This window comes from Limnoraphis robusta CS-951 (assembly GCF_000972705.2).
The window spans coordinates 1-56,652 of record NZ_LATL02000156.1 but is presented as its reverse complement, the minus strand read 5'-3'; the positions used below and the strand labels follow the sequence as shown (position 1 = coordinate 56,652).

The 56,652-nt window shown below is 40.1% G+C and carries 27 protein-coding genes; 2 read left to right on the top strand and 25 right to left on the bottom strand.

The genetic code is table 11. The features are described 5' to 3' along the window. The 5 genes from WN50_RS13930 to WN50_RS13910 all read right to left on the bottom strand — a co-directional run. On the bottom strand, positions 1-7,149 hold a 7,149-nt coding region (locus WN50_RS13930), incomplete at its 3' end, for a type I polyketide synthase (protein WP_049559490.1). Between the two features lie 14 nt (positions 7,150-7,163). Continuing rightward, a complete protein-coding gene (locus tag WN50_RS13925) occupies positions 7,164-14,927 on the bottom strand; it encodes a type I polyketide synthase (protein ID WP_046276736.1) in 7,764 nt (2,587 codons plus the stop codon). Beyond that, positions 14,924-18,685 carry an AMP-binding protein gene (locus tag WN50_RS13920; RefSeq protein ID WP_046276737.1) on the bottom strand — a complete coding sequence of 1,254 codons (3,762 nt, stop codon included), beginning with the start codon at positions 18,683-18,685 and terminating at the stop codon, positions 14,924-14,926. Before WN50_RS13920 ends, WN50_RS13925 begins: the two co-directional genes overlap by 4 nt. A 755-nt stretch (positions 18,686-19,440) precedes the next feature. After that, positions 19,441-19,950: a hypothetical protein gene (locus WN50_RS13915; protein WP_046276738.1), complete on the bottom strand. Its 510-nt coding sequence runs from the start codon at positions 19,948-19,950 to the stop codon at positions 19,441-19,443. Positions 19,951-20,056: 106 nt separating this feature from the next. Further along, entirely contained in the window at positions 20,057-23,326 is a 3,270-nt protein-coding gene (locus tag WN50_RS13910) for an Ig-like domain-containing protein (RefSeq protein WP_049559487.1), read from the bottom strand. Positions 23,327-23,619: 293 nt separating this feature from the next. On the opposite strand from WN50_RS13910, the gene WN50_RS13905 reads away from it, so the two are divergent. Continuing rightward, positions 23,620-24,915 carry an MFS transporter gene (locus WN50_RS13905; protein ID WP_046279822.1) on the top strand — a complete coding sequence of 432 codons (1,296 nt, stop codon included), beginning with the start codon at positions 23,620-23,622 and terminating at the stop codon, positions 24,913-24,915. Here the strand turns inward: WN50_RS13905 and WN50_RS13900 are convergent. Then, entirely contained in the window at positions 24,890-25,981 is a 1,092-nt protein-coding gene (locus tag WN50_RS13900; RefSeq protein ID WP_046279821.1) for a ferredoxin family protein, read from the bottom strand. The genes WN50_RS13905 and WN50_RS13900 overlap by 26 nt on opposite strands. 70 nt (positions 25,982-26,051) lie before the next feature. Continuing rightward, positions 26,052-26,810 carry a COG4280 domain-containing protein gene (locus tag WN50_RS13895; protein ID WP_046279820.1) on the bottom strand — a complete coding sequence of 253 codons (759 nt, stop codon included), beginning with the start codon at positions 26,808-26,810 and terminating at the stop codon, positions 26,052-26,054. Positions 26,811-27,090: 280 nt separating this feature from the next. On the opposite strand from WN50_RS13895, the gene WN50_RS13890 reads away from it, so the two are divergent. After that, complete coding sequence (locus WN50_RS13890; protein ID WP_046279819.1) at positions 27,091-27,870, top strand: thioesterase II family protein; 780 nt, start codon at positions 27,091-27,093, stop codon at positions 27,868-27,870. 211 nt (positions 27,871-28,081) lie between these two features. Here WN50_RS13890 and WN50_RS13885 read toward each other — a convergent pair whose 3' ends face one another. The 18 genes from WN50_RS13885 to WN50_RS13800 form a co-directional block, all read right to left on the bottom strand. Further along, positions 28,082-29,299, bottom strand: a complete 1,218-nt coding sequence (locus WN50_RS13885) for an ABC transporter permease (RefSeq protein ID WP_046279818.1) — start codon at positions 29,297-29,299, stop codon at positions 28,082-28,084. A gap of 114 nt (positions 29,300-29,413) precedes the next feature. Next, entirely contained in the window at positions 29,414-30,991 is a 1,578-nt protein-coding gene (locus tag WN50_RS13880) for an efflux RND transporter periplasmic adaptor subunit (RefSeq protein ID WP_046279817.1), read from the bottom strand. Positions 30,992-31,058: 67 nt separating this feature from the next. After that, positions 31,059-32,360 carry a serine hydrolase domain-containing protein gene (locus WN50_RS13875; protein WP_053221511.1) on the bottom strand — a complete coding sequence of 434 codons (1,302 nt, stop codon included), beginning with the start codon at positions 32,358-32,360 and terminating at the stop codon, positions 31,059-31,061. Positions 32,361-32,454: 94 nt separating this feature from the next. Next, a complete protein-coding gene (locus WN50_RS13870; protein ID WP_046279816.1) occupies positions 32,455-33,309 on the bottom strand; it encodes a sterol desaturase family protein in 855 nt (284 codons plus the stop codon). 190 nt (positions 33,310-33,499) lie between these two features. Then, positions 33,500-34,009, bottom strand: coding sequence for a hypothetical protein (locus tag WN50_RS13865; protein ID WP_046279815.1), 510 nt, complete (start codon positions 34,007-34,009; stop codon positions 33,500-33,502). Between the two features lie 204 nt (positions 34,010-34,213). Beyond that, the gene (locus tag WN50_RS35335; RefSeq protein ID WP_200906278.1) at positions 34,214-40,579 is read right to left on the bottom strand and encodes a DUF4347 domain-containing protein; all 6,366 of its coding nucleotides are present in this window, start codon (positions 40,577-40,579) and stop codon (positions 34,214-34,216) included. 427 nt (positions 40,580-41,006) lie between these two features. Further along, positions 41,007-42,833, bottom strand: coding sequence for a PEP-CTERM sorting domain-containing protein (locus WN50_RS13855; protein WP_053221510.1), 1,827 nt, complete (start codon positions 42,831-42,833; stop codon positions 41,007-41,009). Positions 42,834-43,137: 304 nt separating this feature from the next. Next, a complete protein-coding gene (locus WN50_RS13850) occupies positions 43,138-43,737 on the bottom strand; it encodes a hypothetical protein (RefSeq protein WP_046279814.1) in 600 nt (199 codons plus the stop codon). After that, entirely contained in the window at positions 43,734-44,225 is a 492-nt protein-coding gene (locus tag WN50_RS13845) for a hypothetical protein (protein ID WP_046279813.1), read from the bottom strand. The genes WN50_RS13850 and WN50_RS13845 overlap by 4 nt, the downstream gene beginning before the upstream one ends. A 293-nt stretch (positions 44,226-44,518) precedes the next feature. Continuing rightward, positions 44,519-44,734, bottom strand: coding sequence for an MbtH family protein (locus WN50_RS13840; protein WP_046276759.1), 216 nt, complete (start codon positions 44,732-44,734; stop codon positions 44,519-44,521). Between the two features lie 40 nt (positions 44,735-44,774). Beyond that, the gene (locus WN50_RS13835; RefSeq protein WP_046276760.1) at positions 44,775-45,113 is read right to left on the bottom strand and encodes an MbtH domain protein; all 339 of its coding nucleotides are present in this window, start codon (positions 45,111-45,113) and stop codon (positions 44,775-44,777) included. Between the two features lie 29 nt (positions 45,114-45,142). Next, complete coding sequence (locus tag WN50_RS13830) at positions 45,143-45,481, bottom strand: hypothetical protein (RefSeq protein WP_046276761.1); 339 nt, start codon at positions 45,479-45,481, stop codon at positions 45,143-45,145. 297 nt (positions 45,482-45,778) lie between these two features. Then, positions 45,779-47,272 (bottom strand): aspartate aminotransferase family protein, encoded by a 1,494-nt coding sequence (locus WN50_RS13825; RefSeq protein WP_046276762.1) that lies wholly within the window; start codon positions 47,270-47,272, stop codon positions 45,779-45,781. 32 nt (positions 47,273-47,304) lie between these two features. Continuing rightward, the gene (locus WN50_RS13820) at positions 47,305-48,198 is read right to left on the bottom strand and encodes a class I SAM-dependent DNA methyltransferase (RefSeq protein ID WP_235440956.1); all 894 of its coding nucleotides are present in this window, start codon (positions 48,196-48,198) and stop codon (positions 47,305-47,307) included. A 44-nt stretch (positions 48,199-48,242) separates the two neighbouring features. Beyond that, complete coding sequence (locus tag WN50_RS13815; protein WP_046276763.1) at positions 48,243-51,263, bottom strand: thioester reductase domain-containing protein; 3,021 nt, start codon at positions 51,261-51,263, stop codon at positions 48,243-48,245. A gap of 2 nt (positions 51,264-51,265) precedes the next feature. Further along, a complete protein-coding gene (locus WN50_RS13810) occupies positions 51,266-54,694 on the bottom strand; it encodes a non-ribosomal peptide synthetase (RefSeq protein WP_046276764.1) in 3,429 nt (1,142 codons plus the stop codon). 234 nt (positions 54,695-54,928) lie between these two features. After that, the gene (locus tag WN50_RS13805) at positions 54,929-55,957 is read right to left on the bottom strand and encodes an MORN repeat-containing protein (RefSeq protein WP_046276765.1); all 1,029 of its coding nucleotides are present in this window, start codon (positions 55,955-55,957) and stop codon (positions 54,929-54,931) included. Positions 55,958-55,992: 35 nt separating this feature from the next. Then, the coding region (locus WN50_RS13800; protein ID WP_049559482.1) for an energy transducer TonB at positions 55,993-56,652 on the bottom strand (660 nt) is incomplete at its 5' end.

Genomic DNA, 56,652 nt, shown 5'->3' with positions numbered 1-56,652 from the left:
AATTACCCCAACTTGTGGGTCGGGTTGAGCGATTAATTCCTCTAAAATTTCTAGCCCTTGCTGAGGAGAAATCGTTCCTACTCCCTTGAGGCTCATGTGCTGAGTGACTTGACGTTCAGCCGCGGCTCCGACTTCAGACCAGGCACCCCAGTTAATACTGAGTCCGGGTAAGCCCAACATTTGGCGGTAGTGAGCAAGCATATCTAGAAAAGTATTCGCTGCGACGTGGTTAGCTTGTCCAGGTGAACCTAACAGCGAAGCAGCCGAAGAAAAGAGTACAAAATAGTCGAGAGGGATGTCTTTTGTTAACTGGTGTAAGTTCCAGGCTCCGTGCATTTTTGGCTTCATTACGCGCTCAAATTTTTCAGAGTTGAGTTGCATTAATACACCATCTTCTAATACTCCAGCCGCATGAAAAATTCCTCGTAATGGAGGTAAATTTTGTTTAATATTCTGGAAAATTTTAGTGACTTTTTTATCGTCAGAAATGTCGGCTTGAGTAATAATAACTTTCGCTCCAAGTCTTTCTAATTCATCTAGTGTTGTTTGAGTTTCTGAGTTGGGATGACGACGACTTAATAATACTATATTTTTCGCTCCTTTTTCAACCAGCCAACGAGCAACTAACAGTCCTAATCCTCCCAAACCTCCTGTAATTAAATAGGTTCCCTCCGAGAAATCTTTCCGATTTTCTTGAGTTGAGTTTGTGATGACAATTTTACCGATATGTTTGGCTTGCTGCATATATCGAAAAGCAGCAGGTGCATTTTTAATATTAAAGATTTTGTGGGGTAATGGTTGTAATTCTTGGGTGGTAAACTTCTGCACTATTTCTGATAAAAGTGACTGAATTAAATTAGGATTTTCTTGGGCGGTAGTCATTAAATCAACTAGGTAATAAGAGACATTCTGCTTGATGTTTTTGACTTGAGTTAAACTCCAAATTTCTCGCTTCCCTATTTCGATAAAACGTCCATTTTCTTTAAGTATCGATAAACTTTTAGGGATAAATTCTCCCGATAAAGAATTGAAAACAATATCAACTCCCTGGTTTTGAGTTTGCCGCATAATGTCATCGGCAAATTCTAACGTTCGCGAGTTCATAATGTGTTTTATGCCTAATGATTTTAAAAATTCCCACTTACTAGAACTTGCAGTTGCAAAGACTTCTGCTCCCACAGCTTGGGCAATTTTTACAGCCGCCATTCCTGTCCCCCCTGCGGCAGAATGAATTAAAACTTTGTCTCCTTCGGAAATTTTTGCAAGATGATGTAAGGCATAATAAGCTGTTATGAAATTGGCGGGAATTGTAGCCGCTTCCTCAAAACTTAAGTGAACAGGTTTCAACGTGACTAATTGAGCGTTAACAGTTACATATTGACTAAAACTTCCCGGCGCGAGAGCGATAACATTATCACCTATTTTGAGGTGTTCGACACCCTCTCCAACTGCTACAATTTCACCTGCACATTCTACCCCAAACCAATCTCTTTCAAAGGGAAGTACACCTAATACATCCAAAACATCAATAAAGTTCAGTCCAGTTACTTTTACTTTAATTTCAACTTCTTGTGCTTTCGGTTGACGGCGATTTGTAGGTTGTAAGTTCATATTTTCCGGTGTTCCCCGTTTGGAAATTCCCAGTTTAAATGGTTTATTTTTGGTAAGTTCTAATTGGTTTAAACTGTTTGTTTTATAGCGAGTTAATCGAGATACTTTCCGAGTATTTTCACGAAATGTTACTTGATTTTCTGCTGTGGGGTGTTTGAGTTCAGTTAACAAGATATTGACTTGAGTTTCAAGCGATTTTTCTGGGTCTAAATCTACTTGAATGCAATGCAGTTCTGGATGTTCTAAAGCAATAACTTTCCCCAGTCCCCATAGGGGAGAATAGGCTATTCCCGACAAATTCGTTTCTATTCCAGTTGCAACAGATCCTTTAGTAACAATTGCTAAAGATGGCGGTTGAGAATAGTTTTTAACCAGTGATTGAGTTAGCTTTAATAAGCTTTCCCAGCCTATTTTTGAGGTGGTTGTCAATTCTTCTAAACTTAAAGCTTCAGGTGATGAAGTCTCTAAACTCCATAGGTAGACAACTTTTTTACAGATTATATTTTTCGCTGTTAGAGTTGCAAAAAGTTGATTAAAATTATCTATTTTATTAGGATTAACTTGATAGGTTCGCTGATTAACTTGTTGGTATTTTTTTCCTGCAAACACTAAAGTACAAGATTCTCCCTGCTCTGTCAAAAGTTGAGCAAGTTGTTGAGTCATTCCTTGCTGATCTGCAAAAATTAACCATTCCTTTGATTCTGACTGATTGAGTTGACTATTTTGAGCGATAATAACTGCTTGTTCAAGAGGTTTATTATAATTTTCTGTTAAGGTTATAGCTTTGTAAAACGCACTTTCTTGTAATAGATTTTGCCATTGAGAAGCAGGAATTAAAGGATAGTTGGGACGAATCTCTTGATCATTAAATTTCCACCATCCTTCTGTCAAACCAAAGGTTAAGTCAAACCAACGTAAAGGTTGAGTTCCTTCTAACAAAATCAGCAATCCTTTGGCAACCAGTAAACGTTTAATATTATCTAAAACCTGCTGTAAATTTGAGGTAGCGTGTAAAACATTAGCCGCGATCACAATATCATATTGATGACTTTCAAAATTTTGTGATTCTACAGGCTTTTCTATATTGAGAATTTGATAATTTATAAAATCATAGTCTTGAAACTTCTGTTTTGCTTTATTAACAAATAGAGGGGAAATATCGGTATAAATATATTCTATTTTATATGGATTCAGATGCGGAAGTAAGTAAGCAGTTGTTCCCCCAGTTCCTGCTCCAATTTCTAAGATTCTGATCTTTTGTTCAGGGGGAATATTTTCTAATGCTAAACTGACTGCTTTTTGAATCATAGTATTCATTACTTTTGCACCGGGAGAATCTTGGTAGATTTGAGTTGTTAAACTTAAGTCTCCCTTGGGAAAAAGTAACTGAGTTGAATCACAATTTCCGCGCAAAACTTCAGCCAGTTGTGAACCGCAATTATGCAATAAAGTTAATTCTGCTTGAGCGTTGGGATAACGTTCTAATAAGATATTGTATTTTACTTCGACGGGGGATTTATCAGGAATATTAATAACCCGCCAATGCTCTTTTTCATCAGCAACCAATATCTGATCTTCTACTAATATTTCTAATAACCGATTAAACAGTCTTTTGTGTTGGCTAACGATTCCTGATTTTAGTAATAATTCTTCAGTTGAAAATTGTTGATGTGTCTGCAAATTTAAACCCATGTCCTGAAAAGTGTTGATAATATAAGCTGAACTTAGCGACTCTAATTCAACTAAAAATTCTTGATATTTTATAATTTCACGTTTCTCTATTAATTGAGTAAATTGGGAAGATAATTTCTGTTTAATATCTTCAGGTTTTAGCAGATTATTAGCTATTTTGGTTCGGTGTGGATGATTTTGAGGTTTCCATTCAATTTGATAAAGCCAATCCTGAAATGAAAGTGAATTATTTTTAAAAAGTAATTCGTAATTTACAGGTTGGAGTTGTATACCTTCTATTGTAGCAATGAGTTTATTATCTAAATCAGTAATTTTGATATCAGCCACTAAAGTTTGTTGATTCTGAGATTTAGCGGGTCTTATTTCAGCAAAACTTTTGACTGTAAAATCGGGATTATTATATAAGGTAAATCGTTCTAAGCCGATAGGTAAATAAGCTGTTGACGTATTTTTTTGACTTATACTTGCACCTAAAACTTGTAAGCATCCGTCTAATAATACTGGATGAAATATATAGTTTGAACTTTCGTTCATCAGTTTTTCGGAAATTGTTATCAGACCTAAAGACTGTGAACTATTACTCCAGAGTTGGCGAATCACTTGAAAATCTTCACCAAATTTTATTCCTCTCGCTTCTAACTGCTGATAATAGTTTTCAAGGTTAATTTCTTCCTGAAAAATATCTGGAGTTTTAATAGCTTGAGACTGGCTAGGGGTTTCGATTTTCAATTTTCCACTTGCATGAAGTAGCCAGGAAGACTGAGAATCAGATTCAGCTAAACTAAAAATTTCAAAGCTATATGCTTGGTTAGATTCAGAAGTTAAAACAGTCTGTAAAATTTTATCTTCATTTTCAATCAGAGTTAAAGGGGCTTTTATATTCACTTCTTCTAATGCTAGATTTGTCGTCTTAGTCACCTGATATCCAGCCGTTAAGACTATTTCAATAAAACCTGCTGCTGGCAAAATAACTGTATCAAAAACACGATGATGTTTAAGAAATTCTAAATTTTCTAAGCTCATTATATTTTCAAATAAAAGCATATCAGACTTAGCTAGATTGAGTTTGCTTCCTAATAATAGATGTTGATTATATTCTAGCTTTTGATACTTAGGCTTATGATTAGGCTTCTTGAACCAATAACGTTGACGTTGAAAAGGATAAGTGGGTAAAGCAACTCGTTGGCGAGAATAATCTTGATCAAACCCTAACCAATTGACCTCAACTCCCGCTAGATATAATTGAGATAAACTCGATAATAGTGTCTCCCAATTCTGCTGTTTCGGTGAGAGACTGGCTAACCATAATTTCTCAGTTTCTCCTAAACAACTGTGTCCTAAATTTATTAATGTCGGTTTTGGCCCGATTTCTATAAAAACTTCTATTCCTAACTGATTTAACGTCTCTATTCCCGCAGAAAATTTCACGCTTTGACGGAGATGACGACACCAATATTCAGGCGTTGCTATTTCTTCTGTGGCTAACGTTCCTGTGACATTAGAAACAATATCGATGATGGGTTGATGATACTTAACTTTGGCTGCAACTTTCTGAAACTCTGCTAACATCGGTTCTACTAAATGGGAGTGAAACCCATGAGATACCGAGAGTTTTTGAGTTTTATATCCTTGTGTACTTAGAACTTCTATCGCTTGCTGAATGGCTTGATGATTACCAGAAATCACAGTATTTTCTGGACTATTAATCACGGCTATTTCTACTGTATTGGGCTGGAATTCTAGATAAGCTTTGACAGTTTTTTCATCAGCAAACACCACAACCATTTCGCCCTTTCGGGGAAGTTGCTGCATTAAACGGGCGCGGGTGACAACCAGTTGAAGTCCATCTTCTAAACTAAACACTCCCGCCACACAAGCGGCGACGTATTCTCCTAAACTATGACCCATCAAAATATCCGGTTGAATTCCCCAAGATTTCCAGAGTTGACAGAGGGAATATTCAACAGCAAATAAAGCAGGTTGAGTGTAGAGAGTTTGATGAATTAAGGATTGATAATTAGGCGAATAAAGCAGGTCTAATAAAGGGATATCTAGAGAGTCTTTGAGAAGTTCAGCACAGTGATTGAGGGTGTGTCTGAAGGTGGGTTGGGTTTCATAAAGTTGTTGCGCGATTCCTTCATATTGTGAACCTTGTCCGGTAAATAAGAAAGCTATTTTAGGAGAATTAGAGAATCTTTCACCTTGAATCATATCGGTTTTGTTACTCAGCTTTTGATGAAGTTCTTCAAGAGAACTAGCAATTATACCGAGTCTATACTGAAAATCTGATCGCCCGGTGTTTGCACTGAAGCAAATGTCCTCTAAGGCTTCTTTAGATTGGTCTAAATATTGTTCATATTTTTGACAATATTCTTCAAGGGCTACGGGTGTTTTTGCTGAGATAGTCAACAGATGTAAAGGGCGATTCTCTGAAATTTTAGCTCTATTAATAGAAGGAGCTTCTTCTAAAATAATGTGAGCATTTGTTCCGCTAAATCCAAACGAACTTACACCGGCTAGTCGAGGTATTTCTCCTGAACGCCAAGGCATTAATTGTGTGGGAATAGTGATAGGCAATTCATCCCAATTAATATGAGGATTAGGGGTTTTAAAATGCAGATGAAGTGGGATATTTTCATATTGCAATGCTAATACGACTTTAATTAATCCTGCAATTCCAGCCGCCGCTTCGAGATGACCGATATTGGTTTTTACTGAACCCACAATTAATGGTTTTTCTGAGGTGTGAGTGTGGCGAAAAACAGCCCCTAACGCCCCAATTTCTATGGGATCACCTAAACTTGTACCTGTTCCATGTGCCTCAATATAGTTAATTTGTGCGGGATTAACTTTACTATTTTCTAAAGCTTGAAGGATAACAGCCTGCTGGGAGGGGCCATTGGGAACTGTTAACCCACTACTACGACCGTCTTGATTAATTGCTGAACCTCGAATTACAGCTAATACTTTGTCTCCATTCGCAATCGCATCAGATAAACGTTTAAGAATAATAATTCCACACCCTTCTGAACGAACAAAACCATCTGCTGCTGCATCAAAACTTTTACAGCGACCATCAGAAGCAAGCATTTTAGCTTTGGAAAAGTTGATGCTAAATTCGGGTGAAATAATCCGGTTTACACCTCCAGCTAAAGCAAAATTACATTCTTTATTTCGCAAGCTTTGACAGGCTAAATGAACACTCACTAATGAAGAGGAACAAGCGGTGTCTACAGCTAAACTAGAACCCGTAAAACCTAACAAATAGGAGAGACGACCTGCGGCGGTACTGTGGGAATTTCCGGTAGCAAGATAGGCATCAATTTCTGTAATCTCTCTCGTTAATAACTGTTGAGAATAGTCGTTACTGCTAATTCCGATAAAGACTCCAGTTTGTTTTTCAGTCAGCTTTTCAGGGACGATACCTGCATTTTCTAAAGCTTCCCAACTCACCTCTAAAAGTAAGCGATGTTGAGGGTCTAGACTAACAGCTTCTCGCGGTGAAATTCCAAAAAACTGAGCATCAAATTCAGCTAGATTTGGAACAAATCCACCATAACGAGTTGATATTTTTCCCGGTGTTTCAGGGTTTGAATTATAGTAAGTTTCGATATTCCAACGGTCGGGAGGAACTTCTGAAATTGCATCTTTTCCTTGCTGTAATAAGAGCCAAAATTCATCAGGATTTCTTGCACCTGGAAACCGACAGGCTAACCCCATAATGGCAATCGGTTCAGTACGAGTTGATTCCATTTCTGTGAGCTTAGACTGCATTTTTTCTAGAGCTTGCAATGCTCGGTTTAGTCTGGAACGATTATCTATTGGTTCAGAAGTTTTATTATTCATTATTTTTCCTCCTCTTAGTTTAGAAATTTATCAAGATCCGCTAATTTTTCATCAAGTTTATTCGCTATTTCATCTTCTGAGAGTTCTTGATTTAGTTCTATTTCTAAATGTTTGGGTATGGGGTCAGGAACTTTGACAGGTTCTCGTTTAAACTCTATCGGAATAATACTTTCTAGATAGTTAATTAAAGTTTCTGTTGTTGGATAGTCAAATGCAACCGTAGAAGGCAAAGTACATTCTAAACCCGTTTGCAATCGATTTTTTAATTCAACAGAAGTCAGAGAATCCATTCCTAAATCAAAAAATCCGGTTTTTAGATCTAGTTCTGTAGCTTGAAAGCCGAGAACTTTGGCGATTTCACCTTTTATTAACTTTCCTAATACTGCTCGACGGTTTTTCAGAGGTGTTTGTTGAAGTTGTGGTAGCCAAGACGATAAATTGTCTATTTTTTTAGTTTCAGAAGTTGAACTAAATTCTGCAAAAAAGGGTGTAAGTTTTTTATTTGCTTGTAAAAATTGCGACCAATCAATGGGAATTACTCCAGCTTGTGGGCTAGGTTGTGTGATTAATTGTTCTAATATTTCTAACCCTTGTTTGGGAGAAATCGTCCCAACTCCTTGAAAACTGATGTTAGTTTTGGCTTGATTTGCTGCGGCTCCAATCTCTGACCAAGCTCCCCAATTAATACTTAGTCCAGGTAATCCTAAACCCTGACGATAGTGAGCTAAAGCATCTAAAAATGTGTTAGCAGAAACGTGATTTGCTTGTCCAGGTGAACCTAATAATGCTGTTGCTGAAGAAAAGAGAATAAACAAGTCAAGCGGTTGATTTTGAGTGAACTGATGCAAATTCCAAGCGCCTTGAATTTTAGGAGCCATTACTCGTTCAAATCGTTCGCTGTTGAGTTGCATTAATACGCCATCATCTAGCAGTCCTGCTGCATGAAAGACACCCCGTAAAGGAGGCATAGTTTGTTCTATTTTTTGAAAGATCTCAGCGAGTTGATTTGAGTTAGAAACATCGGCTTTAGCTGTTATAACTTTTGCTCCAGCTTCTTCTAATTGAGTGATTTTTTCTTGAATTACTGAGTCAACAGAACGACGACTGACTAAGACTAAATATTTTGATCCTTTTTTAACTAACCAATCGGCTAATAGTAATCCTAAATCTCCTAAACCTCCGGTAATCAAATAAGTTCCATCACCTGGAATGGGTGAATTGGAAATCACAATTTTACCAATATGTTTGGCTTGTTGCATCTGTAGAAAGGCTTCTTTAGACTTTTGAACTGTAAATACTTTGCGAGGAAGTGGATACAGTTTTTCTTCTTTAAATTGTTGCATAATATGATGCAACATCGATTGAATTAAGTCAGGTTCTTTCTGGCACTGTTCAACTAGATCAATCTGAAAATAGAACGAATTGGGTTTAATTTGATAAACTTGATTATGATTTAAACCGCTTTTTCCGATTTCAACAAAACGTCCATTATCTTTAAGTACCGACAAACTTTTATAATTATATTCACCAGCTAAAGAATTGAGAATAATATCAACACCCTGGCCTTGTGTTCGCTGCATAATTTCATCAGCAAATTCTAAAGTTCGGGAGTTCATAATATGTTTAATTCCTAATGATTTGAGAAATTCCCATTTACTTGGACTGGCTGTTGCAAAGACTTCCGCCCCAGCTTGTTGGGCTAACTGAACTGCTGCTTGACCCACACCCCCTGCGGCAGAATGAATTAAAATTTTGTCTCCTTTAGTTATTTTTGAGAGATGATTTAAAGTGTAATAAGCGGTTAAAAATGTAACCGGAATGGTAGCGGCTTCTTCATAGCTTAAACTTTCAGGAATTTGAGCAACCATTGCTACATTAACCGTCACAAACTGACTGAAACTACCCGCAGCAATTGCTATTACTTGATCTCCAATATTTAAACCGTTAACCTGATCACCGATGCGAACAATTTCCCCTGCACATTCACAGCCTAATAAACCTGCATCTCCGGGATAAAGCCCCAACGTGTTCAGAATATCGCGGAAATTGAGTCCTGTTGCTTTGACTTGAATTTCTACTTCTTTTTTATCAGGTTGACGACGGGGTAAAGAGATTAATTGAAGATTATCTAAGGTTCCTCGTTGAGAAACAGTCAGTTGATAAGGTTCGTTTGGAACCGGCAAAGTTTCAGCGTTTTTAAGTTGACTTAAACGTATTAACCGTCCTACCGAACGAGTATCATTGCGCCAAGCGATTTGATCTTCATTGCTATTTGTTTGTATTTCTTTGAATAAAATTTCAGCCTTATTCTTAATATTATATTTAGCATCTAAATCAATTCTAACACATTTAATTTCTGGATGTTCTAAAGCGATAACTTTACCCATTCCCCAAACAGGTGATTGAACGATTCCTGATAAAGTTCCATTCTCTCCAGTTGAAATTGAACCACTGGTTACTAGCCATAAACTCGGTAATTCTGAGTCTACAGTTTTCACTAAAGACTGAACTATATTTAACGTACTATTCCATCCTAGCCGAGAAGCTATTTTTAATTCCTCAGAACTTATAGCAAGTTTTGCCCCCCTAGCCCCCCAAATTTGGGGGGAACCTTCTGATTCCCTCATTTTTTCAAGTCCCCCATGATTGGGGGATTTAGGGGGCAAGGAATTGGAAAGACTTTCTAAACTCCAGAGGTTGACGACTCCTCGCACCGTAATATTTTGAGTTTGAAGTGTTTCGAGTAGATGGTGATAGTGACTAATATTATTTGAGTCTATCTGAAACTCATTTTGGGTTAACTGTTGATAATCTAAACCAGCAAAAACGAGCGTTGAATGTTCTCCGATTTCTTGTAAACTCTCTGCTAATTTTTGACCAACGCCTTGGCTATCTGCAAAAATTAACCAGTGTTTTTGAGTTGTATTCTCTGCTAATTTATATCGTTCTTTTTGAGCAACAATAACAGTTTGCTGAGAAAAACTATCCGAATCAATTTGTGAGGGTTCAAGTGTTGCAACTTGTTCAAATCCATTTTCTGATAGTAAGTTTTTCCACTGAGAGGCTGAAATTAGAGGATAATTGGGACGGAAATTATCGCTAAATTTCCACCATCCTTCTGTTAAACCAAAGATAATATCTAGCCAGGATAAAGGTTGAGTTCCTTCGAGTAATACCAGCATTCCCCCTGGTGCTAATAATTGCTTGACATGAGCTAAGGTTTGGCGTAAATCTGCGGTGGCGTGTAATACGTTAGCTGCAATAATTATCTGATGACTTTCGGATTTATATCCTTGTAAATTTGGGTCTTTTTCAATGTCTAGAAGTTGATAGCGAACACAGGAATAGTCCTTAAACTTCTGTTCTGCTTTCGTGGTGAACAATGGAGAAACATCTGTAAAAATATATTCAATATTTTCTGTTTTTAAATGGGGTAATATATAGGCTGTTGTTCCGCCAGTTCCCGCCCCAATTTCGAGAACTTTTAGCTTTTGGGTTTGAGGTTGATTTTCTAGAGCTTTTTGAATAACCTTTTCGACTAAGGTATTCATCACTTTTGCTCCGGGTGAGTTTTGATAAAGTTGAGTTAAAAAGCTAACATCTCCACTCGGAAAAAGTAACTGTATGGGGTCTAATTTTCCTTGCAAAACTTCTGCTAAATGAGAGCCACAAGCAGTTAAAAGGGAAAGTTCCGCTTCTATTTCTGGGTCTAGACAGAGTTGGGTTTGAATCTGACTCGGAGAATCTATTTTAATCGGTTCTAGAATAACTTCCCAAGCTAGATTTTTTCTTTGCATAATTCCGGCTTCTGATAATATTTCTAATAGTCGTTCAAATAGACGTTGCTGTTTGCTTGTAATCCCTAATTTATCTGCTAATTCTTGAGATAAAAATTGCTGTTTTGCTGTAAACTCAAACCCCATCTGTCTAAACGCTTGGATAATATAGCTGAGGCTCAAATCTTCCAATTTAGGTAACAGTTGAGCGTATTTTTTAAATTTTGGTTGACTTAAAAATTGGCTAAACTCGGGGACAATCTCATCAAAAATTTCTTGAGTCTGAACTACAAAATTAGTTGCAGATGAACTTAGGGGTTGAGGTTTCCATTCAACGGTATACAACCAATCTTGTAGGTTTGGAATGGAATTTCCTAAAACCGCTTCACGAGTGACCGCTTGAATTTGTAGCTGATTGATTTGTGCAGTAATTTCCCCTTCTGAATTGGCTATTAAAATATCAGCAGAATAAACTTTAGGATTCGATGTAGAATGCAGTTTAACTTGACTCCAAAAGTGATTTTTATCTAGTTTTTTATGAATAATAAGCTGCTTAAGACTTACGGGTAAATAAGTGTCTAACTGTTCCTCTGAAAAGGCTGCACCAACCGCCTGAAAACAAGCATCGAGTAGAATGGGATGAACTTGATAATGGTTCAATTCTTCTACAATAGTTTCAGAGGGGTTAATTTGCGCTAAAACTTGGTTTTCTTTCAAGTCTAATCTGTAGACTTTATCTAAAATTTTAAAAGAATCACCATAGGTTATACCTCGATTTTGATAATTTTGATAAACAGCTTCAACGGTTTGAATTTTTCCTTTTTCTGCTGCTTTAAGATTGAATTTATTTATATTTTTAACTGCATCAGTTTGAATAGCTAACTTTCCACTGGCATGATTCACCCAAACTTGTGAAGCTTCTAGTAAGCTAAAAATTTCAAACTGATAACTTTGATTTTCCTGGGCAGTTAAAATCAGTTGAACTGTTTTTTCTCCATTTTCAGGAAGAATCATAGCCTGATGCAAAACCACATCTTCTAACCCAAAATTATCTGTAGGATTAACTTTGTTTCCCGCAGCTAACGCCATTTCTAAATAAGCTGATGCAGGTAAAATGGCTTGGTCAAATATTCGATGATCTTGAAGAAAATGAGGATAATTTTGACTCAGTTTGCTTTCAAAGTGAATGGTTTGTGAGTTGGCTACATTAAGTTTTTTACCCAGTAAAGGATGAAGATTTTGAGAGTTAGAAGAAAGCCTCATCTCAGGAATATCTTGCCAATAACGTTGGCGTTGGAAAGGATAAGTTGGTAAAGCCACCCGTTGACGAGAATAATCTTTGTCAAACCCTGACCAATTCACTTCGACTCCCGCTACATACAACTGAGATAAACTCGATAATATTGTTTGCCAATTATCTTGTTTAGGGGTGAGAGTTGCTAACCACAATTTATCACTTTTTTCTAAACAACTTTGTCCTAAACTAATCAATGTTGGCTTTGGCCCTATTTCTACAAAAATATCTATTCCTAACTGGTTTAATGTCTCTATTCCCGAAGCAAATTTCACGGACTGACGGAGATGACGACACCAATATTCTGCGGTTGTTATTTCTTCGGTTGCTAATGTTCCCGTAACGTTAGAAACAATATCAATTGACGGCAAATTATACTGAATTTTTTCTGCGACTTCCCTAAACTCGGCTAACATCGGTTCAACAAGACGAGAATGAAACGCATGGGAAACCGGGAGTTTTTGGGTTTTGTATCCTTGTTGATTGAGAGATTCTACGACTTTTTTAACGGCTTTACTTTCACCGGAAATAACGGTATTTTGCGGACTATTAATAACAGCTATGTCTACCTGATTCGGCTGTGACTCAAGACAAGCTTTTACCGTTTTTTCGTCAGCAAAAACCACAATCATTTCGCCATTTTGCCGAAGTTGCTGCATTAAACGGGCGCGAGTGGCAACGAGTTGGAGTCCCTCTTCTAAACTGAAGACTCCCGCAACACAAGCAGCGACATATTCTCCTAAACTATGACCCAGGAGAATATCGGGTTGAATTCCCCAAGATTTCCACAGTTGACAGAGAGAATATTCAACAGCAAATAAAGCAGGTTGAGTGTAGAGAGTTTGATGGACTAAGGGTTGACAATACGGCGAATAAAGCAGGTATAATAACGGGATATCTAAATGATTTTGGAGAAGTTCCGCGCAATGATTGAGAGTGTTTCTGAAGAGGGGTTGAGTTTGATAAAGTTGCAGTGCCATTCCTTCATATTGGCTACCTTGTCCTGTAAATACAAAGGCTATTTTAGGGTGCTTTTTACTTTGAATTTGCTTGTAAAATAGCTCAGGTATTTCTTGTTTAGTAACAAAATCACTCAGAGTTTGACTTAATTTCTGGGGGGTTTGGCTAACAACTGCTAAACGATAGTCAAAGTGAGAACGTCCGGTATTAGCAGTAAAACAAATATCAGCTAACGTTACATCTGAATGAGAGATTAAATAATGATGATAACTTTGGGCTAACTCTTGCAAAGCCTTTTCGGTTTTTGCTGATAAAGTTAACAGATGATAAGAACGTTCAATTGAATTGGGTTCAGCCAAAACTTTCGGTGCATTTTCGACAATTAAATGAACGTTGGTTCCACTCATTCCAAAGGAACTAATTCCAGCAAGCTTTTGTTCAGTTTCAGTTTGCCAAGGTGTCAGTTTCTGTGGCACTTGAACAGGTAATTTTTCCCAAGGAATGAAAGGATTAGGCTGTTGAAAATGGAGATGGGGCGGAATCTTTTGATGCTGTAAACTTAAGACTACTTTAATGAAACTCGCAACTCCGGCTGCTGATTCTAAATGTCCAAAATTTGTTTTAACTGAACCTACATAAAGAGGCTGATTTTTTGAACGTTTTTCTCCCAATACTTTAGCCAGTGCTAATACTTCTATGGGGTCGCCTAATGAGGTTCCGGTACCATGAACTTCTACATATTGAATATCTTCTGATTGAACTTTTGCATTCGCTAAAGCCTGACGAATAACGGCTTCTTGGGCGGAACCATTGGGGGCAGTTAAACCGTTACTTTGACCATCATGGTTAACCGCAGATCCTCTAATTATTGCTAATATATTATCTTGATTTGCAATAGCATCAGATAATCTTTTTAAAATAACAATTCCGCAACCTTCCCCTCTTGAATAACCATCTGCTTTCGCATCAAAGGTCTTACAACGACCATCCGCAGCTAAGGCTTTTAATTTACAAAAACCAATGGTTGCTTCGGGAGATAACATTAAATTAACTCCCCCTGCTAAAGCCAAATTGCACTCTTTATTTCGCAGACTTTGACAAGCAAGATGAATGGCTAATAAAGAAGAAGAACAAGTCGTGTCTAACTGAAGTGTCGGCCCATGAAAACCGAAAACATAAGCAATACGTCCAGCCGCAATACTGCGGGTATTTCCTAAACTACTAAAGGCATCAATTAGAGTTAAATCTCCTGAATTAATATTACGACGAGAATAGTCATCAAAACTAATCCCAATAAAGACTCCAGTTTGACTTCCTCGAAGCTTTTCGGGGGATTGTCCGGCCTGTTCGAGGGCGGTATAACTCACTTCTAACAGTAAACGTTGTTGAGGATCAAGACTAATCGCTTCTCTCGGAGAAATCCCAAAAAATTGCGAATCAAATTGATAAACTTTATCGATAAATCCTCCATAACGGGTATACATTTTACCAGGAATATCGGGGTTTAAATCGTAGTATTTTTCGACATCCCAACGTTGTTTGGGAATTTCTGTAATCGCATCAACACCATTTTTTAATAGTTCCCAATAGGCTTCGGGAGTGTTTGCACCCCCAGGAAAACGACAGCCTAAACCAATAATGGCAATGGCTTCGGTTTGCGTTTCTAGTTGTTGACGGAGATGGCGTATTTCTAGCAGTGCATCTTTGAGGAGTTCTCGATATTCTGTCGATGGGGAATTCTGATTCATTGTCCTAACCTCCCCTTTGTTGTTGCTAGTTCTTGGGCGAGTAACTGTGCCATTTCTACTTCAGAAAGTAAATCAAGATTGTTGAGAGTAGATTTAACTTTTTGTGGTTGTTTTTCCTGCGTTTTTACTGTTTCTTGCTGTGTTCCAGTGGTTAAATGACTGAGATACTGGGCGAGAGATTTAATCGTTGGAAAGTTCCAGGCTATTGTCGCTTCTAAGGGCTGAGAAAGTCCTAATTTTTCTTCTAAATCCTGGGCTAATTCAACCGCCATCACTGAGTCCATTCCATAATCGGCAAAGGCATGAGTAGGGTCTATTTGATGAACAGGTATTTTTAACTTGCGACTCAGCCACTCAATTAACTCATCTTGTAAACGTTCAGTTGATTGAGAAGGGTTAAGATTAGAGAGGGATTTAAAGCAGATTTCTTTATAGTCTTGAGGTGAAACTTTTACTTGAACTTCTCTAATACTTCTTGAATCATATTTTTGAAGTAATTGATCAACTTCCGTGTCTTCACCCGAAAAACTTTGTTCGATTTCTCCAATGCTTTCAATATAACTATAGATTAAATCTGTGGTTTGATTAACTGATCTGACAACAGCATCATTCGGTGTCTGAGAAAGGGCTTGAGTCAGTTTTTGTTCAAAATTTAGCTGTGTCCAATTTAGAGAACGTTTAATTTCTTGAGAGGTCGAATTTAATCCCTTTAAAGCTGCCCATAATATTGCAAAACTTGCTAATTCTCCGACCTGAATTGAAACCCATTGGCGAACTTGTAAGGATGAAAAACAGTCTACAGAAGTGAACTCACGGATTTGTTCAGCCGCCTCTTTAAGTCTTTGATAAACTTCAGGCGCTCCTAACGTTTGACTCATCAATTGTTCTAATTCTTGGCTATTATTAACCACTCGTGAACCGAGAAAGAAATTCAACGTTTCTGTCGGCCCTTCAAAAATCCGTAAAACTCTGGCATCGCGTAAAATATGAGGGGCGAAATTCGTTTCAATATATCCTCGTCCTCCCAATATCTGCACTAAATTATCTGCGGCTTTCCAGAAAAATTCTGCACCTGCGGTTTTGCAAACAGTATAAGCTTCTGCGGGAATAAATTCGCCTTTATCTAATAATTTTGCGATGCGATTAACTAACGTTTCTATCGCCGTAATTCCAGCCGTTAATTCATTTAAACGACTTAAAATAAACGGGTTATTAATCAGGTGTCCGGTAGAAATAACCCGTCGTTGGCTATACCGTAACATCAACTGGGCGCATCGTTTCATTCCGCCAATACTTGCGGCTGCAATTGCCAAACGCCCGTACATCATGGCGTCTTGGGCGACGTTTAACCCCTGACCTGCCTCGCCTAATAGAGAGTCTTTTTCAACTAACACATCATTGAGATAAACCGTATTCTGCACCATGCCCCGCATTCCCATCGTGAGGGCTTCTGGCCCCTGTCGCAGTCCGGGTGTCCCTCGGCGCACCACAAAAGCACTGATTCCGCCTGTTTCCGGGTGTTTGACGAAGACGTTAATCGCCCCGGCCCAAGCCGCAGAACCACTCCAGATTTTTGTCCCGTTGAGTAACCAACCGTCTAAACTGTTACTCGCACTTGACTGAATTGCTTGGGGATTTGACCCGGCTGAGGGTTCGGTGAGGGCAAAAGCGGCGAGTTCTCGACCTGTTGCTAATTGGGGGAGAAGTTCGCTTTTTAAAGTGTTGCTGCCAAATTTGAGAATGGGGCGAATTCCTAATATATTATTGAGTCCAACAAATAGTGCTAAAGTCGTATCAATTGCACCGAGTTGTTCTAATACTTTTAGGGTGTCAACATTGTTTAAACCTAAGCCGCCATACTCATTAGGAACCTGCATTCCTAACAGTCCTTTGTTGCCAAAATCGAGAACAATATGAGGGGGAATACATCGCCGTTCATCTATGAGACGAGAGTTAATATTTTCACTCGCATACTGACGCAACCATTGAATCAATTGATCAGTTTGTTCCGATGAATTATTCGCTTGATTAGGGGAGGAAAACTCAGAATCATTAATAGCATCTAAACGATTTTCTAGATATTGCTCACGACAAGCATAACGTTTAATTTTGCCGCTCGTGGTTTTGGGAATTGTACCGGGTTTCAGGAAAATAACTTCATACACTTGCAGTTGATGATGTTCTGAAATGGCGCGTTTAATTTTTTCAATAGTGTTATTAATATCAAGGGTTTTTAAAGCTGTTCGTTCGACTTCTTGAACGATAACTAAACGTTCTTCGCCTTCAAGTTCGACTCCAAAAGCAGCACCACAACCTAAACGAAAATCTGAACTAATTTTTTGAACGGTTTGTTCGATATCTTGGGGATAATAATTGCGACCTCTAATAATAATTACTTCTTTTAAACGTCCGGTCACAAACAGTTCGTTATTTTTTATAAAACCTAAATCTCCCGTTCTTAAAAATGGCCCTTCTCCCGTTGATAAATAGGCTTTAAAAGTTTGTTGAGTCAGTTCAGTTTTTTTCCAATACCCTTGGGTTACACTTGCCCCAGAGATCCAAATTTCGCCAATTTCTCCCTCTGAACAAGCGGTTAAACTTTCGGGCTGAACAATTTCCAGATTGTAATCAAATTTGACTTGACCACAACTGACTATTTTTTGAGGATGAGCAGAATTTTTAGAACTTAGAATAACTTTATTTTTTGCCAGTGCTGGGGTTTCTATTGTTTCCACAACGACAGGTTTTGATTTCTTCCCACCTGAGACAAATAACGTCGCCTCTGCTAAACCATAGCAAGGATAAAATGCTTCTGAACGAAAGCCACAACTTGCAAAAGTTTCAGCAAAGTTTTCTAAGGTTTTCGCTTGAATCGGTTCAGCCCCTACAAAAGCCACATCCCAACTGCTGAGATCGAGGGTTTTTAATTGTTCGGGTTTGATTTTTCGCAGACAAAGTTGATAGGCAAAGTTAGGAGCGCCGCTCGTTGTTGCTTGATAACGGGAAATAGTTTGTAACCAACGAATCGGTTTTTGGAGAAAATGAACGGGCGACATTAAAATAACAGGAAAACCGCCATAAAAAGGTTGCAAAATTCCTCCGATTAATCCCATATCATGGTAAGGAGGCAACCAAATTACACATCGGCTATTGGCAGTATGTTCAAAGCAATGATGGATGATTTTTGAGTTGTGAAGTAAGTTTTCGTGAGTTAGCATTACCCCTTTAGGGTTTCCCGTTGAACCCGAGGTATATTGTAAAAAGGCGAGGGTTTCAGGAGTAATGTTAACTTCTTCTGTTGAGTAAAAATTTGGGATTAAATGATCTGTGGTGATAATAGAGTTAGCCGCAAATTTTTGAATATTTTCTAATAACGCACTTGTCGTTAAAATAACGCTAGCTTGAGCATCTGCGATAATACTTTGTAAGCGTAAAAGATTGGAGTTGCGCCGAGGGGGATAAGCTGGAACCGCGACAACTCCTGCATAAAAACATCCGAATAAAGCGCAAATATATTCTAAACTGGGTGGGTAGAGTAGAAGGGCGCGTTCTCCTTTTCGCCCCTGAAGTTGGTTGGCGATCGCTCTGGCTTGTTGATCTAAAGCCCCGTAGCTGAGACGAACTTCGTCCATCTCGCCATCTGTGAGAAAGATGAAACCAATGCGATCACTTTGGGTTGCGGCTCGATACTTTAGCAGTTCAACTAAGGTCGTCGCTTGATAAAGGTTTGTTGAGGTAGATTCTAGAAGCTCGATCATTTCTCTCTCTGTGACTTAACCCAAAATATGCGTTTCTTGAGAATTAATCTTAAGTTAAAGCAGAAACTTCAAGATCAGACTTGCTCGGGGTTGGCGTTAAATGGCAGCTTCGATTTCATCTGTGATACACCCGCCCAGTCAAGACTTTTTATATTATTGACATAAATTCTTGTTATTTGCAACCCTAGATGATCAATTAGATTTCCGCCCGTAGTCCCATCGGGACAACACAACGTTTGTGAGTTTAGCCAGAAAAATCGGTGAATGTACCAGGGTGATGCGATTCTCCTTCGCCGAGGCGGCACGAACAGTCGGAAGTTCAAACTTGCTTGTTGAAAATTACTCCTTATATTAAAAGAAAGAGACTTTTGACTTCCCCAAATTTTGACAAGATGTGTACCCCGTCAACTTCGGTTACAGGGAGAAGCAAATCGATCAGAGATCACCGTTGATTAAAACGAACTTCTCAGCTATTTGAGACTTAGTTTTAATAACGGTAGATGAGAGTGTATCACTTTTAGGAGGATTTTGAAAAGACTTTTGTGAAAAATATATGATAAGTCAACTTATAATCTATACAGTGTAAGGGTTTTAGGGGTTTGCAGCTTTCTCCGGTTTGGGCTAGATCTCAGGGTTTCCCACTCAGGCTTCCTCCCCTCTGTTAAAAAATTATTCTCAATAATTTTTAAGATTCTCTCGATCAACCTCAAAGTCCCCCTTTGCTGATTAAGGGGGATTTGGGGGGAGCAATTCTCTTATTGTTTCGCAAAAGAGAAGACAAAATTGGAAAATCCAACAACTTCTCCGGAAATTTTACTCGGGGTTAACGTTCCGCTTAAAACCAGTTTATTACCATTAAATCCGTTCAATTCTAGAGTCACTTCATTTCCTTGTCTGGAGGCTTTTAACGTTCCTTGCTGAAGAATTGTATCTTCCCAAGTATCGTTTTTAGCATTGTACTTAGAACCGTGATGTTTCCAAGTTCCTTGATAGTTGGAACCAGAGTTAGAGAAAACCACAATTTCAAGGATGGTGAGAGCATCATCTCCTTTGGCGTGGAGGTTTCCTTTCCAGTTTCCTTTGAAATCAGGAGAGACTCCAAAATTAGTATTAGGCTGAATTTGCGGCTGAACTGGAGTCCTTTTAATTTGGCTATTCTGAGCCATTCTAGCTAATCCTGGAGTTGGACTCACACTCAAAGCTAATCCAACTAAAAAGGTATTAACTATAGTGAAAGTAACGATGGATTTTTGAGAAAAAAGCATGATTGAGTTCCTCTATTCTTGTGGAGTTTTTTTCCTTCTCTACTGTTTGAATAGGAGGAACCCAAAGCTTTTATGCACTCTCAAAGATTCCAGGCTTCATCTCCTGTTACACAAGACTTTCAGGACTATCTGCGAAAATAATCGTGCTAGAGTTGAGACTCGGATCAATCAGATACTCACTAATACTCTGACTCGCTTCCACTTCCGCTAAGTCTTGAGAACTAATGCCATTTCGGGTTAAAAGTCGATAAGTAACAGGAACGGCGCCTTCTTCACTTTCCTCTGGAGGGAGAGAACTGTCATCAAAAATCGGAACACTAATGCTTGCGGTTTGTGAGGTAATAGTAAACGCGAACCCGGTAAAATCAAAGTCTCCTGTCGGGAAACTTTCACCTCCTGTATAGGAAAGTTCGGTGAGATCGAGTTGAGTCAAAGATCGAGGAAGATCGCTGTCTACAAAGACTCGTAGTCCGTCTTCTGGAGGCGGTTGATTGAGTGAAAATTCAAAGTTTAACCGAGTTCCTTCTGTTTCAATCAATGTGTTTGGACTCGCGCTAAAACTCACTTGAATTAACTCATCTTCTGGTTCAGGATTATCCGGCTGATTTCCATTATCAGAGGGATTTTCAGGAGGTTGATTGTTATTATCATCATTCGGTTCATCTTGATCATCATTATCATTTTCAGAATTGGGATTTTCTTCATTTTCTAGAGGAGAAATATCCAGTTTATTAGCCTCAACATCAAGAACTGCTAAAATTTCATCAGTATCCAACAAGCGAATTTGAGTTAGACCATTTTGTTGGGTGGTTCGGAGTTGATCAAAGGTTAATTCTCCAGCGAGTTCAAAGCTATCTGTTCCGGCTTCAAAACCTACAATGGTATCGGTTCCTTGACCTGTTGAAAGCATAAACTTATCCCGTCCTAACCCGCCAATTAGGGTATCATTTCCTGCATCTCCTGAAAGAAAATCATCTCCTTCACCTCCAAAAATTAAATCATCTCCTTTACCCCCATAAAAGCTATCATTCCCCTCCTCGCCAATTAGTGTATCTTCATCTTGATTTCCAAAAATTAAATCATCTCCTTCACCTCCGATGATAAAATCTCGACGTTGAGAATTTCCGCTTGAAGGATCATCACCAAATAGAGAATCATTTCCTTTTTCTCCAAAAATTACATCATTCCCTAAACCACCAATAATCCGATCATCATCTTCACCTCCAAATAGATTATCATCCTTCTCTAAACCTAAAATAGAATCATTTCCTTGATTTCCAAAAAGCGCGTCGTTTTCTTCGGTTCCAATCAGTTCATTATCTTCTAAATCTCCGAATATTTCTGAGTTAATCTCTGAATTTAGTTCGGGAGTAGGTAATTCAATTTCTATCGGAATAATCGGTTCGGGTTCCGGTTCAGCTTCCAGTTCAGGTTCAGGAGAAAAAGATTCCGGAATAGGAGGAAGTTGGGGAACAACAAACGGTGAAATCAGGAGTTCAAAGCTATCTTGAATTTGATTTGCTTGCGAGTCACTAGCCGTTACAGTAACATTAAATTGTCCGGGTTGTGTGGGAATTCCAACGATTAATCCACTGTTTGAATCAAATTCTAGATTAGCAGGTAAACCTGTTACTGAATAGGTTATAAGATCGTTCTCAGGATCACTAAAATTTTGACTGAGATTGAGACTAAATCCTAGCTGTTGTAATCCAGCTTGATCAGGGATAGGGGTTGTTAAAGTAGGAGGTTGGTTGGTTGAATCATCAGGAGTTTCATCAATATCCTCGTCAGGATTCTCTCCCAAATCATCAGGATTTTCATCAATATCCTCGTCAGGATTCTCTCCCGAATCATCAGGATTTTCATCAATATCCTCATCAGGATTCTCTCCCGAATCATCAGGATTTTCATCAATATCCTCGTCAGGATTCTCTCCCGAATCATCAGGATTTTCATCAATAAATGTAATTGAAATCGGAGTATAATCTTCTGCTAGGTTATAATTTTCACTTTCTACTAATTGAAAACTAATAACTTGTTCTTCTTCGTCAAGAACATCTTGAAAAATGGGTAAACTAATACTAGCATTCTGTTCAAGAATGGTAATAGCAAAAGCAAAAAAATCTTCATTGGGTGAAACATCATTAATATTTCCAATTCCTGATGAGTTAACATTGGATAAATAAAACTGAGTAAACCCTTGAGGAGTATTACTTTCCAAAATCACCGTAATCCCTTCTTGCGCTGGAGGTTCGCTGAGTTCAAAGTTAAAAGTTAACTCAGTAGATTCAGTTTCGATTAACGTTTCAGGAGTTGCCGTGAAGCTAATAGTAGGAATATTCGGAGGAATATTAGGCGGTTCTCCAACTGTTAAGTTAACGGTAGCAATATTAGAATTGTCGGTTCCATCGTTTACTTGATAGGTGAAACTATCGCTTCCAGTAAAATCTAAATTGGGTGTATAATTAAATGTTCCATCTGGATTGAAGGTTAAACTTCCATTACTTGGTTCAGTAATTAAAGTAGCCGTGAGTTCATCGCCATCATCATCGATATCATTGCTAATAATTCCCTCCGTTAGATTAACTGTTAAAACGGTTTCAAATGGAGTGGTATAGTTATCATCCGTCGCAACTGGAGGAATATTAGGCGCTTCTCCAACTGTTAGATTAACGGTAGCAATATTAGAATTGTCGGTTCCATCGTTTACTTGATAGGTGAAACTATCGCTTCCAGTAAAATCTAAATTGGGTGTATAATTAAATGTTCCATCTGGATTGAAGGTTAAACTTCCATTACTTGGTTCAGTAATTAAAGTAGCCGTGAGTTCATCGCCATCATCATCGATATCATTGCTAATAATTCCCTCCGTTAGATTAACCGTTAAAACAGTTTCAAAAGGAGTTGTGTAATCATCGTTGTCCGCAACCGGAGGACTATTGAGTTGAGATGCTGTATCGGCTAAATTTAAAGTAATTTGACTCGCATTCGCATCAATACTATAAGCGTCGTTTTCTACCAAAAAAAATGTCGTCTCTTCTACGCCAATATCATTATTTCGGTTAAAATTTGGATCGTTAGGTGGGAGATCGTCGTCATCAAAAATAGGTAAGATAATTGTGGCGGTGTTATCAAGAATTCTAAAATCAAATCCGCTATTGTCAGCATTTCCTCTAATAATTTGACCTCCAGTAACTTCGGGAGGAGGTATCAAAATATTAAAGTCACCCAAAGCAAAGGGAGTGTCGTTATCGAGAGTGATGACAACTCCATCATCGGGAATTTCTCCCTCAACGTTAAAAGTAATGGTGGTTGCGCTTCCTTCATCTTCAATTAAAATTGATGGGTCAGCCGTGATACCGATTGTGATAGCCATTTTTCAAATTCCGTTGCGTTATTGAATCAAACCTGTCAGAATAGATTAGCTCTAGCTGAGAATGAGTAGCAACAGTAGAATACCATGATTCAGAACGATTGAGTCGATATCTCGATAAAATTCCAATTTCGGGACACTTGAAATTCTCATTTCGAGTATCCTATGAGTTTGTCTGTCTGAATTTACTCAGAAACCCAATTTCTGACTGGAACTTAAACTTTTATAAATATTTTTATAACAGAAAATCCAGTTCTATAATTTCAAAACTACTAATTTTCAAAGCCACTAATTTTATGAGAACGTTTACTATTCTTTGGTTTGGACAGTTAGTTTCAGCAATTGGTAGCACAATGACTTATTTTGCCAGTGTTATCTGGATGTGGTCATTGAGTGAATCGGCGACAACGTTATCTCTAGGTGGCTTTTTTGGAATTGCTACTAGCCTTGTTCTAACGCTGTTTTCAGGGATTATTGTAGATCGGGTAAACCGTAAACTGTTAATTTTAGTTTCGGATTTAGTTGCAGGTTTATCAACAGTTGTTTTATTATTCTTGGCTTTAACAAATAGCTTAGAAATTTGGCATCTTTATATTGCGATTGCGATTAATACTCCCTTTAATCAAATTCAAATTTTAGCTTATCAAGCCTCAATTTCTCTGTTAGTTTCTCCCCAAAATTATACTCGCGCTACCAGTATGGGAGCCGCTCTTAATTATGGTTCAAGTATTCTCGCTCCCGCTTTAGCAGGAATATTTTATCCAGTCATTGGATTTGAGGGAGTTTTGATCATTGATATTTTTACTTTTATCATTGCGATCGCCACTTTACTACTGACAGTTATTCCTCAACCTCAACCCTCTAATTCAAACAATCTATCTGAACAAACGATTGGGAAACAAATCACCTTTGGATTTTCCTATGTTTGGCAGAAATCAGGTTTATTAGCATTATTAACAGTTACAACTTTATTTGGATTTGCTCACGATATTGGCGCTGCAATTTATGAGCCAATGATATTAGCGCGTAGTGGCGGAGATAGCAATATATTAGGATTTGCGGCATCTGCGGCAGGTGCAGGAGGAATTACAGGTGCGATTATTGTTACGATTTGGGGAGGAACAAAACGCCGAATTAATGGGGTATTATTGGCGATGATGGGAGCAGGAATCAGTAAAACAATATTTGGTTTAGGTGAAACCGCTTTTGTTTGGATTCCTGCCCAATTTTGTTCTTCGTTGAATTTTCCCTTAATGGGAAGTTCAGATACTTCGATTTGGTTAACTCAAGTTTCACCTGATATTCAAGGACGAATTTTAGCCATGCGATCGCTCATGCGTCAAAGTGTTTCTGCTGTTGCGTATTTAATAGCAGGGCCTTTAGCAGACTATATCTTTGAACCCGCAATGCAGCCCGGAGGCGTTTTATCACCCTTTTTTAGCCCTATATTTGGCAGTGAAAAAGGAGCAGGAATCGCCCTTTTATATGTTATGAGTTCGGTGGGATTATTGCTCCTTGGATTTTGGGGATTTCAATTAAAACCGTTGAAAACGGTTGAAAAAGAAGTTAGTTCACTTTCAGCAAACGGCTAACTTGGTATTGTTCGACAGCTTTGGGTTTAACCTGTTCACCGGATCTCAGTAAACTGAGAACTTTTCCGCTCAATTTAACTCTCGCTGTGTAAGCTCCTTGAACTGTATTTTCTGGGGAATTGTATTCAATAATAACATCAACCCAGATCGCTTTTTGTTCAAGTTTTTTTCGTAAAATTTTAGCTTGAGGGAGAGGAATCAATCGTAAAATCTGTTTCAAAATGTAGATGAAAATACCACCTTGATCTTGAGCAATAACACGACCTGATTTATGATAATTTAACCAATTCCAACCTTCTTTATCCCAGATTTCTCGTTCGGCTATTTGAGCAAATTTGACCAAACCAGACCATCCCCGATAATAGGGTTTTAAATCTACTAAATTTCCTTCTTGATGAATGAGTAAATCGAGGATATCAGACTCTAAATGACCCCAAAACCGACCCGAAGGAAAATCAATTAAAGTCGGGGCAAATTGATGACCGCCAAAATGATTTGTTTGCCAAATTCTTAGCTTTTTTTGAGAATTAGCAGCATAGTTTTGACGGAGTTCTTGATAAAGCGGATAACCAAACCGACCACAAGCCCGATCCACTTGAGTATGAGTACAAACTAAAATCTCTCGAATATCTTGAGTATTTTGGCGATAGTGTTCAAATTTTTCTAACTTCTGAGGTTGAATTAACAGTGCATGAATCACTGAACTAAGTTGATCTTCAGGAAACAGATATTCCTGTTTTTCAAACTCAGAAAATAATACAGTTGAACGACAGTAATGAAAAATCCTAACATAACCTGGTTTAGAATAGTCTTCATCGGGAACAACTAACAGGGGTCTTAGCATAATTTTAGGGTTGAGCTGTTCCCACTGTTTCAACACTTCAACAATAGGCTGAAGCCTAGAATTATTTTTCCAGGGGTTACTTGTCCAAGGCTGAGGAACTTCTACAATTAACCATTGTTCAACGGTGGGTGCAGTACCAATCGGATCGGCTCCATTCGCTTTAGAAAAAACGTTACAATAGGTGCATTCGGTTTGATTTTCTACCAGTTCTGATGTGATCATAATGTTGAATCCTTTGAATTATAAAATGAGTTAGTGAACGTGACCTTTTATTTTTAAAACATTGAAGCCATTACTCCCGAACTTCAGAAGTTTTGAACGCCTTAAATTCTGCATTTTTGAGTTTATTTTTTTTCAGGATATATATCGCTACAGTTGCAGCTAAACTATACAAACTGACTAACATTAAAATTGCAAATTCTTCAAAAGGCCATTCAAAACTGAGTCCTTCTCCGAGCCAAAATGTACCTAACGCCGTGAGTAAAATTCCGGCACAAAGTTTAATTAAAACTTCAGGAAGCTTGAGTAAATATTGATGGAGTAATGTAACTAAACCCAGGGAGAAAACTAGGGCTAAAATAGTTGCACTCATTGCTTCTTTCCACGCCCCAGAAGCCAAGCCTAATGTTGTCACAATAATGGCGACTTCTAAGCCTTCTAAAGCGGCACTTTTTGCCATGATCATAAAGTTCAAGGGACTAAAACTTTGCGGTTCCGTTTCGATGGAAATTCCTTCAGCTTCTAGGGGATCATCACTCATCCAGCCTGCGCGTTTTCCTTTGGCTTGTCGCAAAACGGACTTTTTCACCCATCCCCAGCCGAACCAGATGAGGAGACTACCAATAACTATTTGCAATAAGGATAAGGGGATAAACTGCAAACTGCTACCCAGAGCGATCGCTACGACAGCCACTACCGTCAACCCGGCGACAGTTCCCCAGATCGCCTCTCGTGCATAGCCGGAACGGGCGATCGCATAAGCAATCGCTGCCGTTTCCAAGAACTCAACACTGGCACTCCCCGCCGCCGCTAAAAAGATACTCCAGTTCATCTTGTTTACAATTATTCTCAATATAGCTATGGTATTATACAGGGAGATTGGTCAAAAAACCAGATTTCGCTCAATTTTTCTGCTTGACCTTTTTTGAGAGTTAATCTGTATAGCACTCTAGCATTGGAAATTTCTTGTGTTGAAAGGCTTTTCATCCATAAAATTAGGCGCATTCAAATTAGGGGTAATAGCCCTCATGGTTGCCGCCATTGTGGTGGGTGTCACTAAACAGCAATTGACCTCTGACTACGACCATCCTCTGTTGTAAAGGCTTTCAAACATGACAACAATACAAAACTTTAATCATTGGCTGACTTGTCCTGAACCTAATCCCAAAGCAAAATTACGCTTATTTTGTTTTCATTATGCTGGCGGCGGAGCGTTAATTTTTCGCAACTGGTCAGCTTATTTTTCTCCCAATATTGAACTCTGTGCGGTTGAACTTCCGGGGCGAGGAAAACGTCTGCGTGAACCGCCCTATACTCAACTTAAACCTCTCATAGAAGCGTTAACTTTAGCTATTCATTCTTATTTAGATAAACCCTTTGTTTTCTTGGGTCACAGTATGGGAGGATTAGTCTGTTTTGAATTAGCGCGTCAACTGCGTCGAGAATATGGTCTTAGTCCCCAACATTTGTTTGTTTCGGGGTGTCGTGCGCCGCAAATTCCTGATCCCGATCCCCCCATTCATCAGTTATCAAATCCTGAGTTTATCGAAGAATTACGGCGTTACAATGGTACCCCAGAAGCCGTTTTACAAAATCAAGAGTTAATGGATTTATTATTACCCAGTTTACGGGCAGATTTTGCAGTTTTAGAAACCTATACCTATCAGTCAGAACCCCCATTAACCTTTGATATTACAGCATTCTATGGTTTAGAAGATAAACAAGTGAGTCAAGCAGAGATGCAAGCTTGGGAACAGCAAACAACGGCTGATTTTTGTTTAAAAACTCTCCCAGGAGATCATTTCTTTCTGCATTCTCATCAATCGCTTTTACTCCAGTTACTTAACCTCAGAATCAACTCTATTTTAAGAGAGTTAATTCGGTTATCTTAAACTGTTCTTATATTAAATTGAAAAAAAATGCTAGATATAGCAGTGATCACTGGTATCTTTACAAAGAGCAAGCCTAATTTAACCACAAAGACACAAAGAACACAAAGAAGCTATATCAATCAGGGAAAAGAGGGCGGGTTTATGTAGATTGTTGCGGAGAAGACATAGATTTGTTCGGAACCCGCCCCTACAATATTTTTAATTCCACAAATTAAGCACTTCTCAACGCAACAATCGGGTCAAGTTTGGCTGCTTGTTTAGCCGGAAATACCCCAAAAAACAACCCAATTCCCCCAGAAACACTCACCGCAACGGCAATAGCAATCGGTGAAACTCCAGCCGATAAAGGCGTTAACATTCCGATGATAAATATACCGCCAACTCCAACTGTTGTGCCGATTAATCCTCCCACAGCCGATAAAATTACAGCTTCAATAATAAACTGCATCAAAATATCCCGTTGAGAAGCACCAATTGCTTTTCGCAGTCCGATTTCTTGAGTTCGTTCAGTAACAGAAACCAGCATAATATTCATAATCCCAATTCCGCCTACAAACAGAGAAATAGCTGCTGTTGCTGCCAATAATATTGTCAACGCCCCGGTAATTTTACTGAGTCTTTCCATCAACTCTTTTTGACTTTGAACGGTAAAATCATCTTCGTTTGTAATTTTATGTCGCAGTCTCAATAAATTTTCAATCTGAAATTGAGCCGCTTTCATTTTAGATTGATCTTCTACAGAAACCGAAATAAAAGTGACTTGAATACCATAAGGTGAAGTTTTTCCAACAATTCGATTAGCCATCGTTGTCACCGGAATAAAAGCATTCATATCTTGATTATTTCCGAGCGTTGAACCTTTAGCCTGCATGACCCCAACGACTTGTAAACTAATATTTTTGAGTCGCACCGATTTTCCTAAAGGGTCTTCATTGCCAAATAATTGTTCAGCAATTTCTGAACCCAAAGCAACAACTTGTTCATTCCGTTTTAAATCTAAATCGCTAATAAATCGTCCTCTAGCCACATCAAAACCCCGAACCGTTAGATATTCAGGAGTCGCCCCAACTAAAGCAGCAGAAGAATTTTTTCCACGATAAGACATGAGTTCACTTCCCGTTATAGAAGGAGCAACTTCTTTAACAGTAGGAACCTGTTCAGCAATAGCTTCCGCATCTTCTAAGACTAAAGTTTGAGGCGGATAAACCGGACGACTTTGGGCTTCAGGACTTCCAGGCAGAACAAACAACACATTCGGCCCAAAAGAATTGACCTGTTGACTGACAAATTCTTGAGCGCCTTCTCCGACTCCAATCATCCCAATAACAGAAGCATTTCCAATAATAATCCCCAACATTGTTAAACTACTTCGCATTTTATGAGCGAGTAGAGTTTGGGTTGCCATTTTAACCTGTTCTAGAAAATTCATTTGTAATGGATAAGTTGATTGTAACGGATGGGTTGATTTTGGTTTTTTGGGGTTTTGGCTTTTTTAACGGATGAGTTTATTTGTAGAAGTCTAAGCCAATAGATTCCACTTTTTTTACTTGATAATGTCTTCTAACGTTTGATTTTCTGGTAATTCAACAAAAACGCGATCACCTGTTTGTACACCTTGAAGAATCTGAATTTGATTCCCTAACGTGGAACCCGTTGTCACCGGATGAAATTCCGGTTTATTTTCTTCATCGGGCATTAAAACCCCCGTTTCTCCTTGATGGGTGACAATAGCAACCGTCGGAACAACGAGTGAATTTTTGAGAGTTTCTCCTACAAACTTGAGATCAACATTCATCCCAGACTGAAGTTTTTCTTTGCCTGTACTAATTTCAATTCTGGCTTGAAACAAAGTAACATCTTGTTCTTTTACCGCTTCCGGTGCGATTAACTGCACTTGTCCTGCAAACACTTGATCCGGGTAAGCATCCGCAACAATTTCTACTTTTTGATTGGGTTTAATTTGCCCAATATCCGCTTCCGGAATTTTGGCTAAAACTTCTAAATCTTTTGCCAAGGCTACAATCGAAGTTGAAGTCGCAGAAGTCGCATCAGATGCCGAAGTTGCAGGGGTAACAAACGCCCCTTCTACTGCATAACGTTGGGCAATAATTCCCGCAAAAGGAGCGCGAACTTCTGTATCTTTTAACTGAGTTTGATAATACTGAACAGAGGCTTCTGCTTCGGCAACTTCAGCTTCGGCACCTGCAATTTCTTCAGGTCGAGTTCCATTTAATAATTCATTGAGTTGACTTTGGGCTTCAGCAACTTCAGCTTGAACTTGAGCAATTTCTTCAGGACGCGCCCCATTTTGCAATTGTCGCAAGGCTTGACGTTCCATGTCAACCGTTGCTTGTAATTGTTCTATTTGAGTTTTTCGACTTTGTTGAAGTTGTTCTAAACGTCTTTGAGATTCCTCTACAATCGCACTCAATCGCCGTTCATTTTGTCGATATTCTTCGAGTTCATCTTGAGAAATTGCGCCCTGTTCTCGTAAATTTTTATAGCGATTAACCCGTTCATTAGCCAGTTCTAATTCCGCTTCATTCGCTTCAATTCTTGATCGAGCTTGAGCAATTTCTTCTTCAAGACTTCCCGAACGAGCATCCGCTAATCTTGCTTCTGCTTCATTTAATTTCGCTTGAGCTTGAGCAATTTCTTCGGAACGAGTTCCCGCTTCTAATTCAGCTAAACGGGCTTGAGTTTGATTTAACCTCGCTTCGGCTGCTGCAATTTCTTCGGGACGACTTCCGGTTTTGAGTTTTTGTAAGTTAGCTTTTACTCTAACTAATTGCGCTTTTGCTTGTAATAATTGCGCCTCTATTTCGCCACTTTCCATACGGGCAATCAGTTGACCCACTTGCACGCGATCGCCTTGTTCAACGTATAATTGAGCCAAGCGTCCTTGTGTTTTTGGACTGAGATTTACTCGCCGTACAGGTTGTACCACTCCACTGGCTGTAATTCGCACGGTAATTTCTTTAGCTTCCACAGGAACCGTTAAAGTTTCGATAAGTTCAGGTGTCACTTGAACTCGATTTTGCACCCAATAAACTGACACAGGAACAGCTAATAAGACCGTTGAAACAGGCCCAATTAACCAGACAATATTGAAACTTGACATTAAACTCCATCAATGCTTAGATCGACTTTTATTAAGGTATTTTGCTGCAATTAGGAGTCTGTATAATCTATTTACTGTCAGCTTGCCGTTTAAACCGAATCAAAAATCCACCCACTAAAACCACCCCAAACGCCGATAATATTCCCGGTTCAGGTACGGATGCAATCGGTTCTTGAGCTTCACGCCAAGCCCGAAAAATGGGATTACTGATATTATCTAAATCTCGTGAATTAATCAACTCGATATAAATCACATTATCCGTCGGAGAATAGAATAAATTTGAGCGATGGGCTAACGTTAAACCTCGATGACCATACCATTGTCTAATCGGACTTTCTAACACCCCAATTCCTAAACCATAAGCATCATAATTATTAGAATCAATCGGTTTAACCACAGTCAACATTTCTGCCAAAGATTCAGGTTCTAAAAGATCCCCAGTCAACAAACCTGCAATAAATCGTGCCATATCTGTTGGGTTAGAAACCATCGCACCTGCCGCCCAAGCCCAAGATAAATTAGCCTGAGAAATATTATTAAACGTGCCATCTTGATCAAAATCCCAATAAGCATCAACATAGCCTCCCGGAATGTCTTCTTCCTCCGCAAAAAAGGTATTATTTAACGCTAAAGGTTCAAGAACCCGAGAACGAATTTCAGCCGCAATATTCGATTGAGTTGCCGTTTCTACAATTAACCCCAATAAAATCACATTCGTATTAGAATATTCCCAAGATTCACCTGGCGAAAAATAGGGTTCTTGATTGCTAATAAAAGTCAAAAGTTCTTCCGGTTGCCATTCTTGTAAAAATATACCCGGATTTCTTTGGGCTTGAAAGAACAACGGCAGAGTATAATCAACAATTCCACTCGTATGATTTAACAATTGACGAATCGTAATCTGTTCAGCATTGGGAACATTTTCTAACACTTGAGACGGCAACCATTCATCTAAAGTATCTTCAAGCGTTAGCATTCCTTCTTCTACTAATTGTAAAACCGTTGTCGCCACAAAAATCTTAGTAATACTCCCAATTTCAAATCGATCTTCAACCGTTAACGGGGTTTGAGTTTCTAGCTGTGAAAACCCACTCGTTCCTAACCAAGTTCCTCTCGGGCTAATAATTGCCATAAAAGCCCCCGGAATATCATCCGTTGTTTCAGCAAAGATGAGATCGAGTTCTTCAGCAAGATCATCGGAAACTGTATTCGTAAAAGAACTACGATTAACAACTTCTAACAAGAAAGGATTTTCACTAATATCCTCAACTAACGATGCCGATTTAACATCTTTTGCTAATCCTAGAAAAATTGTGATCGCAATTCCAATCAATACAGGTACTTTAATTCTGAGATTTGACAAATTCACTAAAGTTAGACTCCTCAATTCTATAAAAAAACAGTACAATTTTTTACGGTAGTCGCATCAAACAAAAATCTTTCCAAAAAAAACTCATACTCCTTTAGTGGAGGGACTTGTGAAAAGCAATTTTCTTCATCCAAGTCTTGAAATAACGAGGCCCACTCCATTCTCGCAACGGTAGCATCACAGCAACCCAAAGATTGTTATAGTTCTCGCCTGTGGCTAACCCTGTTGCGGGGAACTCACCTTTACGGGGTCGATAGTAAGTCCCGAATACAATATCCCAAAAAGGGAAAAACGCCGCAAAGTTTTTATCGAGATGTTTCTCTTCAAAAGAATGATGAATCCGATGATGTTGAGGCCCAGTAATCAACGGAGAAAACCCGCCCAATTCCAGCCGCAGATTCATATGAATAAACTGCAACCAAAGAATCTCAATAAACGCCAAAATCCCAATTTCAAGACCCTCAAACTGAAACAGAATTCCCATCGGAACACTCAAAAACAGAAGAATTAGCGGGTCTTCTAGCCAATGGACTCTCTGGGTACTCGTAACATTTAGGGAGACTTCGCTGTGGTGAAACTTGTGCTGTTCCCACAAAAACGGTTTAGTGTGTTGACAGCGATGAAACCAATAGTAAAAAAAGTCAGTAATTCCCAGGTAAAGTAAACCCACGCCAATATATTCCCATAAGCTTCGCGGGGCAGGTATAGCAATGTAGGGTGCATTTAGCCAGCCTTGTGTTAATGTCACAATAGACCCGATACCTGCTGCTCTAATTAACAGGATAATCAAGCTGTAGAGAACATACCATCTCAGGTTAAACCACAGGTGGCGCAGGGGTTGACGGGGTTCAGCCGGATGTAGACGTTCAACGACGATGAACAAGCCGTACATCACAAAAGCCGTTAAAAGATATTTGATAAAGCCTATCGGTGCAGCCAGCCATTCCATCAGATCTCTAGTTAATGAGGATGAATGTCAATAAGTATAGTAAACCATATGAGATGAGTTGACAAAATATTGGCGATCGCTCGGTCAACAGCGTGATCACAAGCTTCTCTAGAGATCAAGATTCAAAGTTCAAGAGATGACCCGTGATTGAAAAAGTAGACGGGGTATCGAGAAAAATACTCAGCGTTTGTCACCCCGTTAAAGAATTGACACCCTCTTCTAATTCAAGTATTGTTGGAGCATTGCGATCGCCAGAAATATCTCCATCGACGGCTTCATCATAGAAACTTTCAACCGGAGTTGGAGTTGGTGTAGAATCTGCTATATCTTGAAGGGTAATTGCTACAGAACTCGCATCAGGATCTAAAGTTAATCCAACACCTGCTTCGACAGTAAAAGTAATGGTTTCGCTACCTTCTTCCTCGTTATCAGTAAAGACTGGTAAACTAATGCTTGCTGTTTGTTCGGTTAGTCGTAAAGTAAAACCATCCGTATTATCACTCACACTAACAATTTGCGCCCCGGAAAATTGAGTTGCAAATACATCAAATTCCCCGAGTGAATTAATCATATCGCTGCTCAAAGTAACGATAATTCCTTCTGCTGGGGGCGGTTCGTCGAGGTTAAAATTGAGCGTTAATAGGGTTTGTTCTGCTTCAATTAGAGTTGTGGGAGTTGCAGTTAATGAAAGTGTTGGCATAATTTTTTAGCCTTTTTATTGAACTACATCGATTGCTCTCTTGGTGTTCTCCTCAAGGATTCAATGTTTTTTAAATCCCCCAAATTAGGGTGATTTTAGATTTAAAACTCTGATAATTTGAATCAAATTTTCAGTAGAGACCAGCCTAAGCCAGCCTCTACTTTTAACCTAATTAGACCGATAGTTTGCTACTTTCGGTGTTGATTAACCAAAAGAAACATTTGGGGTCACAAGGAACAGTTCAGGAGTGAGAATATCCGCATCCACACCCGAGAGAACCGCTAAGGTTTCCCCTGATCCGCTCACGCTAATCATCGCCCCTGCATCACTATTGGTAATCGAAAGTTCCTCAAACGTGAGTTCACCTTCGACTAAACCAATGAAGTCTTCAGTAACATCAAAATCAGTAATTAAATCTGTTCCATCTCCACTTCCGAAGACAAACAGATCGCTACCACTTCCGCCAGAGAAATCATCCCCTGTAAGAGTATCGTTACCCGTGACGCCCATAATGGTGTCATCACCCGCATCGCCGAAGATTTCATCATCGCCTTCATCCCCACTGAGGAGGTCATTACCGCCTTTACCGCCAATGCGGTCATTACCCGCACCACCGGAAATCACGTCATCACCCCCGTCAGAACCGCCAGGAGAACGGCTATTCGCATCACCGCGTAGGACATCATCACCCTCGCCACCGAAGATGGTATCATCGCCCAAGAGTCCGGCAACGAGGTCATCACCGCCTAAAGCATCGATGCTGTTATTTTCCCCATCACCGACCAGGGTATCCGCGTCATCGGTGCCAACGATATCGGGTTCATCACCGCCATCCTCACCGGGAACTAGGTCAAAGGCGATTTCGTATTCACCAATATTGACACCCGTTAGAGGAGAAATGCGACCACTACCCGTACCCGCTTCAAAGGGATCATAGATGGTATTTCCCCACTGACTGACACCGACAAAGTAAGTGCCTGTTTCAGTTGCGGTAAATTCGAGGTAAGGATCACGAGTACCGCTAAACACTTCATCAGCCGCACCCGCATTATTAACGCTGGCGAGTTCGTTACCTTCACCATCAAACAGTCGCAGATGAGAGTCTAAGCGTTGGGGAACATCGAAGTATTCGACTTCGTACTCAAAGGAGTCTACATCGATCTTGATAGTATCTCCCGCATTGAGGGCGAAGCTGTACATATCAACATCTTCAGACGCATCAACCGTCAGGCTATTACCTTCTTCGTCTTCGGCAAAATATTGACCAATTTCACCCTCAAAGCTCACATTAGAATTACCAGAGGTTAATCCTGTAGCGATCGCTTTGGCAATGGTATCATTGGCTTCATCACGAGACGTGGCAGCCTGTTCGGGAGTATCAACAATGCTAAAGGTTGCAGTTTCCCCTTCAGGATCAACTTGATAACCTGTACCCGCCTCTAAGGAGAAGGTAACTTCTTCTGGGCTTTCATCTTCACCATCATTGGCAACCGGGAGGCTAATAGTCGCGTCTTTTGCCGTTAGGGTCAGATCAAAGCTATCGTCTGCGACGTTAGAAATTTCGCCGCCTTCAACCACAATACCGTCGAGGTTAAACTCGGACAGGTTGGGCGCATTTACAGAAACCGTAACACCTTCTTCCGGGGGTTCCGCACTCAGGCTGAAGTTGTGAACCGATACCGTTTCTTCCGACTCAACTAAAACCTCGGGTTCTGTAGTCAGACTAACTTGAATTTGGGAGTCTGGGGTATCTTTAATGGTGACAACCGCGCTACTGCTATCGGGGTTTACCGTGTAACCAGCACCCGGTTCAATGGTGAAATTGTATTCTTCAATGCCTTCGATGTCATCGACGCTATTAAATACAGGTAAGGTAATGCTAGCGGTCGGAGCAAACATCTGGAAGTAGAACCCTGAGATGTTTCCATCAGGAATGGCGACTCCCCCATCAATATCGGCTTCAAAGATGCTAAATTCACTCAATGCGTTGGCAGTACCCGTGCTGACGTATACCTGTACGCCTTCTGCGGGTGGAGCTTCACTCAAGCTGAAATTGAGGGTAAACTCTGTTTCCTCGGACTCAATGAGTTCAGTCGGAGTAATTTCCAGGCTGACCTCTGGAGTTGTTGTCGGAACGGGCGCCTGATCGATAGTGTCGTAGAAGGTAACAGTAGAACTATTGAACGGCGAGACGTTGTAACCAGCGCTTTCTTCCAAGAAGAACGTTGCGGTTTCTGGGCCGTCGGTTTCCGGTTCGGCACGGTTGGATGGGTTGAGTGAGATGGTCGCAAAGGATTCTTCCAAGCGGAATTTAAACCCTGTCGCTTGACCATTTTCATCATAAACCGCATCAAGGAACTGTCCGCCTCGGGTAAACGGTTTATTATTTAAGTTGCCGCCATAGGGAACCGCATAATCTTGGCCGAATTCCTCATCTTCTAAGCCACCAAAGTAGTCGGGGAAGGCAATGTCGCTGTTGATATAGACCTCAATACCGCCTTCAGGAACTTCACCGTTTGCGGTCAAGACGAAGTTTAGAGCCGATCCCGCATCTTCGGGTGCCGTTTCTACTAAGCTGGGCGAGAGAATACCATATTCGTCATTCTCAAAGTCGTTCTGGTAGGTACCTGTTACTCCAAATAAGGAGATAACCGGGCCTTCACCTGTAGAAGCTGGAATTTCTGTCGGTTCGGGAGTAAAGGCGTTAGGATTATTGAGAGCAAAGTTGAGCGTATATTCACCGGGGCCGTATCCGTCTGGTTCGGCGTCAAAGTTACCTGTGCCTGATCCGGGAACGAGAGGATCATATTCTCCGTTGTTGTAGAGAGCAACCCCAACATAATAAGACCCATCTTCGGGAGCGGTAAACTCGATGTATGGCTCGAAACCTGAATTAAAGATTTCATCGGGCGCCGCACCATCATCATTAGAAGCGACTTCGGTTCCGTCTTCAGTGAAGATCCGCAGCCAAGGATCGACTTTGCGACCCGGTTCAAACTGGTTGGCGTCGGCATCGAGGCTGAGGATATCTCCGGCTTTCAGGTCTACTTTGTAGAAGTCTACATCTTCGGTAAAGTCAATGTAGAGTCGGCCATTTTCGGTTTCGTAGAAGTTGCTGGTTTCGTGATCGATAGTGCTGGTAATAGACAGTTCGGGGTTGTTTTCCCCTAAACCTGTATTAAACGCCAGTGGGATAATATCGTTGGGTTCGGTGACTTCCGTCGGTGGTGGAACTTCATCTGTCACATCCACTAAATTGAAGGTTGCAGTACCCGCTTCAGGGTTGACTTGATAACTGTCTCCAGCTTCTACGGTGAAGGTGGCTTCTTCTAACCCTTCTGTTTCACCATCGGCCGCCACAGGAAGGTTAATGGTTGCGGTTTGTGAGGTGAGTTTGAACTCAAAGCCGTCTAAACCTTCATTAACGCTAACAATTTCTCCGCCGATGACTTCGATGCTGTCTAAGTCAAATTCTGCTAACATCGGAGCGCTAACAGATATGGTGACGCCTTCTTCTGGGGGAGGTGAACTGAGGCTAAAGGTATGAACGCCGACGGTTGTTTCTGATTCAATCAGAGTGACAGGTTCAATGGTGTAGCTAACTTGCAGTTTAGAATCAGGGTTATCAGCGATCGTTACATCAAATCCACTGGCTTCAGGATCGATAGTATAACCGGGACCTTCTACTACTTCAAAGCTAAAGGCTTGTACCCCCTCGACAATGCCTTCTTCAATTTCTGGGTTGGTGGTTTCATCGAAAGCGGGTAAGGTAATTGATGCGCCATCTTCAAGAATCTTGAAGTAGAAGCCACTGGCTGAGAAGTTGGCAAAGGGTACTGCACCGCCTGAGATTTCGGCGTTGAAGACATCAAATTCTCCTAAGTCACCAAAGTTACCACTGGTGCTATTAACGTAAACTAAAATGCCGTCAGAGGGAACTTCACCGTCAACGTTAAAGGTGAGGGTGGTTGTGTTACCAACGGACTCAACTAATGCGGTTTCGCTAACGGTTAAGCTAATTTGGGGTGAGGTTTCAGGTTCTGGTGCGGTTTCGAGACTGTCGTAGAAGGTAACAGTGGAAGACCCCATCTCGCTGCTAACGCTGTAGCCCTCTCCTGCTTCTAGGGTGAAGGTAGCGTCTTCGGGGCCGTCGGTTTCGATTTCGGGTTTGTTTGTTAGGTTCAGGGCGATCAACGTATTCGGGCTGTTGACTCGCAGACGAATACCGGATGCTGCACCTGTTTCGGGGTCATAGACAGCATCTAAAACTTCACCGCCAACGGTTAACGGGCGACTTCCTAAGTTACGGAAGTAGTCGGCTAAAGCAACATCACTGTTAATGGTGACTTCTAAGCCTTCTTCTGGAATTTCTCCTGTGGTTTGTAGGCTGAGTATGAGAGTAGATGCGCCTGCTTGTTCGCCTAATGATTCCACCAGTTCGGGCGTTAAGATGGTATCGCGGAGTTCGGTGCGATCGCCATTAAAGGTGCCGGTCAGGGTTTGTAGTGAAACAACAGGGCCATCTGTTGGGGGTTCCGGTTCGGGTTCGCTAACCTCGCTATCATCAATGGTGATGGTAAATTCACTCGCTTCGGGATTGACTTCGTAGGTTTCACCGTTTTCTAGGGTGTAGGTGAAGGTTTCGAGTCCTTCTGCTACATCGTCTTCAAAGACGGGAACTGTCAGGGTTGCGGTTTGTTCTGTTATTCGGAAGACCACCGCACTGACGGTTTCGTTGGTTCCGGCAATGTTTCCGCCTGTTACGACTGGGCCTTCAACGGTGATCTCGTCTTCTGGATCGCGAGGGTTGGAGGCGTTGACATCAAACTCAGCAATGGCTCGGGGCAGATCGCCATTCAGATAAACTAAAACGCCTTCGGGTGGCGGGGCTTCATCCAGGGTGAATGTCAGGGTTATGGCGGTTTGTTCGGACTCTAACAGGGTTGTGGGTTCTGCTGTTACGCTAACGCTTGGCCCAACACCACCCTCTACACCATCGGTGACGGTGAAGCTGGCTGTCTCTCCATCGGGGTCAACGGTGTAACCAACGCCTGGTTCTAAGCTGTAGCTAAATTCTTGGTCGGCTTCTTCGAGAATATCGTCAAAAACCGGAATTTCGATGGTTGCTGTGGGTTCGGTGATCGTGAAGTTGAAGCTACTCAGGTCGTCTTCGAGAGCAAATAAATCTAAAACTCCCCCCGTCACTCCGGTTTCTACTAAGGGTCGGTCAAAGCGGAAGAACGGCTCTAAGGTTTCTGGATCAAAACGAACCTGGGCTGCGGTGAATTGTTGCAGGATACCGGGAACATCTCCCTGTAACCGCACTTGTAAGCCTTCTTCTGGGATATCGCCAGAGGTGTTGAAGTTCAGGGTTAGTACCGAGCCTTCGGCTTCGCTAATGGTATCTGGGCTAGCCGTAAAGCTGACTACTGGTTCTGTGGGTTCTGGTGAGGGTTCAGGTGAGGGTTCTGGCGTCGGTTCAGGTGAGGGTTCAGGCGTGGGTTCAGGCGTGGGTTCAGGCGTGGGTTCAGGCGTGGGTTCAGGCGTGGGTTCAGGCGTGGGTTCAGGAACAGGTTCCGGTTCGGGTTCCGGCGTCGGTTCCGGTTCGGGTGTTACTCCGTCGCTATCTTCAATTACAAATGTTGCTGAACTCGCTGCGGAGTCTATTTCATAGCCCTCGCCCGGTTGTATCGTATAGGTAAAGCTTTCTGAACCCCCTTCGTCTTCATTGTCATCAAACACGGGTAGGGTAATGCTTGCGGTTTGTTCTGTGATCCGCAGGGTAAAACCGTTGGTATCATCGCTCACCCCAACAATGCGGGCGCCGCTATATTGGGCTGCAAATACGTCTAACTCGGCGATCGCATTAACAATGGGACTGGTAACGGTGATATCAATTCCCTCGGCTGGTGGGGGTTCACTCAGGTCAAAGTTTAGGGTGAGTACCGTTGCTTCTTCTTCTACGAGGGTGTCAGGTGTTGCAGTTAAACTAACGGTGGGAATGAATACCCCTGCGTAGGTTTGGGTGACAGAAGGTAGAAAGGCTAATTTTTCCTGTACTGAACTGATGAACTCTCCGATGCGGATGTTCAGGTTCCAAGTTCCGCCTAAGTCGGCGTTTCCTACTCGTTGCTCTGAGGCGGTAATATTAGCTCCAGTAAGCTGATGCAAGATGTTAAGGAATTGATGTCCTACGCCTTGAGCAACTTGGCAACCGTATAAAACTAGGGAGTTGCCTTGTAGATATTTTGACCAATTTTTAAGCTGTTCTTGGTATTGGCTGAGGGTATTGAGACTTAATTGCGTTTGACCCAAATATAAACAGCCGGGTTCGCCGTGTGAGACGATGTGCAGGCTGTTGATAGCGGGGGAACGCTCTAATGCTGCGGTAATTTGCTCTACGCCGTCAACATTGGGGTCAAGCAGTAATACTTCTGCGTTCGGTTGGACTTGGCTGGTTAACCAAGAAGCATCGGTGACTCCAGAATCTATCGCAATAAGCATTTGAGCGTGTTTCATTTGGCGATCAACTGTTGTGCGATCGCCTGAAAATCGAATAAAATTGTCCATTATATGACCTCTACGAAAGTAGATTTTGATTTGACTGCCCAGAAGTGACGTTCTGGGTTTTTTGTCAGCAGAGTTGAGGAAAAATTACCCAACTTGCTGTTTTTGTCTTTGTTTTCAGCTCAAAACATAGGGACGGGGGGAACCTCAATTGAAGTGAGGCTTGACCCCAACTTTTGACAATAACTGTCAAGTAATAAAGCCTAGTGAAATATATAACATCTTTAACAACAATTTGAAAAGGGATTTTGAAAATATTTTATTTTTTGCAAATTTTTTGATTTTAAATCCTGATCAGGCTTGAAGATAGAAATCTTTGTGCTAATAAATTTTAATTTTTTTATTAATAAGCATCACAATTTGGATGACAACTAATTCAAATTCTCACCCCAAAAAAGACAAGTTAAGATTTAAGTTTACAGGATAAATGCTAATAGCGAGATTTACGTTTGAGTTTAGAACTGGCTCCCCAAATTCCAACACCCAGTAAGCTTAAAATTGAGGCAGGTTCAGGGACAGATTTACCAGGAATAGACTGTTCAAAGAACAGAATTTGTTCCACGAATTCATCGGGCGGAATTACCGCAGTAATGGTTGAGGTTTCTAGAGAATTGAGAACGTCGTTAATATTAGTGGAGGCAAAGGGTTCAGCAAATTGTAGGATAAATTCAAAGTTATCAAATGTCAGGGCGTTATTCTCCGTGTCAAGATTAATCGTGAGAGGCCCGGTTAAGTCGGTATTTCGGCTACCATTGAGGTCAATGGATAAGACACTATTGCCATCAATTAAAACATTGCCGACGGGGTTCGTTGGATCGACTGCTAAAGCGATATCAAATAAACGGGCGGTTTCGGATAACATTTGGCTGCTGATGCTGAAATCGTAGGCTAAATTTCCGAGTCCCTCGTTTTCAAAACCGAGTAGGGTATTAACTGCACCTAGTTCTAAGATTGGGTTATTTCCTGCTGTTGTGACGGCAGCATAATAGGTTCCACTTTCGGGAACTAGGTAGTTAAGAATGCGAGAATTTAGTCCGGTTGCGGTATCTTCTCCTACGGCAAGAATTTCACCTCGACTGTTGTATAAATAGGCGACAGAATCATCGTTAAAATAAGCGATTCCGGGTAAAGTTTCGGTGACATCGACTTGCAGGCTGAGTAATTCTCCTGCATTTGCCGTGAAGGAATAGACTTGATTTCCGGTACTGACTTCGCCAGAAGCGACACCTGTTCCGCTTGAATAATCGACGGGTGTAACATCATCAAACGGATCGTTATCTGCTTCGGTGGGTTCGGGCGGTTCGGGTTTAATTAACAGCACTTGACTGGCAGAATCTGAACCATATACAGATAACAGAATATCGCCTGTTACTGGATCTATGGCAATGCCTTCAGGCCCACCAGAACGGGGAAAACCTGTAATAAATTCTTGCTCGGTTGCGACAATAGGATTCCCATTTTCATCGACTTCAAAGGTGACGACGTTGCTACTATTAAATTCAGATAAAAGAATGCTAGCGGCGTTAAATCCGGGATAAGTTGTATCGACAAAGTTTATCCCTTCTAAGCCTCTAGAGCGCTCATCTGTTTGTAAAGAAATTTCTGAGATAGATGTAATTTCAAAGGTGCCGTCTGGGTTATAACTAACAGTGGCATCGTAGAAGTTGTCAGTATCGTAGGAGGTGATTTTGAGACGACCTTCTCCGGGTAAGCCTACAGGAACAAAGTTTAATCCGCCTGTAGAAGCTTGAACGCCTAATTCAGTGAGGTTAATAAATTTAGCAGGATTGGTTGTTCCTGGCAGGATTTGTCCTAAGTTGTTGTCTGAGTAAGTTGTATAGGCGATGACTCCAGACGGGGCAATGGTTAGGCCGCCATCAATTCCACCAAAGTTTTCTTCTGTTGATGTCGCTACACCAGGTACATTGGCATAGAAGCTTGCAGGGCCGCTGTAGCCTGTGATCCGACCATTGCTATCTCGTACTACGTCAACACTGTAAATTGCGGCTTCAGGGGCGTTAGCATTTCCCCCGATGAGTAGGGTATCTGTGTCTAAAAAGGTTAATCCACCGTAGGGCGCGGGGATGTTTCCACCGGTATCTAGGCTAATGGGGCCGAAGCTTTGGGAGGAGTAGAAATCAGAAAAGGGAGCAGCAAAGATTCCGGCTCGTGCGGGTTCGGCAAGAAAGGCGGAAAAACTCAATAAGGTGATACCCGCAGTTGCTCTGGCCAAGTGGTGATAGATGCTTCTGGTCATTAGATATTCAGTTAGTCGTAGGAGTACAAGTTCTGAGCTGTGATAGCAGTTCCAAGTTATTTGAGAATTAATTTCAAGAACGAGGTTATCATAAGTTGTAGTGTTTGGGGAAGTCTACTGAGTTTTGTAAAATCGGGGCTGAATTATGTAAAGCTTCTGTAAAGCAAACTGAGCAAGACTTGACTTTGTTTAACCAATGAAAAGATATAAAACCCTTGTATAGTGAGGTTTTCGGGGGATTTAAACAAATTTTCAGCTTCTAGATAAACATCTTAAAAATTCCCTGATAAATTGAGATAACATTTCAACTATCTTGAGATAGATTTGAGCCTTGAGACGAAGGTTGATGAAAAGGACATCCTTGAATATTATGATTTGGATCAAGCTGTTGCCAACGACTGAGGGCAAATTTATCGAGAGTTTTCAGGGCATTTCCGCGATCAAAACGCAGGCTTCCGGTTTCTTCTCCACCAAATTTTTGACAGACGGCTTTGTGAGCGGTTGCGAGTTCAAAATAGGCTTGTACAAAGCGTTCATGTTGGGGTTGTAATGCGGTGGGTAGCTGTTGAAAATGGGGACGTAAACGCTTCCAAATTTGCATTAACCAAGCATGATCCCAAGACATTAATCCACTAAAATCCGCAGATTGAACGTTAGGGGGTGCCATTGTGGGACGAATATATTCTTCATATTCTGCTCGACTAAAACTTCCCGCCAGGGACATAGCAGCACCCGATGCTAACATTAAATCGCTGGCGGTTTTGAGTTCGATTTCGGCTTGGGAAAGATTACCGGAGGTGAGATGTTTTTCAAAGCGACTCAGGCAGATAATTAAACCTTGGATATTCACGAAAAATGACCAGTGAAATCCTTGCCAAATTTGATAAGAATTGTATTGAGTCATGGGTTATCCTCCAAATATACATCAAAAACTCTAGCAAGTAGGTGAGCGTAACTGATAAATCCTTGTTTTTGTTGCTCAATCTGAGTAGAATCTAAGTTAGGAAAGTTTGAATTGGGTTGATTGCTAGAACAGAGCATTAAAAATTGTTGACCTGCAAGAATGACACTTTTCACTAAACAAAAAGCAGGTTGTTCGGTTTGAACATGGTTGACTTGAAAATAGCGATCATAATCTTCGACTTCCCAAGTTTTCAGCAATGCTTGTGTTGTGGATATTTGTGCGGGAGAAGTATCAACAGGTTCTAATATTTGCAAGGCTTGATGAATGAGAGTCAATGCTGTTTGAGTAGAGGTTTGTTTCAGTGCATTTAAGAAACCATTTAGGGCGTAAGTAATCTTGACTCGTTCAGTATCTTTTAAGGGATATTCTGTGGGTAAATTCCAGGGAAGAAGTAAGTCAAGCTGAGAGGTGGGATTAGGTTCACTCATGTTTGAGGAAAGACATTCAAAGAAAGAATGCAACAAATGATTGATCCCCCTAAATCCCCCTTTTTAAGGGGGACTTTCAACCCAAACCCCCCCTCCCTTTTGAAGGGAGGTGCCGCAGGCGGAGGGATTAATTTTAAGAGAGGTGCCGTAGGCAGAGGGATCAAGAGGGAGTAATAACCAAGAAGCATTCCTAGCAAACATTCAAGTATTTCATATTAATTCTTGAGAATATCCCGCCCTTCTCAGTGAAAAGAAAAGAGGTTTAAAGAAACCTCTCTTGGGGTTGAAGAAATTTAGGATTTTTCTAACTCCTCCATTTTTCGACGCAAACTGAGAGGGCGCATATCTGTCCAGACTTCTTTGATATAGTCTAAACACTCTTGTTTGAGTCCGCTTTTACCCACATCTCGCCATCCAAAGGGGATTTCTCGATAGTCTGGCCAGATTGAATATTGTTCTTCTTCGTTGATAACGACGCGATAAATTGTAGTATCTTCTTCTGAGTTCATGGTTAGAATTCCTCTGTTAAATTTGGGTGATTGAATTCAATTAAACTAAGGTTGATTCGGTGACAGGTTGGAGATTTCCTTCACCTGTTAAAGTTTGCAGGTTAATATCAGCAATACACCGAACTTTAACATAGTTTAAGGTTAAATCGCCTTCGATATGAACGGTTCCTGTTTCTTGTTCAAAGTTAGCGGTTTGAAAGTTACAAGCGTTTTCATCGAGTCTAACACCGAGTTCTGTTCCGCCTCTGGTTTGGGTAAATTTGATGTAGACATAGCCTCTATCGATGCTTTCTTTGAAGGCTGTTACTGTTTTTTCGGGTCTTAAACCGACTTCAATGGGATGTTTTCCTTGCGATAATCGTTGTACTAATTCGTCCATGTTTCTCCGTTGTATTTTCAGTCAAAAAATTAAGCTTCTGTTTTCTCTGTTTCTGAGGATGTTGCTGTTACGTTTACAGGTTCATAAACTGGAACTTCAAAGTTTAAAACATTATCACAAAATTCTTGCCATTCCGGTGTAATGTTGTCAAAAATGATGTTTTCATCTTTAAAGATTCCATCGGTGACAACATAGTTTTCTTGTAAATACAAAAAGTCATCTTCGGTGAGTTCTCGGTTGATTTCTATTTCTTCACCCTCAACAGTTTGGGTTTCTTTGCGGGTGTTTTCTTTGTTTTCTGTCCATTGACTAAATTGACGTAATCTGTCAATTGGATAAGCTTTGCAATATTTTCCCATTGTTGCCATTTTGTTTCCTCCTGAATGTCGGTGTTTAGATTTAAAAACCCGGTTTCTTGTAATGATATTAGAAATCCCGTTTGAGATGGAATTCAGAAACCGGGTTGTTCGGGTTTTTCCTCCTAAAGATTCTATAAAAAAACCCGGTTTCTTGTAATGATATTAGAAATCCAGTTTGAGATGGAATTCAGAAACCGGGTTGTTCGGGTTTTTCCTCCTAAAGATTCTATACAAAAACCCGGTTTCTTGTAATGATATTAGAAATCCCGTTTGAGATTGAATTCATAAACCGGGTTTTTCGGGTTGTTAAGTTTGAAGAATTCCAGCTTCTTTGAGTTCAACTAAACTATCTTTAAAAGTCTGAAAAATTGTGTTAATATCTTCGTCTGTGTGAGCGGTTGATAAAAAACCTCCTTTATCTCCTCGACGCAGATGTATTCCTTTGGTGAGGAGATGATAGGAGAGTAAGTTAATTGCTAAGGGAGAAATCGAACTCTGTGACATGGCGATTGCAAAAAAGGAACCAAAATGAGTAAAATGTACGGGTATATTTTCTGATTTCATCGCTGTATTTAAGCGATTAACCAGTTTTAAAGTACGTTGGTTTAACTGTTCTTGCAGGGTTGAACCTTGGGTTTTTAAATGTAACAGTGCGGCTTTCGCGGCGGCTAAGGAGAGGGGATGTTTACAGAAGGTTCCAGCAAAAAAGGTTGTCTTTTCTGAAGGAGATGAATCATCCCCAAAGTTCCACATTCCGCCATCTATTTTATCAAGATAATCAGCTTTTCCGGCGAGAATTGACATCGGTAAACCACCCCCGACAATTTTACTGTAAGTTACGATATCGGCTTCTACTCCAAACCAGGCTTGAGCGCCGCCAGGATGTATCCGAAATCCTGTCACCATCTCATCAAAAATTAGGGCGATTCCTTGTTCTTGAGTGAGACTTCTTAACTCTTGAATAAAGTCTTTCGGCTGCAATTCGGGACAGCGACTTTGTACAGGTTCAACCAACACAGCCGCAATATTTTTATGCTGATATTTTATCACATTTAACGAGTGAATATTACCATATTCAAGCACTAAAACATCTTTGGCTAAACTCGCTGGAATTCCCAAGGCTGCGGGGACGGCTTGGGAGTCAATTGTTGATTTTAATCCGAAATTAATCGGACGGGTAATTAACTCTATAAAGCGATTTGATTGGGATTTTTGCTCAAGTGTTCTACGAATTGCTTTTTTAGCATATTCTGTTAGTTTTGCTCTAACCAGAGTTTGGTCATTATGACCATGATAGGAGTTAGTGAAAATTACTATTTTTTTACGGTTTGTTGCGGTTCTGGCGATGCGAATTGCGGTCATTATTGCTTCGGTTCCAGTATTGCTAAATGTCACCCGTTCCATTCCGGTTAATTCACTCACCAGTTGAGCAACTTCACCTGCTAATTCAGCTTGAGCGCCGATTTGAATTCCTTTTTCAAGTTGTTCTTGAATGGCGGTTTTAATAAACGGGGGATTGTGACCAAATAGATTAATTCCTAATCCCATTAAGATGTCAATATATTCGTTTTCGTCGATATCCCAGAGGCGAGAACCGAGTGAACGTTCAGCGACAATTGAGTAGCAAGCTTCTTTGAGTTGGGGGTCAAAACTCAATCCTAAAGAGCTTTTATCGGCGAGAACTGAACGATAATATTGAGCGTATTGTTTAGAATTTTGTGTGCGTTGAATGTAGGATTTAATCAGGGTTTTGATGTGTGATTGTGGGCTGTTCTGGGTGTCTTTTGTTTGGAGTTGCATTGCTGATTCAGTGGGGTAGGTTTTACACAACTTTAGTTGCTGTTTTTTAGACAAACAAAGTAAGCAGAATGATTATTATCAAGCTGTAAGTTTCCTTCGATTGTCCTAATTTCAACATCTACAAAGCCGACTTCTTTTAATACTTGTTTCACTTCTGTTGCAGAATAGCCTCGAACTTTATAGATGATTTCTGAACGTTGCCAATCTGTCTCCCAGGATGAAAATTGATTGAGTATTTTTAGTCTAAATCGGGTTAATCTCCTTAAACTTAAGAGTTTATACAGTAAAGCTTTAAACTGTTTTTGAAGTGATACTAAGGGTGAATATCGTTTCTGACTGGGAGGTTTATAAATGGTGACTTTAAAATAGCCAAGCTGATCATTCGTGTTATAATTAGGAGTGATCGCCCAAGCAAAATGGTTTTCTATTTCCCCTTCAACTAAATGACCTTTCCACCATTTTTCCATCTGTCCTTGATGGTTGATATCAAATAAAAATAGACCCTTTTCTTTCAAAGATGAATAGACATTCTTAAAAACCAGTCTGAGTTCTTCTAACTCTAAGATATGGTTAAGAGAAGCACTGGTTGAAAAAGCCGCATCAAAACATTCTGGAAGTTCAAAATTACGAGCATCACCGAGTATAAATTGAGCTTTCGGAGCATTTTGACGCGCATATTCTAACATTTCTTCTGAACCGTCAAATCCCGTCAGTTGATAGCCTTTCTCAGACAATTTCTTCATTAAATGTCCAGTTCCACAACATAAATCAAGAATTTCTGCATTTTGAGACAGGTAAGGAAGCAACATTTTTTCAATTGGTTGCAGTTGGTTTTTACAATATTCAGGCCCCATTGTGGTATTGTATAACCAAGCCCAATTGTCATATTCGTTATAGCGTTCTTGAAGATTCATATCTGAAACCATAATTGTAATTTTCACTCCGAATAAATTGTTTGTTAGAGTTGTTTTTAATTCACTTTTTGAACTAATTGAGAGATGTAGGTTTTGAGCAAGTTAGCATCAATCGGGGGACAAGTGATTGATGTTTCGGCTAAACCTTTGATTGTATTTTGACAGTTTAATTTTAGATTCATTGATTTTTCCTTTGCTTTTTGAGAGGAGGTTGGTGAGAACAGCGAAACTAAGGGATAAAGGGGGTGTTCGGGTGAACGTTTTGCTATCTCTAACAGTTTGCTGTACCACTGTTGATAGGGGATTCTTTGAATGGGATAACCCATTAAACCCAGTTGTTCAAACAGTAGATTTGATGAAACAGGTTGAGGATGAATGAGATGAAATGCTTTTCCAATAAATTCCTGCTTTTGTGAGAGATGAACAAGGGCTTTACTTGCATAATCAACAGGTATTATGTCTAATAACATTTCTCCTTCCGGTGCGCTACCGAGTTGGATATAACCTAACATTAATCGATAGAGAAAATCGTTATTGTTAAAGTAGCCTGTTTGACTGCTTCCAGATATTTGCCCTATGCGATAAATGCTGCTAGGAAGTCCTCGTTGTGCTGCAATTTTAACTAATTTTTCCGCTACCCATTTACTTTGAGAATAGCCACCGTTGGGAACTTCTCCGATTTCTAAATCATCCTGTTCATTAATCACTTTAACTTGAGAATATTCGTTAAAGTTAAACACACTAACGCTTGAAATAAAATGTACAGGTTTGGTTTTAGATTGACAAGCTAATCGTAAAATTTCTTGGGTTCCTAAAACGTTAGTTTGCTTCAAAAGTGAATAGGGGGAAGCGTGATGTACCCAAGCGCCGTTATGATAAATGACATCTATTTCATCTGCTAATTGCTGAAATTGCTCAGAAGATAAACCGAAAATAGGTTGTGATAAATCTCCTCTAATGGGGATAATTCTAGGTTTGAATGACTCATCCCACAGAGAAGCAGACTTGAGAACATTTTTGAGCTTATCTTCTGTGAGTTCAGGTTGTTCACTGCGAACTAAACAATAGATTTTAGCTTCTGTTTTGTGTAGCAGTTCGTTGAGTAAAAAGCTTCCTAAAAAACCTGTTGCACCTGTTAATAAAATAGTTTTAGGTTGATTTCCTACAATCACAGGATTTTGAGGATAAATACTTTCATCTAATGTTGCTTCTGCTTTTAGATAATCTAATGTTATTTTATGCTGATTTTGAGTGTTCAGATAGTTAATAATTTCGGGTTTACGTTCTTTCAATTGTGTTTTCATCGTAGACGTTAGCACTCCTTTCGGAGCGTTACATCGGAGGATATCACCTTCTGTATAGATTTTAATATCTAACTGACTCAGTTTTGATAAAAACTCAGAAATCGGTTGGTGTAATTCTTGATGAGAATAACTAACCGAAAAATTGAGATTAACCGCACTTTCTGAATTGGCTTGTAAAAGAATTTCTTGGGAACCAAACAAACGCTGACTCATAATATTTTTACTTTGGCAATATTCAATCACTTTATTAGATTCTAAAATCGGTTTAGATTCTGGGGTATATTGAATTGAGGTAATAAAAGTTAGCCAGGGTTCTTGTCCCATCGCATAAATATAAACCTGTTGAGGGTTTAATTGATTGATAAGTTTAATAGCTTTGTGACTATCTGAACCATCAAGTCGGCGAGTTTGGGCAATTTTTCTAGGGATAGATTGAGTGAGTAACGAACCATAAGCCCAAGTAAAAGGTGCGCCTTCACATTCCATTCCAATAAACAAAATATCGAGTCTTTTTATTAAGCTTGAGAGATGTTGATAAAGTTGAGGTTCGATATTATTAGAGTCAGCCGCACACAAAATAGAACGATTTTTAACTTGGATTAAATAAGCTGTTTTTGCTGCAATATTTAAGTCACCATGTTCGCCCAAAACGGGTAAACTAACTATCTCACCTTGGGGAATGTCTATCACTTCTAATTCATCAATTTCTATAACGTTCGTAAAGCCAATTTGTTGTAAAATTAACTTCAAAGAGGGATCAATTAGTACACCTTTACTACTTTTAGGAACGATAATATTTTTGATTTTATATCGTAACTGTAACAGAGTTTCAAACATCACATGATCTTGATGATTATGTGTGATTAAAGCATAGTCAATCGTTGGGGGTAAATCTGCATAACTGTAACGATAAATTCCATCGAGAGTGTGATAACTCACTAAAGGATCACATAAAATACTAATATCTTCAGTTTCAATTAAAATACAAGCATGACCAAAATAACGCACTCTCACATCATTTCCTTGATATTTGGGTTGAGAAGAGGGAGGAGTTTCTGTAAATAAAGAAGTAAATAACGGTTCATTTTGAGGTGGAATTTCTAGCAAGTTTAAAATGTCTTGATAAGCTTGCGGTTTTTCTCTCATCTGAACGAGTTTATCGAGTCGTTTATCTGCAAATGAGAGGTTTAAATGTAGAGAATTTTCATCAGGTAAACGGGGGGTACTGAGTACAAAAGAACGTTGATCAATATTTCCTAAAGATAATGCTACACTTTGAAACGCTGGATTATAATATTGACTTCGGTATAACAGTCCTTCTATCAATCGAATTGAAGGGGTATTTTGAGCATCATAAACTAACTCAACATATCCTTTTAAAGCTTCAGGAACTTGTTGATAAAGCGGTTCTAGAGAATAGCCTTTTGCTTCCTCTCTTAACAGTTTTTCTAGGTCTTTAATTGCTTGTTCTAACTCTAACAGTCCGGCTAATTTATCTTTTGTTGTTTCCCATAACGCTTTAAGTTCATCTAACCGACTTTCATCATAGTTAATAAATGGCGCCCCTCGCATTGCTGGATTTTTTAACGCATCTTGATGAACTTGAGACGCCGCAATAAATGATTCTAGGATTTTCAGATGAGAATTAGCCACATAAAAAGCTGCTGTTGCAGGTGGTATTAAATAAGACCAAGCATACCACTGATTAAAGAGCGGTTCAATGATGACATTGGGTTTAAGATAGACTGGGTTTGTTTGGTGTGAAATTATCATGGTTAAAATTCGATTTCTTCTCGTTCTTCTTCGGTTTCTACAGGGGTTTGTAATTTATTGATTGTCTGTTTTTTCTGCAACAATTCTGCTAAACTGGCGACGTTGGATGCTTCAAACAAGTCGATTACAGTTATATGAACGGGAAATCTAGGTAATAACTGAGCGATTAATTGAGTGGCTAACAATGAATGTCCGCCTAACTCAAAAAAGTCATCATAAATTCCGACTCGTTCAACTTCAAGGACTTTTGCAAAAATATCGGCTAATATTTCTTCTGTAGCATTGCGGGGTGCAACAAATTCTTCTGAGGTTGAAGGTTCTTGATAGAGGTTTGATAAGGCTTGATGATCAACTTTTCTATTGGGAGTTAGGGGTATGGTTTCCAATTCAACAAAACTGCTAGGAATCATGTATTCTGGTAACTTTTCTTTGAGGAAGTTTCGCAGTTCTTTTGAGGTTAAATTGATGCCTGAATTCACCACAAAGTAAGCCACTAATCTTTTATCTTTTCCGGGTTCTTCTTGAACAATAACAACGCTATTTCTAACTTGAGGATACTGATTTAATAAAACTTCTATCTCTCCTGGTTCTATGCGAAAACCTCTAATTTTAACTTGATGATCAACCCGTCCAAAGAGTTTAATACTTCCATCCGGTAAGTAACCCGCTAAATCTCCCGTTTTATACAAACGATTTGAAGTATTCTCAAACTCAGAGGGCGAATAAAAAGGATTAGGAATAAACGTCTGTGCGGTTTTTTCCGGTTGGTTTAAATAACCTCGCGCTAACCCAACTCCGGCGATATAAAGTTCACCTAAAACCCCAACAGGAACAGGTTGTAAATTAGCATCTAAAACATAAAGTTGTTTGTTCGTACTGGGGCGAATTGTGGGTTGATTTGAATAACCATTTCCACACTCAACCATACTTGCATTAACGGTGACTTCTGTTGGCCCGTAAGCGTTAATAAAACGGCGATTTTTTGACCATTTTTCAATTAAATCAACGCTAGGCGCTTCGCCTCCGACTAACACCATTTCTAAAGCAGGTAAATTTTCAAAAGGAGTTGCGGCTAATGCAGAGGGAGTAATGGTAATATGGGTAATATTTTTTTCGCGTAAAAGTGTTAATAAATCTTGTCCGGGGAGTAAGGTTTCAACGGGTGCTAAACAGAGTTTTCCTCCACTTGCTAACGCCATGATGATTTCTGGAATAGACGCATCAAAGCTAAAGGAAAAGAACTGAAGAACACAACTATCAGAATGAACTTGACAAACGCGAATTTTGTCTTCTGTGAGGTTGACTAACCCGCTATGTTGAATTAAAACGCCTTTGGGAAGTCCGGTTGAACCGGAAGTATAAATAAGATAAGCGAGGTTATCCGGTGAAACTGAAACTTGGGGATTTTCTGGGGTTTCTTGACTGATAATATTCCAGTCTTTATCTAAACAAATAACATCTAAATCTGAGGTTTGAGAAATAGACAGATGAGATTGAGTTAATAAGACTGAAATTTGTGAGTCTTCTACCATGTAGGCGAGTCGTTCTGCGGGATAATTTGCATCCAAGGGTAGGTAAGCACCCCCCGCTTTAAAGATGCCTAAAAGGGCGATAATCATCTCAAAAGAACGCTCAAAACAAATCCCGACTTTTACTTCGGGTTTGACTCCTTTTTTGATTAAATAATGGGCGAGTTGGTTGCTGCGTCTATTGACTTCTTGATAGGTTAATTGTTCATCTTGGAAAATTAAAGCAATAGCATCGGGAGTTTGATTAACTTGCTGTTCAAACAGATGATGAAAGCATAAATGTTCTGTATAGTTTTTCTGTGTTTGGTTCCAAGCTTTGAAAATTTGATGCTGTTCACTGGGGGTTAATAGGGATAACTCACCAATTCGTTTATCTGGGTTTTTAACTATTTCTTCTAATAAGGTTTGAAAATGTTCAACCAGACGAGAAATTGTTTCTGCTTTAAATAAATCTTGGTTGTATTCAAACCCCCCGACTAATTCTGATGAGGTTTCATAGATATCTAAACTTAAATCTAATTTAGCAGTTGGGTTTGTTTGTTTGAGAGAAGTTAAACTTAAACCGGGTAATTTAAACTCATTTTGGGGTGCATTTTCAAGTCTAAATTTAACTTGAAATAAAGGGTTATAACTGAGATCGCGTTCGGGATGGAGTTGTTCAACCAGTTTTTCAAAGGGTAAGTCTTGATGATCGTAGGCTTCCCAAGTTGTCTTTTTAACACGCTGAAGAAACTCTCGAAAGGTTGGGTTTCCTTTTAAAGAATTTCGCAAGACTAAGGTATTTACAAAAAAGCCGATTAATCCTTCTATTTCTTTCCGGTTACGATTCGCAACGGGAGAACCAACGATAATATCTTCTAAACCTGTATAACGGTAAAGTAAGACGTTAAATACTGCTAATAATATAACAAATAAAGTAACCCCTTCTGCTTGGCTTATAGCCTTAATTTTCTGGGTTAAATCTTCAGAAATTACAAAGGTTTGATTGTCTCCTCGAAAGCTTTGAACTCGACTCCGGGGAAAATCGCTGGGAAGTTGCAAAACGGGTAAGGTTCCCTGGAGTTGTTGTTTCCAATAGGAGAGTTGTTTCTCTAAAACTTCGCCTTGTAACCACTGACGTTGCCAAACTGCAAAGTCTGCATATTGCAGGGATAATTCGGGTAAGGGTGAGGGTTTATCCTCACAAAATGCCGTGTAAATTGTGACGAGTTCTCGGATAAAAATTTCCATTGACCAACCATCGGAAATAATATGGTGCATTGTTAATAACACCACAAATTCGGCTTGATCGAGTTTTAATAAGGTGACTCTTAATAATAAATCTTTGGCTAAATTAAAGGGTTTTTGTGTTTCTTCACTGAGTAAACGAATGACTTCTGTTTCTTGTTTTGTTGGGTCTAAATGTTGTAAATTAAGTGAATGAGTTTTTAGAGTAGCATTTTGGGAAATCACTTGAACGGGTTGACCATCCTGTATAATAAAGTTGGTGCGTAATATCTCGTGTCTTCGGATGATTTCATTGAGGCTTTTTTCAAACAACTCAATATTTAATTCTCCAGTTAAACGGACTGCACTGGGAATGGTATAAGTTGCTGTATCGGGTTGAAGTTGTTCTAAAAACCAAAGTCGCTGTTGAGCGAAAGAAAGGGGTAAATTTTGTTGACGGGAGACGGGTTGAATGGCTTCTAACGGACTTTGAACAGACTGCTGAACTTGACTAATAAAGCTGATAATTTCGCTTTTACGTTGCTTGAGTTGATGAATTAAATCATCGGTTAATAGTTCTTCTGGCGCACTGAACCGTAACCGTTTTTCTAGATTTGTATTTTTGTCTGCACCCTCGACCCATAGTTTGACATCCAAACGATACAGGTCTAATAAAAATTCGTCAATTGATTTCATAATTAAGATTGAATGTCATTAATTTTGGAAAAAAGTAGGTTTATATCAGTACAGAACCCCAAACAGGGCGGGTTTATTCAGCTTGTCTGCTTGAACTATACATGAGTGCGGAACCCGCCCCTACGGGTTTATTTTTGATAAAAATTCTTAAAAAAGTTTAGCATAATCCTTTTATTTAAGCAAGGAAAATTGATTCATCTGATAAACCTTAATCCAAGGGTCAAATTAATACAATTACTCCTGAAATTGACCGTTTTCCCAGGTTCCTTCTACACGAGTACCGTCTGCATAAACATAGGTTCCTTTGCCATGTTTTTTCCCGTCTTTAAACTCCCCTTGATATTGATCGCCATCAGCATATTTACAAACAGCCTGACCGTTAAAATTGCCTGCTTGAAGTTCCCCTTCACAGCGATCGCCATTGGCAAACGTATAAACCCCTTTGCCGCTAATTTGACCGTCTTTAAATTCCCCTTCATAACGATTACCATTGGCAAAAGTTAATACCCCTTGTCCTTGAGGTTTTCCTGCTTGAAATTCTCCTTCATAGCGATTACCATTAGAATATTCTCGCACACCTTGACCCTGAAATTGTCCGTCGCTAAATTCTCCTTGATACTGTCCGCCTTCGGCATAAGTATAAGTCCCTTTTCCCTGAAATTGTCCGTTATTAAATAGTCCTTCATAGCGATCGCCATTCGCCAAGACATAAACCCCTTTACCCTGGCGGCGACCCCCAACTAATTCCCCTTCATAACGGTTTCCAGAGGAATATCCACAAACGCCTTGACCATTGAGTTGACCGTCTTTCACCTCACCTTCACAGCGATCGCCATTGGGTGTAATATAAACCCCTTTTCCGCTAGGTGATCCGGCGTTAAATTCTCCCTCATAACGAGCGCCATTCGCCGAAATAAACACACCCTGACCTTGAAATGCACCCGTTACAACTTCCCCTTCATAGCGATCGCCATTGGCAAATTCCCAGACTCCTTTTCCGTTAAATTCACCCGCTAAAAATTCCCCTTCATAGCGACCGCCATCCGCAAACGTATAAACCCCAATTCCTTCAGGTTTTCCCTCTGAAAAATTTCCTTCATATTTTGCACCATTTGGATATTCACAGACTCCTTTTCCGTTTAATTTACCATTACTAACTTCCCCTTGACAACGAGTTCCATCTGGGGTTTTAATTTCGGCTGCCTTAACAGTAACTCCCCAAAATAAAAGTGTAATAATTAATAAATAGATAAAACGAAACATGGCTAATTAATTTTTTGATAAACTGCAATTTTTTGTTAGTTTAAAGTAAACTGAATGGGTAAACGAACTGGGCGACTTGCACCGCCATCGGGAGGCAAAAATCGCATCCGAGAAGCAGCTTCGATCGCAGCTTCATCGAGATCAGTATTTCCACTCGACTGCACAATTTCCAATTGAGCAACTCGACCATCTGTTCCCACCAAACCCCGAACAATTGCCGTTCCCTCAACGCCCTGATCTCGGAGACTGTTAGGATATCGCGGCACACAGTTATCGACACAACTCAACCGTCCACCCCCTCCATAAGCCGTGTCCGTCTCATTTCCCGCGCTGTTGCCTGTCCCCCCCTCGACCCCATCGGGACGCCCAGGCGCCTCACCCCCTCGGCCATCTAAGGGTGAACCGCCAAACGCCTGATCTCCTGTGCCGGGAGTTTGCCCACCTGTGGGACTCTCACCGCTTCCTATTCCGGCAAAAGACCCTTCTAAACCGGAGGGAGAACCCCCAGTTCCGGGTTGAGGAACGGCACCTTGAGACGGTTGCGATCGCTCGGCTGCTGCACCCAAAGCGGCTGTATCATTGGCTGTTGGGGTTTCTGTGGGGGTGTTGGCGGCTCCGCCCTCGACTTCTAACTCACCCAGGGGACTGGTGAGGGGGGCATCTGGGGCAATATCCGCTTCGGCAAGGGGTTCAGG

What these genes read in the sequence shown, in the direction of transcription:
- WN50_RS13920 (WP_046276737.1), bottom strand. Translation starts at nt 18,685, where the DNA reads ATGATCGAGCTTCTAGAATCTACCTCAACAAACCTTTATCAAGCGACG.
- WN50_RS13835 (WP_046276760.1), bottom strand. Translation starts at nt 45,113, where the DNA reads ATGGACGAATTAGTACAACGATTATCGCAAGGAAAACATCCCATTGAA.
- WN50_RS13895 (WP_046279820.1), bottom strand. Translation starts at nt 26,810, where the DNA reads ATGAACTGGAGTATCTTTTTAGCGGCGGCGGGGAGTGCCAGTGTTGAG.
- WN50_RS13865 (WP_046279815.1), bottom strand. Translation starts at nt 34,009, where the DNA reads ATGCCAACACTTTCATTAACTGCAACTCCCACAACTCTAATTGAAGCA.
- WN50_RS13885 (WP_046279818.1), bottom strand. Translation starts at nt 29,299, where the DNA reads ATGAATTTTCTAGAACAGGTTAAAATGGCAACCCAAACTCTACTCGCT.
- WN50_RS13925 (WP_046276736.1), bottom strand. Translation starts at nt 14,927, where the DNA reads ATGAATCAGAATTCCCCATCGACAGAATATCGAGAACTCCTCAAAGAT.
- WN50_RS13855 (WP_053221510.1), bottom strand. Translation starts at nt 42,833, where the DNA reads ATGACCAGAAGCATCTATCACCACTTGGCCAGAGCAACTGCGGGTATC.
- WN50_RS13825 (WP_046276762.1), bottom strand. Translation starts at nt 47,272, where the DNA reads ATGCAACTCCAAACAAAAGACACCCAGAACAGCCCACAATCACACATC.
- WN50_RS13870 (WP_046279816.1), bottom strand. Translation starts at nt 33,309, where the DNA reads ATGGAATGGCTGGCTGCACCGATAGGCTTTATCAAATATCTTTTAACG.
- WN50_RS13915 (WP_046276738.1), bottom strand. Translation starts at nt 19,950, where the DNA reads ATGCTTTTTTCTCAAAAATCCATCGTTACTTTCACTATAGTTAATACC.
- WN50_RS13830 (WP_046276761.1), bottom strand. Translation starts at nt 45,481, where the DNA reads ATGGCAACAATGGGAAAATATTGCAAAGCTTATCCAATTGACAGATTA.
- WN50_RS13880 (WP_046279817.1), bottom strand. Translation starts at nt 30,991, where the DNA reads ATGTCAAGTTTCAATATTGTCTGGTTAATTGGGCCTGTTTCAACGGTC.
- WN50_RS13850 (WP_046279814.1), bottom strand. Translation starts at nt 43,737, where the DNA reads ATGACTCAATACAATTCTTATCAAATTTGGCAAGGATTTCACTGGTCA.
- WN50_RS13815 (WP_046276763.1), bottom strand. Translation starts at nt 51,263, where the DNA reads ATGATAATTTCACACCAAACAAACCCAGTCTATCTTAAACCCAATGTC.
- WN50_RS13810 (WP_046276764.1), bottom strand. Translation starts at nt 54,694, where the DNA reads ATGAAATCAATTGACGAATTTTTATTAGACCTGTATCGTTTGGATGTC.
- WN50_RS13840 (WP_046276759.1), bottom strand. Translation starts at nt 44,734, where the DNA reads ATGAACTCAGAAGAAGATACTACAATTTATCGCGTCGTTATCAACGAA.
- WN50_RS13890 (WP_046279819.1), top strand. Translation starts at nt 27,091, where the DNA reads ATGACAACAATACAAAACTTTAATCATTGGCTGACTTGTCCTGAACCT.
- WN50_RS13820 (WP_235440956.1), bottom strand. Translation starts at nt 48,198, where the DNA reads ATGGTTTCAGATATGAATCTTCAAGAACGCTATAACGAATATGACAAT.
- WN50_RS13845 (WP_046279813.1), bottom strand. Translation starts at nt 44,225, where the DNA reads ATGAGTGAACCTAATCCCACCTCTCAGCTTGACTTACTTCTTCCCTGG.
- WN50_RS13910 (WP_049559487.1), bottom strand. Translation starts at nt 23,326, where the DNA reads ATGGCTATCACAATCGGTATCACGGCTGACCCATCAATTTTAATTGAA.
- WN50_RS35335 (WP_200906278.1), bottom strand. Translation starts at nt 40,579, where the DNA reads ATGGACAATTTTATTCGATTTTCAGGCGATCGCACAACAGTTGATCGC.
- WN50_RS13805 (WP_046276765.1), bottom strand. Translation starts at nt 55,957, where the DNA reads ATGTTTCGTTTTATCTATTTATTAATTATTACACTTTTATTTTGGGGA.
- WN50_RS13905 (WP_046279822.1), top strand. Translation starts at nt 23,620, where the DNA reads ATGAGAACGTTTACTATTCTTTGGTTTGGACAGTTAGTTTCAGCAATT.
- WN50_RS13900 (WP_046279821.1), bottom strand. Translation starts at nt 25,981, where the DNA reads ATGATCACATCAGAACTGGTAGAAAATCAAACCGAATGCACCTATTGT.